The sequence below is a fragment of the Streptomyces sp. Qhu_M48 genome, from assembly GCF_051305195.1.
Taxonomy (GTDB): domain Bacteria; phylum Actinomycetota; class Actinomycetes; order Streptomycetales; family Streptomycetaceae; genus Streptomyces.
The window spans coordinates 7,877,967-7,934,180 of record NZ_CP195432.1 but is presented as its reverse complement, the minus strand read 5'-3'; the positions used below and the strand labels follow the sequence as shown (position 1 = coordinate 7,934,180).

General features: G+C 71.8%; 54 protein-coding genes and 2 tRNA genes (2 of these 56 running past the window's edge). 25 read left to right on the top strand and 31 right to left on the bottom strand.

What is annotated here, in order from left to right; genetic code table 11:
• From ACRRSS_RS35825 to ACRRSS_RS35800, 6 genes are all read left to right on the top strand, one after another.
• Positions 1–564, top strand: partial view of a protein kinase domain-containing protein gene (locus ACRRSS_RS35825; RefSeq protein WP_435975105.1) — the final stretch only. Its footprint begins 1,089 nt before the window's first position; 564 of the gene's 1,653 nt are visible here — the last part of the coding sequence; the start codon falls outside the window, past its left edge; its stop codon occupies positions 562–564.
• 272 nt (positions 565–836) lie between these two features.
• Positions 837–1,586 (top strand): hypothetical protein, encoded by a 750-nt coding sequence (locus ACRRSS_RS35820; RefSeq protein WP_435975104.1) that lies wholly within the window; start codon positions 837–839, stop codon positions 1,584–1,586.
• A gap of 95 nt (positions 1,587–1,681) precedes the next feature.
• On the top strand, positions 1,682–2,380 hold the full coding sequence (locus ACRRSS_RS35815; protein WP_435975103.1) for a PadR family transcriptional regulator: 699 nt from the start codon (positions 1,682–1,684) through the stop codon (positions 2,378–2,380).
• A gap of 101 nt (positions 2,381–2,481) precedes the next feature.
• Positions 2,482–3,216, top strand: a complete 735-nt coding sequence (locus tag ACRRSS_RS35810) for an ABC transporter ATP-binding protein (protein WP_351894877.1) — start codon at positions 2,482–2,484, stop codon at positions 3,214–3,216.
• Positions 3,213–6,077 (top strand): FtsX-like permease family protein, encoded by a 2,865-nt coding sequence (locus tag ACRRSS_RS35805; RefSeq protein WP_435975102.1) that lies wholly within the window; start codon positions 3,213–3,215, stop codon positions 6,075–6,077. The genes ACRRSS_RS35810 and ACRRSS_RS35805 overlap by 4 nt, the downstream gene beginning before the upstream one ends.
• Before the next feature lie 97 nt (positions 6,078–6,174).
• The gene (locus ACRRSS_RS35800) at positions 6,175–6,726 is read left to right on the top strand and encodes a bacterial proteasome activator family protein (RefSeq protein ID WP_435975101.1); all 552 of its coding nucleotides are present in this window, start codon (positions 6,175–6,177) and stop codon (positions 6,724–6,726) included.
• Positions 6,727–6,861: 135 nt separating this feature from the next.
• Here the strand turns inward: ACRRSS_RS35800 and ACRRSS_RS35795 are convergent, their stop codons facing one another.
• From ACRRSS_RS35795 to pdhA, 7 genes are all read right to left on the bottom strand, one after another.
• Positions 6,862–7,848: an NAD(P)H-quinone oxidoreductase gene (locus tag ACRRSS_RS35795; RefSeq protein ID WP_435975100.1), complete on the bottom strand. Its 987-nt coding sequence runs from the start codon at positions 7,846–7,848 to the stop codon at positions 6,862–6,864.
• 144 nt (positions 7,849–7,992) lie between these two features.
• Complete coding sequence (locus ACRRSS_RS35790; RefSeq protein ID WP_435975099.1) at positions 7,993–9,078, bottom strand: potassium channel family protein; 1,086 nt, start codon at positions 9,076–9,078, stop codon at positions 7,993–7,995.
• Positions 9,075–10,442, bottom strand: coding sequence for a molybdopterin molybdotransferase MoeA (locus ACRRSS_RS35785; protein ID WP_435975098.1), 1,368 nt, complete (start codon positions 10,440–10,442; stop codon positions 9,075–9,077). The genes ACRRSS_RS35790 and ACRRSS_RS35785 overlap by 4 nt, the downstream gene beginning before the upstream one ends.
• Complete coding sequence (locus ACRRSS_RS35780) at positions 10,439–11,296, bottom strand: NTP transferase domain-containing protein (RefSeq protein ID WP_435975097.1); 858 nt, start codon at positions 11,294–11,296, stop codon at positions 10,439–10,441. Before ACRRSS_RS35780 ends, ACRRSS_RS35785 begins: the two co-directional genes overlap by 4 nt.
• A gap of 319 nt (positions 11,297–11,615) precedes the next feature.
• Positions 11,616–13,046 (bottom strand): dihydrolipoamide acetyltransferase family protein, encoded by a 1,431-nt coding sequence (locus ACRRSS_RS35775; protein WP_435975096.1) that lies wholly within the window; start codon positions 13,044–13,046, stop codon positions 11,616–11,618.
• Positions 13,046–14,089, bottom strand: a complete 1,044-nt coding sequence (locus tag ACRRSS_RS35770) for an alpha-ketoacid dehydrogenase subunit beta (RefSeq protein WP_435975095.1) — start codon at positions 14,087–14,089, stop codon at positions 13,046–13,048. The genes ACRRSS_RS35775 and ACRRSS_RS35770 overlap by 1 nt, the downstream gene beginning before the upstream one ends.
• Positions 14,089–15,255: a pyruvate dehydrogenase (acetyl-transferring) E1 component subunit alpha gene (gene pdhA / locus ACRRSS_RS35765; protein WP_435975513.1), complete on the bottom strand. Its 1,167-nt coding sequence runs from the start codon at positions 15,253–15,255 to the stop codon at positions 14,089–14,091. Before pdhA ends, ACRRSS_RS35770 begins: the two co-directional genes overlap by 1 nt.
• Before the next feature lie 177 nt (positions 15,256–15,432).
• Here pdhA and ACRRSS_RS35760 point away from each other — a divergent pair, with 177 nt between their 5' ends.
• Entirely contained in the window at positions 15,433–16,023 is a 591-nt protein-coding gene (locus tag ACRRSS_RS35760; RefSeq protein ID WP_435975094.1) for an Lrp/AsnC family transcriptional regulator, read from the top strand.
• 209 nt (positions 16,024–16,232) lie between these two features.
• Here the strand turns inward: ACRRSS_RS35760 and ACRRSS_RS35755 are convergent, their stop codons facing one another.
• Positions 16,233–16,826 carry a TetR/AcrR family transcriptional regulator gene (locus tag ACRRSS_RS35755; protein WP_351894856.1) on the bottom strand — a complete coding sequence of 198 codons (594 nt, stop codon included), beginning with the start codon at positions 16,824–16,826 and terminating at the stop codon, positions 16,233–16,235.
• Positions 16,826–18,523 (bottom strand): 3-hydroxyacyl-CoA dehydrogenase, encoded by a 1,698-nt coding sequence (locus ACRRSS_RS35750; protein ID WP_435975093.1) that lies wholly within the window; start codon positions 18,521–18,523, stop codon positions 16,826–16,828. The genes ACRRSS_RS35755 and ACRRSS_RS35750 overlap by 1 nt, the downstream gene beginning before the upstream one ends.
• 125 nt (positions 18,524–18,648) lie before the next feature.
• Between ACRRSS_RS35750 and paaN the strand changes: the two genes are divergently transcribed.
• Complete coding sequence (gene paaN / locus ACRRSS_RS35745) at positions 18,649–20,346, top strand: phenylacetic acid degradation protein PaaN (protein WP_351894851.1); 1,698 nt, start codon at positions 18,649–18,651, stop codon at positions 20,344–20,346.
• A 20-nt stretch (positions 20,347–20,366) separates the two neighbouring features.
• Here paaN and ACRRSS_RS35740 read toward each other — a convergent pair whose 3' ends face one another.
• The 3 genes from ACRRSS_RS35740 to ACRRSS_RS35730 are packed head-to-tail and all read right to left on the bottom strand — an operon-like array spanning position 20,367 to position 23,199.
• A complete protein-coding gene (locus ACRRSS_RS35740; protein WP_435975092.1) occupies positions 20,367–21,089 on the bottom strand; it encodes a TrmH family RNA methyltransferase in 723 nt (240 codons plus the stop codon).
• On the bottom strand, positions 21,086–22,342 hold the full coding sequence (locus ACRRSS_RS35735; RefSeq protein WP_435975091.1) for an HTTM domain-containing protein: 1,257 nt from the start codon (positions 22,340–22,342) through the stop codon (positions 21,086–21,088). The genes ACRRSS_RS35740 and ACRRSS_RS35735 overlap by 4 nt, the downstream gene beginning before the upstream one ends.
• Positions 22,339–23,199 (bottom strand): DUF5819 family protein, encoded by an 861-nt coding sequence (locus tag ACRRSS_RS35730; protein WP_435975090.1) that lies wholly within the window; start codon positions 23,197–23,199, stop codon positions 22,339–22,341. The genes ACRRSS_RS35735 and ACRRSS_RS35730 overlap by 4 nt, the downstream gene beginning before the upstream one ends.
• A gap of 112 nt (positions 23,200–23,311) precedes the next feature.
• Here ACRRSS_RS35730 and paaA point away from each other — a divergent pair, with 112 nt between their 5' ends.
• The 6 genes from paaA to ACRRSS_RS35700 all read left to right on the top strand — a co-directional run bounded on the left by paaA (position 23,312) and on the right by ACRRSS_RS35700 (position 28,177).
• The gene (gene paaA, locus ACRRSS_RS35725) at positions 23,312–24,334 is read left to right on the top strand and encodes a 1,2-phenylacetyl-CoA epoxidase subunit PaaA (RefSeq protein WP_435975089.1); all 1,023 of its coding nucleotides are present in this window, start codon (positions 23,312–23,314) and stop codon (positions 24,332–24,334) included.
• Entirely contained in the window at positions 24,331–24,618 is a 288-nt protein-coding gene (gene paaB, locus ACRRSS_RS35720) for a 1,2-phenylacetyl-CoA epoxidase subunit PaaB (protein WP_015034815.1), read from the top strand. The genes paaA and paaB overlap by 4 nt, the downstream gene beginning before the upstream one ends.
• 50 nt (positions 24,619–24,668) lie before the next feature.
• Positions 24,669–25,373 carry a 1,2-phenylacetyl-CoA epoxidase subunit PaaC gene (gene paaC / locus ACRRSS_RS35715; protein ID WP_435975512.1) on the top strand — a complete coding sequence of 235 codons (705 nt, stop codon included), beginning with the start codon at positions 24,669–24,671 and terminating at the stop codon, positions 25,371–25,373.
• Positions 25,367–25,864 (top strand): 1,2-phenylacetyl-CoA epoxidase subunit PaaD, encoded by a 498-nt coding sequence (gene paaD, locus ACRRSS_RS35710; protein ID WP_435975088.1) that lies wholly within the window; start codon positions 25,367–25,369, stop codon positions 25,862–25,864. Before paaC ends, paaD begins: the two co-directional genes overlap by 7 nt.
• Positions 25,865–26,953: a 2Fe-2S iron-sulfur cluster-binding protein gene (locus tag ACRRSS_RS35705; RefSeq protein ID WP_435975087.1), complete on the top strand. Its 1,089-nt coding sequence runs from the start codon at positions 25,865–25,867 to the stop codon at positions 26,951–26,953.
• Positions 26,954–27,043: 90 nt separating this feature from the next.
• Positions 27,044–28,177, top strand: coding sequence for an acyl-CoA dehydrogenase family protein (locus ACRRSS_RS35700; RefSeq protein ID WP_435975511.1), 1,134 nt, complete (start codon positions 27,044–27,046; stop codon positions 28,175–28,177).
• A 10-nt stretch (positions 28,178–28,187) separates the two neighbouring features.
• On the opposite strand, the gene ACRRSS_RS35695 is transcribed toward ACRRSS_RS35700, so the two are convergent.
• From ACRRSS_RS35695 to ACRRSS_RS35680, 4 genes are all read right to left on the bottom strand, one after another.
• Positions 28,188–28,532 (bottom strand): rhodanese-like domain-containing protein, encoded by a 345-nt coding sequence (locus tag ACRRSS_RS35695; RefSeq protein WP_351894831.1) that lies wholly within the window; start codon positions 28,530–28,532, stop codon positions 28,188–28,190.
• A 54-nt stretch (positions 28,533–28,586) separates the two neighbouring features.
• On the bottom strand, positions 28,587–29,408 hold the full coding sequence (locus tag ACRRSS_RS35690; protein ID WP_435975510.1) for a hypothetical protein: 822 nt from the start codon (positions 29,406–29,408) through the stop codon (positions 28,587–28,589).
• Positions 29,409–29,509: 101 nt separating this feature from the next.
• Positions 29,510–30,976 carry a DUF2252 domain-containing protein gene (locus tag ACRRSS_RS35685; protein WP_435975086.1) on the bottom strand — a complete coding sequence of 489 codons (1,467 nt, stop codon included), beginning with the start codon at positions 30,974–30,976 and terminating at the stop codon, positions 29,510–29,512.
• Between the two features lie 165 nt (positions 30,977–31,141).
• On the bottom strand, positions 31,142–32,260 hold the full coding sequence (locus ACRRSS_RS35680) for a hypothetical protein (protein ID WP_435975085.1): 1,119 nt from the start codon (positions 32,258–32,260) through the stop codon (positions 31,142–31,144).
• A 93-nt stretch (positions 32,261–32,353) separates the two neighbouring features.
• Here ACRRSS_RS35680 and ACRRSS_RS35675 point away from each other — a divergent pair, with 93 nt between their 5' ends.
• Positions 32,354–32,833 carry a MarR family winged helix-turn-helix transcriptional regulator gene (locus ACRRSS_RS35675; protein ID WP_435975084.1) on the top strand — a complete coding sequence of 160 codons (480 nt, stop codon included), beginning with the start codon at positions 32,354–32,356 and terminating at the stop codon, positions 32,831–32,833.
• Between the two features lie 31 nt (positions 32,834–32,864).
• On the opposite strand, the gene ACRRSS_RS35670 is transcribed toward ACRRSS_RS35675, so the two are convergent.
• The 3 genes from ACRRSS_RS35670 to ACRRSS_RS35660 form a co-directional block, all read right to left on the bottom strand.
• On the bottom strand, positions 32,865–33,524 hold the full coding sequence (locus tag ACRRSS_RS35670) for a response regulator transcription factor (protein WP_351894824.1): 660 nt from the start codon (positions 33,522–33,524) through the stop codon (positions 32,865–32,867).
• A 38-nt stretch (positions 33,525–33,562) separates the two neighbouring features.
• Positions 33,563–35,341 carry a sensor histidine kinase gene (locus tag ACRRSS_RS35665; RefSeq protein ID WP_435975509.1) on the bottom strand — a complete coding sequence of 593 codons (1,779 nt, stop codon included), beginning with the start codon at positions 35,339–35,341 and terminating at the stop codon, positions 33,563–33,565.
• 259 nt (positions 35,342–35,600) lie between these two features.
• A tRNA-Leu gene (locus ACRRSS_RS35660) sits at positions 35,601–35,687 on the bottom strand.
• Positions 35,688–36,108: 421 nt separating this feature from the next.
• On the opposite strand from ACRRSS_RS35660, the gene ACRRSS_RS35655 reads away from it, so the two are divergent.
• The 6 genes from ACRRSS_RS35655 (at position 36,109) to pknB (ending at position 44,268) form a co-directional block, all read left to right on the top strand.
• Positions 36,109–36,966, top strand: coding sequence for an FhaA domain-containing protein (locus ACRRSS_RS35655; protein ID WP_435975083.1), 858 nt, complete (start codon positions 36,109–36,111; stop codon positions 36,964–36,966).
• 10 nt (positions 36,967–36,976) lie between these two features.
• Positions 36,977–37,501, top strand: a complete 525-nt coding sequence (locus ACRRSS_RS35650) for an FHA domain-containing protein FhaB/FipA (protein ID WP_435975082.1) — start codon at positions 36,977–36,979, stop codon at positions 37,499–37,501.
• A gap of 179 nt (positions 37,502–37,680) precedes the next feature.
• Positions 37,681–39,171 carry a Stp1/IreP family PP2C-type Ser/Thr phosphatase gene (locus ACRRSS_RS35645; RefSeq protein ID WP_435975081.1) on the top strand — a complete coding sequence of 497 codons (1,491 nt, stop codon included), beginning with the start codon at positions 37,681–37,683 and terminating at the stop codon, positions 39,169–39,171.
• A gap of 26 nt (positions 39,172–39,197) precedes the next feature.
• Complete coding sequence (locus ACRRSS_RS35640; protein ID WP_435975080.1) at positions 39,198–40,619, top strand: FtsW/RodA/SpoVE family cell cycle protein; 1,422 nt, start codon at positions 39,198–39,200, stop codon at positions 40,617–40,619.
• Complete coding sequence (locus ACRRSS_RS35635) at positions 40,616–42,082, top strand: peptidoglycan D,D-transpeptidase FtsI family protein (protein WP_435975079.1); 1,467 nt, start codon at positions 40,616–40,618, stop codon at positions 42,080–42,082. Before ACRRSS_RS35640 ends, ACRRSS_RS35635 begins: the two co-directional genes overlap by 4 nt.
• Positions 42,083–42,237: 155 nt before the next feature.
• Positions 42,238–44,268 carry a Stk1 family PASTA domain-containing Ser/Thr kinase gene (gene pknB, locus ACRRSS_RS35630; RefSeq protein ID WP_435975078.1) on the top strand — a complete coding sequence of 677 codons (2,031 nt, stop codon included), beginning with the start codon at positions 42,238–42,240 and terminating at the stop codon, positions 44,266–44,268.
• A 116-nt stretch (positions 44,269–44,384) separates the two neighbouring features.
• Here the strand turns inward: pknB and ACRRSS_RS35625 are convergent, their stop codons facing one another.
• From ACRRSS_RS35625 to ACRRSS_RS35600, 6 genes are all read right to left on the bottom strand, one after another.
• Complete coding sequence (locus tag ACRRSS_RS35625; RefSeq protein WP_435975077.1) at positions 44,385–45,059, bottom strand: class E sortase; 675 nt, start codon at positions 45,057–45,059, stop codon at positions 44,385–44,387.
• Positions 45,060–45,089: 30 nt separating this feature from the next.
• Complete coding sequence (locus tag ACRRSS_RS35620; protein ID WP_435975076.1) at positions 45,090–46,289, bottom strand: class E sortase; 1,200 nt, start codon at positions 46,287–46,289, stop codon at positions 45,090–45,092.
• A complete protein-coding gene (locus ACRRSS_RS35615) occupies positions 46,286–46,924 on the bottom strand; it encodes an aminodeoxychorismate/anthranilate synthase component II (protein WP_435975075.1) in 639 nt (212 codons plus the stop codon). The genes ACRRSS_RS35620 and ACRRSS_RS35615 overlap by 4 nt, the downstream gene beginning before the upstream one ends.
• Positions 46,921–47,082, bottom strand: a complete 162-nt coding sequence (locus ACRRSS_RS35610; protein ID WP_435975074.1) for a hypothetical protein — start codon at positions 47,080–47,082, stop codon at positions 46,921–46,923. Before ACRRSS_RS35610 ends, ACRRSS_RS35615 begins: the two co-directional genes overlap by 4 nt.
• Before the next feature lie 64 nt (positions 47,083–47,146).
• Positions 47,147–47,818, bottom strand: coding sequence for a class E sortase (locus tag ACRRSS_RS35605; protein WP_435975073.1), 672 nt, complete (start codon positions 47,816–47,818; stop codon positions 47,147–47,149).
• Between the two features lie 24 nt (positions 47,819–47,842).
• Positions 47,843–48,610, bottom strand: coding sequence for a DUF881 domain-containing protein (locus tag ACRRSS_RS35600; protein ID WP_435975072.1), 768 nt, complete (start codon positions 48,608–48,610; stop codon positions 47,843–47,845).
• 140 nt (positions 48,611–48,750) lie between these two features.
• Between ACRRSS_RS35600 and crgA the strand changes: the two genes are divergently transcribed.
• Complete coding sequence (gene crgA / locus ACRRSS_RS35595; RefSeq protein ID WP_435975071.1) at positions 48,751–49,005, top strand: cell division protein CrgA; 255 nt, start codon at positions 48,751–48,753, stop codon at positions 49,003–49,005.
• Positions 49,006–49,299: 294 nt separating this feature from the next.
• Here the strand turns inward: crgA and ACRRSS_RS35590 are convergent, their stop codons facing one another.
• Together ACRRSS_RS35590 and ACRRSS_RS35585 are read right to left on the bottom strand one after the other, a co-directional pair.
• Positions 49,300–50,184, bottom strand: coding sequence for a rhomboid family intramembrane serine protease (locus ACRRSS_RS35590; protein ID WP_435975070.1), 885 nt, complete (start codon positions 50,182–50,184; stop codon positions 49,300–49,302).
• A gap of 22 nt (positions 50,185–50,206) precedes the next feature.
• Positions 50,207–50,734 (bottom strand): peptidylprolyl isomerase, encoded by a 528-nt coding sequence (locus tag ACRRSS_RS35585; protein ID WP_351894792.1) that lies wholly within the window; start codon positions 50,732–50,734, stop codon positions 50,207–50,209.
• Between the two features lie 175 nt (positions 50,735–50,909).
• Here ACRRSS_RS35585 and ACRRSS_RS35580 point away from each other — a divergent pair, with 175 nt between their 5' ends.
• On the top strand, positions 50,910–51,620 hold the full coding sequence (locus ACRRSS_RS35580) for a DUF5324 family protein (RefSeq protein WP_435975069.1): 711 nt from the start codon (positions 50,910–50,912) through the stop codon (positions 51,618–51,620).
• Positions 51,621–52,025: 405 nt separating this feature from the next.
• Here the strand turns inward: ACRRSS_RS35580 and ACRRSS_RS35575 are convergent, their stop codons facing one another.
• The 3 genes from ACRRSS_RS35575 to ACRRSS_RS35565 form a co-directional block, all read right to left on the bottom strand.
• The gene (locus ACRRSS_RS35575) at positions 52,026–52,412 is read right to left on the bottom strand and encodes a DUF6344 domain-containing protein (protein ID WP_435975068.1); all 387 of its coding nucleotides are present in this window, start codon (positions 52,410–52,412) and stop codon (positions 52,026–52,028) included.
• A gap of 152 nt (positions 52,413–52,564) precedes the next feature.
• Complete coding sequence (locus ACRRSS_RS35570) at positions 52,565–53,203, bottom strand: TetR family transcriptional regulator (RefSeq protein WP_435975067.1); 639 nt, start codon at positions 53,201–53,203, stop codon at positions 52,565–52,567.
• Between the two features lie 559 nt (positions 53,204–53,762).
• Positions 53,763–53,835, bottom strand: a tRNA-Ala gene (locus tag ACRRSS_RS35565).
• 129 nt (positions 53,836–53,964) lie between these two features.
• Here ACRRSS_RS35565 and ACRRSS_RS35560 point away from each other — a divergent pair.
• Both ACRRSS_RS35560 and ACRRSS_RS35555 read left to right on the top strand, forming a co-directional pair.
• Positions 53,965–54,513, top strand: a complete 549-nt coding sequence (locus ACRRSS_RS35560) for a helix-turn-helix domain-containing protein (protein ID WP_435975066.1) — start codon at positions 53,965–53,967, stop codon at positions 54,511–54,513.
• Positions 54,514–54,574: 61 nt separating this feature from the next.
• Positions 54,575–55,987, top strand: a complete 1,413-nt coding sequence (locus tag ACRRSS_RS35555) for a protein kinase domain-containing protein (RefSeq protein WP_435975065.1) — start codon at positions 54,575–54,577, stop codon at positions 55,985–55,987.
• 147 nt (positions 55,988–56,134) lie between these two features.
• On the opposite strand, the gene ACRRSS_RS35550 is transcribed toward ACRRSS_RS35555, so the two are convergent.
• On the bottom strand, positions 56,135–56,214 hold the 3' end of the coding sequence (locus ACRRSS_RS35550) for a hypothetical protein (RefSeq protein ID WP_435975064.1). The gene runs 1,357 nt beyond the window's last position; 80 of the gene's 1,437 nt are visible here — the last part of the coding sequence; the start codon falls outside the window, past its right edge — the gene reads right to left on this strand; its stop codon occupies positions 56,135–56,137.

Genomic DNA, 56,214 nt, shown 5'->3' with positions numbered 1-56,214 from the left:
ACGCCCGCGCCGATGGCGTACCAGCACCCGACCCCCGCTCCGGTGTCGTACCAGGCGCAGACCCCCGCGCCGTACGCCCAGACGCACGCGCCCGCTCCGGCGGGCGGCGGTTCGCGGCGGAACACTCCGATGATCGCGGGCGCCGTCGTCGCCGCGCTGCTCGCGATCGGCGGCCTGGTCCTGGTGCTCAACCGCGAGGACGACCCGGGTACCGAGGCGAACGGCACCGGCGGCACGGACACGCAGCAGAGCCAGACGGCGGCGCCCGGCCACAGGGGTCCCGACCTGACCAAGACCATCGACCCGAAGAAGTGCAGCGAGCCTAAGGAGTCGAGCGACGACCCCGAGAAGTTCGAGGTACCCAACTTCACGTACAAGAACATCCAGTCGGTGAAGGCGTGCGTGCAGGCCGCCGGCTGGAAGATCAAGACCCAGACCCCGGTCGACGAGGCAACGTACGGCGAGGGCACAGTGCTGGAGCAGTACCCGCCGGCCGGTGAGGACATCACCGACAAGGACGCCGACTTCACCCTCAAGATCTCGACGGGCAACCCGCCGCAGTAGGGACGAGCGCCCCGGCGCGGTGGAGAGGGGCGGGCCGGCGCAGTCGGTACGGGCAACCCGCCGCATTAGGTACGGGGCTGGGCCGGCGCGCACTGGGGACGGGGCGGGCCGACGCACGGGCACGGACGCTCGCTGACGCCTCCTTACACCTCGATACGCCCGGCGCCACACCCTTGTACGCCTGGTGCCACCGTCCCAGATGCCGGAATTGTCCTGCCATGTGACGCTGAGTTCACCATCTCGGCGGCTCGGTACGGGAGGGGGGTCACCCGGTGACTCCAGCATTCCGCAGGGCACGGGCGCGGGCTCTCGGCCCCGCGCTCACCTGCGTGTTCGCCTGCGCGTGTGCCCTGTACGCCACACCCCTCGCGAACGGGGCCGAGGCACCCGGGACGGCGACGGTCGGCAGCACGGCGGCGACGCCCACGCCCGTCGGCACCCGTCCGACGGCGACGGTGACGGCGACCCCCATCTCGGCCCCACCCACCGCATCGGCCACTCCGGCCACCTCCCCCTCCGTGCCCGCCACGACCGTCACACCGCCGCGCGCCTCTTCCTCCTCCGCCACACCCGCGCCCCCGGCTCCCGCGCCCACCGGCACCGGGGCGGCGCCCTCCCCCACCGCCTCGCGTGCCGAGCCCACCGACGCGCCCACCCCCGACGGCTCCGCCTCCCTCGCGGGACGGCCGGCCGGTGAGGGACGGCCCCGGCCCGGACGCACCGAGCCGCCGACCGCCTCGGCGAGCGCCACGGAGCCGTCTCCCGACGCCTCTCGTACCGAAACTGCAACAGAGCCGGACTCCCCCGAGGAGGTCGAGGAGGAGCCCGAGGCGGTACCCGAGGAGGAGGCCGCCCTGCCGGAGGTGGCGCCCGCCAGCCGGCCGGCCGCCGCGCCGCGCAGGGCGACGGAAGCCGTGCCCGCCCTCGTCGACCAGCGGATTCCGGTGCTCACCCTGGGGGTGGGGCTGGCCCTGATGGGGCTCGGCATCGGATTTCTGGGACTCCGGATGCGGCGTCGCTGAGCCTTCCGGAACGCCCGGGTCCCCCTTGAGACGGACCTGCCGCTTCCCCCTCAGGACGGTTGTCCGCCAGGGCATACCCGGTATACATACTGAGTATGTCGATCCGTCACGGGCTTCTCGCCCTCCTCGAACGCGGCCCTCGGTACGGCTCTCAGCTCCGTACGGAGTTCGAGTCCCGCACCGGTTCCACCTGGCCGCTCAACGTCGGCCAGGTCTACACGACCCTGAGCCGTCTCGAGCGGGACGGCATGGTCGCGCAGGACGGCGAGGACACGGCGGGACACGCGCTCTACGCGATCACCGACAGTGGCCGCGCCGAGCTCAGGACCTGGTTCGAGAAGCCGGTGGACCGCACCAGCCCCGCCCGTGACGAGCTCGCCATCAAGCTCGCCATGGCCGTGGGCGCCACCGGCGTCGACATCCGCAACGTCATCCAGTCCCAGCGTCGGCACACCGTGAAGGCGATGCAGGACTACACCCGCCTCAAGGCCCAGGCGCTCGCAGCCGTCGAGAACGGCGGGGCCCGGGAACGGGACGACGTGGCCTGGCTGCTCGTCCTGGAGCAGCTGATCTTCCAGACCGAGGCCGAGGCACGCTGGCTCGACCACTGCGAGGCCCGGCTGATCCGCCTCTCCACGACGGCCACCCACACCGGCGCCGCCGCCGACGCGGGGACCACGTCGGGCCCTTCGGCCCCGCCGGCCGCGACGTCGGCCCGCACCGAACCGGCACCTCGAACCGAACCGGCCCCGTCGGCGGCCGAGGCCGCCCCACCCGTGGCCGGAGCGCGCTGACCCGCACGGTCGCGCCCCACCCGTACCGCTGACGCACCACCTTTCCACCGCTCGCTCGCGTACCCGGCCGTCCGCCGCGTACGTCCAAGGGGGGACCCCTCATGTCCGCACAGCAGCCCGTGCTGCAACTCCAGAACCTGACCCGCGTCCACGGCGCGGGCGCCACCGAGGTGCATGCCCTGCGCGGCATCGACCTCGCCGTGTACCCCGGTGAACTCGTCGCCGTCATGGGCCCGTCCGGCTCCGGCAAGTCGACGCTCCTCACCATCGCGGGCGGCCTCGACACCCCCACCTCGGGCCACGTGATCGTCGAGGACACCGACATCACCACCGCGAGCGTCAAGGAGCTCGCGGCCCTGCGCCGCCGCAGCATCGGCTACGTCTTCCAGGACTACAACCTCATCCCGGCCCTCACCGCCGCCGAGAACGTGGCCCTGCCCCGCGAGCTGGACGGGACCTCCGCCCGCAAGGCGCGCGTCGAGGCTCTCAAGGCCCTGGAGGAGATGGGACTCGGCCACCTCGCCGACCGTTTCCCCGACGAGATGTCCGGCGGACAGCAGCAGCGCGTGGCCATCGCCCGCGCCCTCGTCGGCGACCGCCGGCTGGTCCTCGCCGACGAGCCGACCGGTGCCCTCGACTCCGAGACCGGTGAGTCCGTGCTAGCCCTGCTCCGCACCCGCTGCGACGCCGGTGCCGCCGGTGTCCTCGTCACCCACGAGCCGCGGTTCGCAGCCTGGGCCGACCGGGTCGTCTTCCTGCGGGACGGCGCCATCGTCGACCAGACCGTGCGCAGCGAGGCCGATTCCCTGCTGTCGGGCCAGGTGGCGGAGGCGTGAAGACCTGGTTCCACTCCTGGCGGGCCGCGATCCGCATCGCCCGCCGCGATGCCTGGCGTTCCAAGGGCCGCAGCGCCCTCGTCCTGGCCATGATCGCCCTGCCGATCATGGGCGTCAGCGCCTTCGACCTGACCTTCCGCAGCTCCGAGCTGTCCCCCGCCGAGCGGGCGGACCGCACGATCGGAGCGGCCGACGCCCGGTTCCAGGACCCCGGTTACGGCGGGGTGCCGATCTTCCAGGACCCGCAGGGCGAGATGAACACGCCGGCCAAGGACTACGGGGACTCGCCCTGGCCGAGCGGCTCCACCGATGTCACCAAGGTCTTCCCCGCGGGTTCCACCGTCCTCACGGACAGCACCGGTACCGCCAAGCTGACGACGGCTCACGGTCTGCTCTCGACCGAGGTCCGTGAGCTCAAGGCGGCCGATCCGGTCTCGCGCGGCATCATGACGCTCCTGGAGGGGCGTTTCCCGGAGAAGAACGACGAGGTCGTGGCGACCTCGCACTTCCTGGAGACCAGTGGTCTGAAGGTCGGCTCCACCCTTTCCGCCCGCAACTTCGAACGTCCGTACCGGATCGTCGGCTCCTACGAGATTCCCGACGCGCTCAAGGCCGACCAGGTCAACGCGCTGCCCGGAGCCTTCCTCGCGCCGTACGCGAAGGCCGTCGAGAAGGCCGGTCTGCAGGAGCCCGGCATCTCCACCACGTACCTGGTGCGCAAGCCCGGTGGTTTCACGTGGAACATGGTCCAGGAGATCAACACCAAGGGTGTGGTCGTCACTTCGCGTGCCGTCCTCCTCGACCCGCCGGCCAAGTCGGAGGTCCCGCTCTACCAGAAGGACGGCTGGGGCGACTACACGTCCAGCCCGGCGGCCGACGCCGCCGCACTCGCCGCCGTCGGCACGGTCGTCGGCCTGGCGATGCTGGAGATCTGCCTGCTCGCCGGACCCGCCTTCGCGGTCGGCGCCCGTCGCTCGCGGCGCCAGCTCGGTCTCGTCGGCGCCAACGGCGGTGCCCGCAGCCACATCCGCGCCATCGTGCTGAGCGGTGGTCTGGTCATCGGTGTCGCCGCCGCCGTCATCGGAACGGTCCTCGCCCTGGTCCTCACCCTGGCTCTCCAGCCGGTCCTGGAGGACGTCATGGGGCAGCGGTTCGGCGCCTTCGACATCCGGCCGCTGGAGATCCTCGGCATCGCGCTGCTCGCCGTGGTGACCGGCCTGCTCGCCGCGATCGTCCCGGCCATCACCGCCTCGCGGCAGACCGTCCTCGCCTCGCTGACCGGTCGGCGGGGAATCCGCCGCAGCAGCCGGGTCCTGCCTCTCGTCGGCCTCGCGGCCGTCCTGATCGGCGGCGCCATCGCGCTCTTCGGCTCCATGGTCAGCGAGCAGTTCGTCATCGTCGCGGGCGGCTCCGCCATCGCCGAGCTGGGCGTCGTCGCCATGACGCCGGCCCTCGTGGGCCTGTTCGGGCGGAGCGGTCGCTGGCTGCCGCTGTCGCCGCGACTCGCGCTGCGCGACGCCGTGCGCAACCGGGGCCGTACGGCCCCCGCCGTCGCCGCCGTCCTCGCCGCCGTCGCGGGAACGGTCGCCGTCTCCACGTACATGGCCAGCAGTGAGGCCCAGTACAGGGCCGAGTACCAGGCGCAGCTGCCGTACGGGGCGGTCTCCGCCTTCGTCATGGAGGAGGGCGGCCGGGACGTCCCCGCGGTCCGCGAGGCGATCCAGCGCTTCCTCCCGGTCGACGTCCGCGCCGATGTCGAGCGCGTCACGGTCGGCAAGCCCGGCTGCGAGCCGTGGTCCACCGTGCCCGGATGCGGCCGCTACGAGGTCGTCATCCCCCCGGCGCACGAGTGCCCCCTCCACGCGTCCGTGCCCGGCGGCGGTGACCCCTCCGAGCGGTTCACCCCCGAGCAGCGGCGGAAGATGCTCGCCGACGACTGGCGCTGCGAGCAGTCGTCGAACCCCGGCGGGCTCTACGTCGACGGCGGTCTGCTGGTCGGCGACGCCAAGCTCCTCACGGTCCTCGGCATCGAGGACGCGGGAGCGGTGAAGGCCCTGGCCGAGGGGAAGATCGTCAGCTTCAGCCGCGCCCAGATCGACAAGAACGGCACCATCGGGATCCGCCAGATCACCGACACGGTCGCCGCCGACAAGGCCATGGAGGAAGGCCGCCCGGCACCCGGCAAGGTCAGCTCCGTGCCCGCCTACCGCGTGCCCGGCAGCCCGGAGACCTACGGCGTCCAGGCCCTGATGACCCCGGCCACCGCCAAGGCCGCCGGCCTCATCACCACACCGTTCGGCGCGTACGCGAGCACCGACCGGCTGCCGGACAGCGAGGCGCGCCAGAGGCTCGACGGTGAGCTCGTCAAGCTCGGCAGCAGCGTCGAACTCCACGTGGAGGAAGGTTTCGTCAACGACAACAGCATCATCCTGCTGTCGCTCGCCGTCTTCGCGGGTCTGGTCACCATCGGCGCGGCCGGTATCGCCACGGGCCTCGCCCAGGCCGACGCCGAGGCCGACCTGAAGACGCTCGCCGCCGTGGGCGCTCCGCCCCGGGTCCGCCGTACGCTCAGCGGCTTCCAGTGCGGAGTCGTCGCCGCGATGGGTGTGATCCTCGGCTCGGGCGCGGGTCTGCTGCCCGCGATGGGCCTGCGGCTCACCGAGGAGCGCCAGCTGATCCGCTACCACGAGGAGTCCGTCGCCCAGGGCTGGGCCACCGTGTCGGATGCGCCGCACCTGCCGATCGTCGTGCCGTGGGAGACGCTGGCGGGCCTGCTCGTCGCCGTACCGCTGGGTGCCGCGCTGCTCGCCGCCCTGGTGACCCGCTCGCGCGGTGCGCTGTCCCGGCGCGCGGCGACCTGACGCTCTTCGTTGCCTTCCTGTGCCCCTGTACGAGGGTGGATCACCCTCGTACAGGGGCACACCCCGTGGTGACGCATGTGTGCGAGAGAATGACGGCATGGAGATGCCGAGGAATGACAGGTCGCAGGAGAGCCCCCAGGTCCTCATCGTGGGACAGGACGGGATGGCGCTCGGCGGCACTCAGGGCGACGACGAACCCCGCGAGGTCCCGGTGACGGAAATGGTCGAGCAGCCTGCCAAGGTCATGCGGATCGGCAGCATGATCAAACAGCTCCTGGAGGAAGTGCGCGCGGCACCTCTCGACGAGGCGAGCCGCGTCAGGTTGAAGGACATCCACGCCAGTTCCGTGAAGGAGCTGGAGGACGGGCTCGCGCCCGAGCTGGTGGAGGAACTGGAGCGTCTCTCCCTGCCGTTCACGGACGAGGCGATCCCCTCCGAGGCGGAGCTGCGCATCGCGCAGGCCCAGCTGGTGGGCTGGCTGGAGGGCCTCTTCCACGGCATCCAGACGGCGCTCTTCGCCCAGCAGATGGCGGCCCGCGCACAGCTGGAGCAGATGCGCAGCAGGGCGCTGCCCCCGGGTGCGTCCCACGACGATGACGACGACGACCGCGGCCACGGCCACGCGATCCGCTCGGGGCCCTACCTGTAGGACGGCCGCGCGGAACACCGCGAACAAGGACGGAGGGGCCCGGCACGATGTGTGCCAGGCCCCTCCGTGCTGTGCGGGGTGGGTGAGGGCCCGACGAGGGCCCACCGGGTGTGGCTGGGCGGTCCGGTGGCTCTGTCAGTCCTGGGGCGCCAGCAGCAGGACCTTGCCGACGTGGGTGCCGGACTCCAGCGCCCGGTGGCCCTCGGCGGCGTCCGGCAGCGGCAGCGTGCGGTCGACGACCGGCCGGACCGTGCCCGCGCCGATCAGCGGCCAGACGTGCTCCCGGACGGCGGCGACGATGGCCGCCTTCTCCTGCTCCGGGCGGGACCGCAGCGTGGTCGCCATGACGGCCGCTCGCTTCGCGAGGAGCGCCCCGAGGTTCAGTTCGCCCTTCACCCCGCCCTGGAGGCCGATGACGACGAGCCGGCCGTTCACGGCCAGCGCCTTCACGTTCCGCTCCAGGTACTTGGCGCCGACGATGTCCAGGATGACGTCCGCACCCGCTCCGTCCGTCGCCTTGCGCAGTTCCTCGACGAAGTCCTGCTCGCGGTAGTCGATGAGGATGTCGGCGCCGAGTTCGGCACAGCGCGCCAGCTTCTCGGGGCCCCCGGCGGTGACCGCGACCCGGGCCCCGACCGCCTTCGCCAGCTGGATCGCCATCGTGCCGATCCCGCTCGCGCCCCCGTGCACGAGCAGCGTCTCGCCCGGCCTCAGGTGCGCGATCATGAAGATGTTGGACCAGACGGTGCAGGCGACCTCGGGAAGCGCGGCGGCCGTGGCCAGGTCGACGCCCTCCGGTACGGGGAGGAGCTGACCGGCCGGGACCACGACCTTCTCCGCGTAGCCGCCGCCCGCGAGCAGCGCGCACACCTCGTCGCCGACGGACCAGCCGGACACCCCCGGGCCGAGCGCGGCGATCCGGCCCGAACACTCCAGTCCGGGGTACGGAGAGCTGCCCGGCGGCGGGTCGTAGAAGCCCTGGCGCTGGAGCAGATCGGCGCGGTTGACGGCGCTCGCCGCCACCTCGACGAGGGCCTCGCCCTCGCCGGGTACGGGATCGGGCACCTCGGCCCAGACGAGCGCCTCGGGGCCACCGGGTTCCGGAATCGTGATCGCATACATGGCGGCGAGGCTACTCCCGGCGACCGCCCGGAACCCGGCAGCCGCCCGGGGCCGGTGCTCGGCGACCGTCCGGGACCCGGGGCTCCGGGCTCAGTCCTCCGGGGCCGCGCTCCGGGCCCGCGCTCCGGGCCCAGCCTTCCGGGCTCAGTCCTGCGGCGGCGTGCGGAGCGGGGTGACCGGGGCGGCGCGCACGATGGTGATCACCCGGTCGGTGGGCTGGAGCGGGCTGGCGGCGGGGTCGTCGTACCCGAGCAGGCGATGGCCCCGGAGCACGCTCACGACGAGGTCCCCCGTCTCCCGCACGCTCTTCCCGGCCTCGCTCTTGGTGACCGGGCGCTCCACGAGGTCGAGGCCGGAGCCCTGCTGGATCAGGTCCTCCATGACGGTGCCGGCGCTGGGGCTCAGCACGGAGAGGCCGAGCAGACGCCCGGCGGCGCTGGCGCTGGTGATGACCGCGTCGGCGCCGGACTGGCGGAGCAGCGGCGCGTTCTCCTCCTCGCGGACCGCGGCGACGATCTTGGCGCCCCGGTTGAGCTGGCGGGCGGTCAGCGTGACCAGGACGGCCGTGTCGTCGCGCTGGGTCGCGATGACGATCTGCCGGGCCCGCTGCACCTCGGCGCGGAGCAGCACGTCACTGCGGGTGGCGTCGCCGATGACGCCGACGAACCCGTCCGCGTTCGCCGTCTCGATCACCTTGGTGGAGGGGTCGACGATGACGATCTGTTCCTTGCTCAGCCCGGTCGCGCAGAGGGTCTGGATCGCGGACCGGCCCTTCGTCCCGAAGCCGACGATGACGGTGTGGTCGCGCAAGGTGGACCTCCAGCGGTTCAGCCGGAACTCTTCGCGGGTCCGCTCGGTGAGGACCTCGAGAGTGGTGCCGACCAGGATGATCAGGAACAGCACGCGCAGGGGCGTGACCAGCAGGATGTTGGCGAGCCGGGCCGAGTCGCTGTACGGGACGATGTCGCCGTAGCCGGTGGTGGAGAGCGTCACGGTCGCGTAGTAGGCGCAGTCGAGGAAGTCGAGCGTCCCGTTGGCGTTGTCGTGGTACCCGGCGCGGTCGATGTAGACGATGAGGATCGTCACGAGGAGGACGCCGAGCGCCATGAGGAGTCGCTTGCCGACCTGGCGCAGCGGCCGCTCGACCTCACGGCGGGGCAGTGCGACCCGGGGACCGGAGAGTTTCTCGTCCGCGTGGCGGGCCATCACGTCACGACTGGGAAGTTTCACGTGAAACACGCTCCTTGGGCCGGTGCGGCCCCCTCTGCCGTCGACCAGGGAAGGTCGAGGACATCCAGGTCTTGGCCGGGGCTCGCGCCGCCGGGCGGGACGACGGCCAGGCCGTCCGCGGCGGCGATGCCACGGAGCATGGCCGGTCCGGTGAAACGCAGGGGTACGGCCAGGTCGCCCCGGCGGACGACCGGGACGAGTCGCGTGTCGTACGGGTGCCCGTGCACCTCGTCCCGGACGGGTACGCGGAGCGGGGCGGGGGTACCGGCTGCCGAGACCGCCGCGAGCAGGGGCTCGACCAGCGTGAGCAGGCCCGAGACGGCCGCGAGCGGGTTGCCCGGGAGTCCCACGAGGTGGCGGGCGTGGCCCGGGCGGGTGGGCTCGGCGCCGAGCCGGGCGAGCAGCATCGGGTGGCCGGGCCGGACCTTCACCCCGTCGACGAGGAGGGTGGCGCCCGCCTTGTCGAGGACCCCGTGGAGGTGGTCCACGGGCCCGGCGGCGGTTCCGCCGGTCGTGACGACGAGGTCGGCGGTGGAGCCGGTGACGGCCGCGTACAGCTCCTCGGCGTCGTCACCGATCCGGCGGGTGGCGAGGACTTCAGCGCCGAGCGCCGTCAGCCAGGGGCCCAGCATGGGGCCGAGGGCGTCACGGATGAGCCCGTCGTGGGGGAGGCCCGCCGTCAGCAGTTCGTCGCCGAGGATCAGGATCTCCACCCGGGGCCGGGGCGGTACGGGGAGCTCGTCGTAGCCCGCGGCCGCGGCGAGGCCGAGGACGGCGGGGCTCACGACGGTGCCCGCGGGCAGCAGCTCGTCACCGGTCCGGCACTCCTGCCCCCGGGGGCGGATGTCCTGCCCCGGCACCACGTCCCGCAGGGCGTACAGCTGGGTGCCCCCGGCGACCGGGGGCTCCGTCCCGGCGGGCTCCGCGCGGAAGGGCTCGGTGCGGGCGTGCTCGGTGCGGGCGTGCTCGGTGCGGACCACGGCGGTCGTCCCGGACGGGACGCGGGCGCCGGTGGCGATCCGTACGGCCTCACCGGCGACCGGGACGGCCGCGGCCGTGTGCCCGGCGAGGACGGCGCCGTCCTCGCGTACGGTCCAGGGGCCGGGCCCCACGACCGCCCAGCCGTCCATGGCGGAGGTGTCGAAGGGCGGCAGATCGGTGAGGGCCAGGAGCGGTTCGGCCAGGACCTGGCCGAGGGCCCTCCCGAGCGGGACGCCGAGCGGCGCGCGGCCGGCCCGCGCGGAGTCCCCGGCGCGAGCCGCGACGGCCCGCGCCTCGGGCCAGGCGGTGGCCCGGTGCGGCGGTTCGGCGCGCGCGTCGGTGGCGGTTCCCCGGGGCACCGGGGCGGGCTCCTTCAGACTCATCCGGCCTCGTCCTGCTCGGCGGCCCAGCGCTGCGCCAGCGCGGCGGCCTTGCGGGCGGCCTCGGCGACCGCCTCCGGTCCACCGCCCCCGGCACTCGCGCTCGCCGCCGCGTATCCGACCAGGAACGTGGTCAGGGGCGCGGCAGGCCGAGCCACTCCATGGGCGGCGTCACGGGCCAGATCCAGCAGTACGCCGGTGTCGACGTCCAGCTCGATGCCCAGTTCGTCCTTGACTGCGGTGATCCATTCGTCCAGCACGGTCCCATGCTCCCTGATGCGGGCCCGGGCCGTGGCGATGTCCTCCCAGGTGTCGCAGTCGAAGGAGGCGAGGGGCCCCGCGGCGACCCGGGTGAGACGCAGGGCACCGGTGAGCACGCGCAGCGGGCCACCGGCGAGGGTGCCGCGTTCCTCGGCGATCAGCTCCAGCTCCCGCCGGAGCGGGGCACCGCGGTACGCGGCGACGAGCGGCTGGTCCCGCCCGTCAGCGTCGATGAGGAGGGCGGCCTCGGCCGCGGGGTCCTCGGCGAGCGCGCCGAGCAGCCTGCGCACGGTGTCCTCGTCCAGGAAGGGCAGGTCGGCGGAGAGGACGAGCAGGACGTCGGCCCCGGTCTCGCGAACGCCCGCGCCGAGGGCGGCCAGGGGGCCTCCGCCGGGTGGGTCCTCCCTGGTCCAGCGGACGGGGCGGCTGGTCGGGCGGGGATCGCCGACGACCACGGTCCGGTCCGCGCCGCGGCAGGCCGAGAGGACGCGGTCGAGGAGCGGCCGGCCTCCGACCCGTACACCGGGCTTGTCGGCACCGCCTAGGCGCTCGGCGGCTCCTCCGGCGAGTACGACGGCGTCGTGTGCGGTGGTCACACCAGCAGTATGGGCCGCCGTCCTCCACCGCTGTCGGGCGCGTCTCCCTTGGTGAGACGGCGAGGACGGGCCGAGCGGACCTCAAGGCAACCGGAGGATGAGCCTCCCGCACCCCGAGAACAGGCCCACCGTGCCCCCGGCCACAGGCCCACCGTGCCCCGGCCACAGGCCACTCCACGACCCGAGGCCGGTGGCCGGCGCTTGGCGCCCCGAGCGGCCGTCGGCACTAACCCCACCGGTGCACATGCCCCGACCGGTTCACATGCGCCGACCGGCGGTTCGCACGGCCCGAGGGGCGGGTCCGTGCGAACCGGGGTGGTCAGAGCGTGCGGAGCAGGACCGCGGGCTGCTCGACGCAGTCCGCCACGTACCGCAGGAAGCCGCCCGCCGTGCCGCCGTCGCAGACGCGGTGGTCGAAGGTGAACGAGAGCTGCACCACCTGACGGACGGCCAGTTCACCCTGGTGCACCCAGGGCTTGGGGATGATCCGGCCGACTCCGAGCATGGCAGCCTCGGGGTGGTTGATGATCGGCGTGGAGCCGTCGACCCCGAACACCCCGTAGTTGTTCAGGGTGAACGTGCCACCCGTCAGGTCGGCAGGGGTGAGCGCGGACTCCCGGGCCGCCTCCGTCAGCCGGGCGAACTCGGCCGTCAGCGACTCGGCCGTCCGGGTCCCCGCGTCCTTGACGACGGGAACGACCAGGCCGCGCGGGGTCTGGGCCGCGAAGCCGAGGTGCACGGAGGGCAGCCGGACGATCTCCCGGGCGGCGGTGTCCACCGTGGAGTTGAGCTCGGGGAACCGGGCCAGGGCGTGGACACAGATCCGGGCGAGGAGCGCGAGCAGCGAGATCTTCGGCCCGCCCGCCGCGTTCATCGCCGTCCGTGCGGCCATCAGCTCGGTCGCGTCGGCGTCGACCCAGCAGGTCGCGTCGGGGATCTCGGTACGGCTGCGCGACAGCTTGTCCGCCACGGCGCCACGGACCCCGCGCAGCGGAACCCGCTCACCCGAGGAGGCGGCGACCGCCGGAGCGGGCGCGGAGGCGGCCGGAGCCACGGCGCGTGCGGGCGCCTGCGCGGCGACCGGCCGCTCCAGGACCGCGAGGGCCAGTTCCACATCGGCCCGCAGGATCAGCCCCTCGGGCCCCGATCCGCGTACCTCCCGCAGGTCGAGCCCCCGGTCCCTGGCCAGCTTCCGCACGAGCGGTGAGATGACCGGTACCGGACCGTCGTGCCCACCACCGGCCACGACGGACGGAGCGGGAACCGCCGCCGGAGCAGGAGCCGGAGCGGCGACGGGCGCGGCGACGGGCGGCGCGGACGTCCGCGCCGTGGCCGGGCTCTCGTGCCGGACCCGGCGGCGGCGGGCGACGGGCCCCGCCGTGCCGTACCCGACGAGCACGTTGCCCGAGTACTCCGACGACACCGCCGCGTCCGCCGAACCGGCGGACGGGGCCGGGGCGGTGGTCTGCGCCGCGGTCGGAGCCGAAGCCCCTTCCGTCCCCGTACCGCCCACCGCGACCGTCAGGAGCGGCGCGCCGACGGGCAGTTCGGTGCCCTCCTCGCCGTACCGCGCGGTGACGACACCGCCGTACGGGCAGGGCACCTCGACCATCGCCTTGGCCGTCTCGACCTCGACGACAGGCTGGTCGACGGCGACGACGTCACCGACGCTGACCAGCCAGCGGACGATCTCCGCCTCGGTGAGTCCCTCACCGAGGTCGGGCAGCTTGAACTCCAGCACCTGGGCCATCAGCTCCCCGCCTCCCACTGCAGCCGCGCCACCGCGTCCAGGACCCGGTCCACGCCCGGCAGATGGTGCCGCTCCAGCATCGGCGGCGGGTACGGGATGTCGAAGCCCGTGACCCGCAGCACCGGAGCCTCCAGGTGGTGGAAGCAGCGCTCGGTGACGCGCGCGGCGATCTCGGCGCCGGGTCCGCCGAAGCCGGTCGACTCGTGGACCACGACCGCGCGGCCGGTGCGCCGCACCGAGGCGCAGACGGTCTCGTCGTCGAACGGCACGAGCGAGCGCAGGTCGACGACCTCCAGGTCCCAGCCCTCCGCCTGCGCGGCCTCCGCCGCCTCCAGACAGACCGGCACCGAGGGACCGTAGGTGATCAGGGTGGCCCCGGTGCCGGGCCGCCGGACGACGGCCTTGCCGATCGGCTCCACGGGCGCGGGCGCCTCGGGAGACCAGTCGGACTTGGACCAGTAGAGCCGCTTGGGCTCCAGGAAGACCACCGGGTCGTCGGAGGCGATGGCCGCGCGCAGCAGCCCGTAGGCGTCCTCGACGGTGGCCGGGGTGACCACCTGGAGCCCGGGGGTGGCCGTGTAGTAGGCCTCGGAGGAGTCGCTGTGGTGCTCGACGCCGCCGATCCCGCCGCCGTACGGCACACGGATGACGATCGGCATCGGCATGGCGCCGCGGGTCCGGTTCCGCATCTTCGCCACGTGCGAGAGCAGCTGCTCGAACGCCGGGTAGGCGAACGCGTCGAACTGCATCTCGACGACCGGCCGCAGCCCGTACATGGCCATGCCGACGGCCGCGCCGAGGATGCCGGCCTCGGCCAGCGGGGTGTCCGTGACGCGGTCCTCGCCGAACTCCTTGACGAGCCCGTCGGTGACCCGGAAGACCCCGCCGAGCGCGCCGACGTCCTCGCCCATCACATGGACGGTCGGGTCCTCGGCCATCGCGTCGCGCATGGCGCGCTGGAGCGCCTGCGCCATCGTGGCGGGCTTGGCCTTCCCGCCGGCCCGTGCGCTCCCGGCCGTCGGCCCGGTCGTCGCGGTCGTCATCACGCCTCACCCTCGCCCTCGGCCTCGAGCTCGGCGCGCAGCTGCGCCGCCTGCTCGCGCAGCTGTGTGGTCTGCTCCGCGTACACGTGGGCGAAGAGCTCCATCGGGTCGAGCACCGGGTCGGCGTTCATCCGTTCGCGCAGGTCCGCGGCCATCGTCTCGGCGGCCTCCGTCGCGGCGCGCCTGCCGTCCTCGTCGAGCAGGCCGCGTGCCGTCAGCTCCCGTTCGAGGATGAGGATCGGGTCGTGCGCCCGCCAGGTCTCGACCTCGCCGGCCGCGCGGTAGCGGGTGGCGTCGTCCGCGTTGGTGTGGGCGTCGATGCGGTAGGTGACGGCCTCGACGAGGGTGGGGCCGCCGCCGCGCCGGGCGCGGGCCACGGCCTCGGTCAGCACCTGGTGGACGGCGACCGCGTCGTTGCCGTCGACGAGCCGGCCGGGCATCCCGTATCCGACGGCCTTGTGGGCGAGGGAGGGGGCGGCGGTCTGCTTGGCGAGCGGTACGGAGATCGCGAAGCCGTTGTTCTGCACGAGGAAGACCACCGGGGCCTGCCAGACGGCCGCGAAGTTCAGCGCCTCGTGGAAGTCGCCCTCGCTGGTGCCGCCGTCGCCGACCATGGCGAGGGCGACCACGTCGTCACCCTTGAGCCGGGCGGCGTGGGCGAGGCCCACGGCGTGCGGGAGCTGGGTGGCCAGGGGGGTGCATAGCGGCGCGACGCGGTGCTCGTGCGGGTCGTACCCGGTGTGCCAGTCGCCGCGCAGCAGGGTCAGGGCCTGGACGGGGTCGAGGCCCCGGGCGACGGCCGCCAGGGTGTCGCGGTACGAGGGGAAGAGCCAGTCGCGCTCCTCCAGGGCCAGCGCGGCGGCGATCTCGCACGCCTCCTGGCCGGTGGAGGACGGGTACACCGCGAGCCTGCCCTGCTTGGTCAGGGCGGTGGCCTGCGTGTTGTACCGGCGGCCGCGGACCAGCTCCGCGTGGAGCCGGAGCAGCAGGGCGGGATCGGCGTCGGCCACGGCGTCCGTGCCGAGCACGCGGAGCGGCTCGGTGTCGGGCAGCAGCGGGGTGGGGTCGGTCCGCGGCTGCCACGTCGGCGGCGGGGTGGGCCGGTGGGCGGAAGCGGCACCGGGCGGCTCTTGGACTGTCGAACTGCGCTGTTGCAACGAGTCCACCTCCTCGTGGGAGCGGGCATAAGACCCGAAGGCGGGTGGCGCGAGTGTGGCGCGCCTCACCTACCGATTGTTCGGTCGTGGAGTCATTTTGGCTACAGGCACCTCCAGCCTGTGGACAAACGGTTCTCCACAGCCTGGGATGTGTGCAGGTCGTCCACCGGAGAGAGGCGGGGGGACATGGCGGATGAACAAATGGCCGTCGACCGGAACGGGGTTCCGGGCGACGACACGGGCGGCGCCCACGGCGGGACCGGCGGCGAGGTGCCCGAGGAGGCGCTGAGCGCACCGATCGGCACGCCGACGGGCGCGCTGCCGGCACGCCCGCTGGACGCGATCGACCGCGACATCCTGCGGTTGCTGCAAACGGACGGTCGCGCCTCGGTACGTTCCGTGGCCGAACGGGTGCACGTCTCGCGGGCCAACGCCTACGCGCGCATCAACCGGCTCATCGACGACGGGGTGATCCGCGGCTTCAGCGCCCGGGTCAACCACGAGCGGGCGGGGCACGGCGCCTCCGCGTACATCACGCTCAAGATCGTCCAGAACTCCTGGCGCACGGTCCGCGAGCAGCTCAGGGCGCTTCCGGGCGCCACGCACATCGCGCTGGTCAGCGGGGATTTCGATGTCCTGCTGCTGGTGCACACGCCGGACAACAGGACGCTGCGCGAGCTGGTGCTCACCCGGCTCCAGTCGATCCCGGAGGTGCTTTCCACGCGCACGCTGCTGGTCTTCGAGGAGACGGACCTCAACACGGACCCACGCGGCTGACCGGGCCGGGGCCGGCGCGCGGACAGGACCGGCGTGGCTTGGACCGGCGCGGTTTGGACCGGCGGGCGCCCGGCACGGACCGGCCAGGCGCGTGGGCCCGGACCGGTCGGCCCGTCACCAGGTCCCAGCGTGTCCCGCGATGGTCCGCGTGTCCCGGCGACGCGCGGCCCCGCCCCGGCGGATGGGCCGGGAAGGGCCGCAGCGGGCTCTCAGCGGGCCGTCCGCAGCCCGTCGAAGGCCAGGTGGGCGACGGTCTGGGCGAGCTGCTCACGCTCCGCCGTCGCGTCGGGGTGCGGCCGGTACCACTCCACCAGCGAGTTGATCATGCCGAAGAGGAGCCGGGTCGCGAGCCGGATGTCCACGTCGGCCCGCAGGTCGCCCTCCTCGGCGGCGGCCTTGAGCAGCTCGGCCACCCGGTGGTCGAACTCCCGCCGCCGCTCCATGGCCCACCGCTCGGTGGACGTGTTGCCCCGGACCCGGAGGAGCAGCGTCACGTACGGCAGCTCCGCGATCAGCACCTCGACGGTGCGCCGCGTGACGTACTCGACCCGCTCGACGGCCCGGCCGCGTACGGCCCCCGGTTCGTCGAGGATCGCGAAGAGCCCGTCGAGGGCCCGGCTGACCGCCCGCCGGAGCAGCTCCTCCTTGCCGGACACGTGGTGGTAGATCGACGACTTGGAGATCCCGGCCGCCTTGGACAGGTGCTCCATGGAGGTGCCGTCGTAGCCACGCTCGTTGAAGACCCGCACGGCGACCGAGAGCAGCGTCTCGGGGGTGTACGTGTCGCGCTTCACGGTGGTCATCACGCGTCCTCCGCGTACTCGGCGTAGCCCCGGCGCACGAGGGCGACGCTCGGCGCGTACCGCCCGGTCGCGTACCGCTCGTGCAGTTCGCCGAGCAGTGCGGACGTACGCCGGAACCCCACCTTCGCGGCCCACTCCAGCGGGCCCGCCGGATAGTTGACCCCGAGCCGCATCGCCGTGTCCACGTCCTCGGCGGTGGCGACCCCCCGGTCGACCGCGTCGGCCGCGAGGTCGGCCAGCATGGCGACCGTCCGGGCGACGATCATGCCGGGGACGTCGCCGATGACGGAGACCTGCTTGCCGAGGGCCTGGAAGAGACCCACGGCCTCGGCGAGGACCTCGGGCGCGGCCCCCTCCCGGGTGGAGAGCACGATCCGGCTCGCGCGCGCGTAGTCAAGCGCGAGGTCGAAGTAGACGATCTCCTCCTTGTGGTACTCGAAGGAGGTCTGCCCGTCCGCCAGGTTGAGTTCGGCGCCTCCGGGCAGCTTGATGAACCCGCCGTCGCCCTTCTTGCGCCGGACCGTGATCCCGGCCTCCTCGAAGAGCGCCACGAGGGGCTCCGCCGGCCCGAGGTCGCCCCGTACGACGATCCGCTCGGGCGCCTTCGCGGGCGGCGCCGTGTGCGGTGCGGGCCGCTCGGCCCCCTCCGCGTACGAGAACCAGCCCTGGCCCGTCTTGCGGCCGAGCCGCCCCGACTCCACGAGCCGCCGCTGTGCGAGCGAGGGGGTGAACTTGGGGTCCTGGTGGAAGGAGTCCCAGACGGAGCGGGTGACGGCCTCGTTCACGTCCTGGCCGATGAGGTCGGTCAGCTCGAACGGGCCCATGCGGAAGCCGCCGCACTCGCGCAGGGCGGCGTCGATGGTGGCCGGGTCGGCCGCGCCCTCCTCGTACACCCGCAGCGCCTCCGCGTAGAAGGGGCGGGCGACCCGGTTCACGATGAAGCCGGGGGTGTCGGCGCAGCGCACCGGCGTCTTGCCCCAGCCCTTCACCGTCTCGTACGCGCGCGTGGCGACGTCCGGCTCGGTGGCGAAGCCGCTGACGACCTCGACGAGCGGGAGCAGCGGCGCCGGGTTGAAGAAGTGCAGTCCGACGAACCGGCCGGGCAGCCGGAGGCCTCCCGCGATGGCGGTGACGGAGAGGGAGGAGGTGTTGGTGGCGAGAACGGCCTCGTCGCCGACGACCTTCTCCAGGTCGGCGAAGAGCCGCTGCTTGACGGGCAGCAGCTCGACGATCGCCTCGACGACGAGCGCCGCGTCCGCGAGTTCGTCGAGCTCCCGGGCCGCGTGCAGCCGTCCGACGGCCGCCTCGCGCGCGGTGGCGTCCAGGCGGCCCTTCTCGACGAGCCGGTCGAGGCGGGCGGTGAGCGCGGCCACGGCCTCCTCGGCCCGGCCGGGGGCGCTGTCGTAGAGGCGGACGGGGTGACCGGCGACCAGGGCGACCTGGGCGATCCCCTGGCCCATGGTGCCCGTGCCGACGACGGCGACGGTCCGGTCCCGCCCGACGGCTCCCCGGAACTCCTCGGCTCCGGCCGCCGCGGTGTTCCCGGTCTCGGCGACGGCCCCGATCGCCGAGGCCTTCCCCGGCTCCCCGATGCCCTCGGTCCTCCCCGGCTTCCCGGTCTTCCCGGTCTTCCCGGCGGCGGCAGGCTCACTGGCGGTCACGTCGTCGCTCCCCCTGACGGTCACGTTGGCGCTCATAGGAGTGATCCTCCCCGATGGGTTTTCCACAGGATCGACGGACCCCCCTTGTCCCGACCGATCGTTCGGTTACTCTAACTCCGTACGCGTCTCCCTGCCCAGCTCGACGAGGAGTTGGTCCATCGATGGCCACCGCCCAGCTGACCACCGACCGTCTGGCCGAGAAGCACCGGTCCACACTCGACCAGGCGCTCGCCACCATCCGGACCCGTGCCTACTGGTCGCCGTACCCCGAGCACCCGAAGGCGTACGGAGCGGACGGCTCGCTCGACGCGGCGGCCGGCCTCGCCGCCCACCAGGCCCTGCTGAACACCCGGTTCGAGCTCGACCAGCCCGGCACGGACGGTTGGACCGGAGCCGAGACCTCGCCGTACGGCCCGTCGCTCGGCATCGAGTACCCGCACGCCGACATCGACGTCCTGCTCCCCGCGATGCGCGCGGGCACGGGCGCGTGGCGCGACGCCGGGGCCGAGACCCGCGCCCTGGTCTGCCTGGAGATCCTCGCCCGGATCTCCGCCCGCACCCACGAGTTCGCCCACGCCGTCATGCACACCAGCGGACAGGCGTTCATGATGGCGTTCCAGGCCGGCGGCCCGCACGCCCAGGACCGCGGTCTCGAAGCCGTGGCGTACGCGTACGCGGAGCAGACCCGTACCCCCGCCGGACGCGCCGAGTGGTCCAAGCCCCAGGGCAAGCGCGACCCGCTGGAGCTGAGCAAGGAGTTCACCCCGGTCGGCCGCGGCGTCGCCCTGGTCATCGGCTGCAACACCTTCCCCACGTGGAACGGCTACCCGGGCCTGTTCGCCTCCCTCGCCACCGGCAACCCGGTCCTGGTCAAGCCGCACCCGCGCGCGGTGCTCCCGCTCGCGCTCACCGTCCGCGTCGCCCGTGAGGTGCTCGCCGAGGCCGGCTTCGACCCGAACCTGGTCGCGCTCGCCGTCGAGCGGCCGGGCGAGGGCATCGCCAAGACCCTGGCCGTGCGCCCCGAGATCCGCATCATCGACTACACCGGCTCCACCGCCTTCGGCGACTGGCTGGAGACCAACGCGCGTCAGGCGCAGGTCTACACCGAGAAGGCCGGGGTCAACACGGTCGTGGTCGACTCCACCGACGACTACAAGGGGATGCTCGCCAACCTGGCCTTCTCGCTGTCCCTGTACAGCGGCCAGATGTGCACCACCCCGCAGAACCTGCTGATCCCCCGCGACGGCATCACCACCGACCAGGGCCCCCGGTCCTACGACGAGGTGGTCGCCGACCTCGCGGCCGCGGTCGGCGGTCTGCTGGGCGACGACGCCCGGGCGAACGGTCTGCTGGGCGCCCTGGTCAACCCGGACGTGAAGGCGCGCCTGGAGGCCGCCGCGGGCCTCGGCGAGGTGGCGCTCGCCTCCCGTGAGGTGGTGAACCCGGAGTACCCGGACGCCGTGGTCCGTACCCCGGTCATCGTGAAGCTGGACGGCTCCAAGCCCGACGCGGACGCCGCCTACTTCTCGGAGTGCTTCGGCCCGGTCTCCTTCGCCGTCTCGGTGGACTCCACCGAGGACGCCCTGGAGCTGCTGCGCCGCACGGTCCGGGAGAAGGGCGCGATGACGGTCGGGGCCTACACGACCTCGGCGGAGACCGAGCGCGCGGTCGAGGAGGTCTGCCTGGAGGAGTCGGCCCAGCTCTCGCTGAATCTCACGGGCGGGGTGTACGTGAACCAGACCGCCGCGTTCTCCGACTTCCACGGCTCCGGCGGCAACCCGGCGGCGAACGCGGCCCTGTGCGACGGGGCCTTCGTCTCCAACCGGTTCCGGGTGGTGGAGGTCCGCCGCCAGGCCTGATCCACGCGCGCGTGGGGGCCCTACGGGGCCTCCACGCCCCCTCGCGGGCTCTCGATCTCCGCGTACCGCTGCACCCACGCGTGCATGGCGATGGCGGCGGCCGCCCCCGCGTTGATCGACCGGGTCGAGCCGAACTGGGCGATGGAGCAGACCATCTCCACGTGGGCGCGGGCCTCCTCGGTGAGTCCCGGCCCCTCCTGCCCGAAGAGCAGCACACAGCGGCGGGGCAGCACGGTCCGCTCCAGCGGCACGGCGCCCGGCAGGTTGTCGATACCGATGACGGGGATGCCCTCGGCCGCCGCCCACGAGGTCAGCGACTCGGTGTCCGGGTGGTGCCGGACGTGCTGGTAGCGGTCGGTGACCATGGCGCCGCGCCGGTTCCAGCGCCGGCGGCCCACGATGTGGACCTCCTTGGCCAGGAAGGCGTTGGCGGTCCGCACCACCGAGCCGATGTTGAAGTCGTGGCCCCAGTTCTCCACGGCCACGTGGAAGTCGTGGCGCCGGGTGTCCAGGTCGGCGACGACCGCTTCCCGCGTCCAGTACCGGTAGCGGTCCACGACGTTGCGCCGGTCGCCGTCGGCGAGCAGCGCGGGGTCGTACCGCTCGCCCTCGGGCCACGGCTCCGGGTGCGGACCGACGCCGATCTCGGGGCCGAAGCCCTCGTCGTACTGGGTCGGCTCGGCGTCCTCGGCCGCGGCCCGGGCTGCCGCCCCGGCTCCGGGCTTCTCTTCGGTGGTGCTCACCCGACGAGGGTACGGGGGCCGTGCTCCTCGCCCGTACGGCGCTGCTCGGGCAGCTTCTCGACGGGCGTCCGCCGCAGCAGCCGGTCCCGGCCGCGCACCACCCACGCGCCGAGCGCCACGAGGAAGGGCGTGGGCAGGAACACGGCGTCGGCGGAGATCATCGCGAGCGAGAAGACCGGCAGGCCGAGCAGCACGGCGATGCCGGCGTGCTCCAGCATCATCACGACGAGCAGGACGTTCTTGACCTTGCGGTGGAAGAGCGTGAAGGGGAAGGCGACCTGCACGATCACCGTGCCGTAGGTCAGCAGCAGCACCATCACACCGCTGGCCCCGAGCAGCTCGGACAGGGCCGGCCAGGGTGTGAAGTAGTCCAGGTTGAGCGGGTAGAACAGCGCGGTGCCGTCCTGCCAGCGCGAGCCCTGGATCTTGTACCAGCCGGCCGTGGCGTAGATCAGGCAGACCTCCGCCATGATCACGACGAGGGCGGCGTTGTGCGCGAGATGGGCGAGGGCGTCGAGCAGGGTGCGCGGTTCCTCGGAGGCGTACCGGCAGACCACCCACCACAGGCCGTTCCCCAGCCACAGGACCCACAGCAGCACCGGAAGCCACCACTCGCCGGTGACCTCGCTGAACCAGGTCGTGGCGAGGAGGAAGCCGCCGAGGACGGTCCACAGGAGCGGGCCGACGCGATCGTCGCGCCGCGGCTCCCCGGCCCGGGCGGCGCGGGCCTCGCGGGCCGCCCGGCGGGCGTCGAGGGACCAGACCTGGGCGCAGCGGGTCAGGACGAGGTAGATCGCGGCGAGGTGGAGGACGTTGTCGCCACCGTCGCCCACGAAGACGGAGCGGTTCTGCAGCGAGAGCACCCCGACCATGAAGACCACCGACACGGCCCGGGTGCGCCACCCCACCAGGAGCAGTGCGGCGGAGAGCACCGCGAGCCCGTAGACGAGCTCGAACCAGAGCCGGCCGTCCGACCACATGAGCACGGTGAAGGCCCGGTTGTCGGCGATCAGCCGCTGGGCCATCTCCCAGGACCAGGGGCCGTCGGGGCCGTACAGCTCGTGCCGGTGCGGCAACTCGCGCAGCAGGAAGACCAGCCAGGTCAGCGAGAAGCCGATCCGCACGATCGCGGTCTGGTACGGCCCGAGGGAGCGGCCCGTGACGGTCTGGAGCGCGCGGGCGAGCCGACGTTCGAAGGGCTCACGGGCGGGCGCGCGCGTGGGGGAGCCGGGGGTGGGGGTGGGAGTGCTCATCGGCCCGCCTCCGTGCGGCTGCGGTCGGCTCCGGCGGGCCGGTCGGCGTCGGTGACCCGCCACCACGGGAGGTCGCGGTAGGAGGGGGCGGTGTCGCTCTTCTCGGTGGACCACCGGGGAGGGGGCACGGGCCGGGTGACGGTGCGGAGCTGGACGCGCCGCACGTCACCGGTGAGGGCCTGTCCGTCGGGGCCCCGGAGGACGGGGAGGGCGTCGAGGCGGAGCATCGCGATCCGGCGCATGTACTCCTCCGAGAGGCGGCCGCGCATCCCGTTGGGGGTGTGGTCGTCGGAGTGCGAGTTCAGGTAGAAGTCGATGGCCCGGCGGAGCTCGTTCTGCTGGGCGTGGCTGGGCATCGGGTTGTGGCGGATCGCCTCGATGTCCTGGGCCGTGAGGTTGATCCAGCCGGTGGTGCGGCGGGCGCCGTCGTCGGCGGTGACCTCGGCGCGGACCTCGACGGCGGTGTTCTGCTGGAGCGGGTTGGGCGCGAAGAGCTTCCAGTTCTGTTCGAACTCGGGGTAGATCCAGTCGTCGACGGCCTGGCCGTGCCGCTTGGTCACGGTGTTGGACGGCGCCACGTGCAGGAACACCATCGCGAGGTGGACACAGGTGAAGACCGTGGCGACGGCGAGCGCCACGGCGAGGACGACCTGGTAGGGAAGCGACAGGGCCATGATCCCGGTGGCCGCCCGCCCGTCCGCGGGCGAGGCCTCCGGAGCGGCGGTCCGGGAGTCCGTCGGGGGGTCCGTCACGGGCTCCGTCGAGGGGTCCGTCGAGGGCTCCGTCGGGGGGTCCGCCCGGGCTTCCGAACGGTCGTCGTTCACCTCAGCCGCGTCCTTTTCGACGTACGCGTCCATCCCGCCCCGATCCCGATCGGCCCACCTCGGTTATCCACAGGGTTGACACCATACGGGCCGCCGACTCACCATTGAAGTCATTCAACCGAACGATCGGTCGGTAGGGGGTCCGATGACCGCAGTGACGGCAGGGACGACAGAGACCACGGGCGTGCCCGGCGTGTCGGACACGGCCGTGGCGGCGGAGCAGGCCGCCTACGAGGCCGTGTTCGACGCCGCCGTGTCCGCCGACGAGCGGATCGAGCCGCGCGACTGGATGCCCGAGGCCTACCGTGCCTCGCTCGTCCGGCAGATCGCGCAGCACGCCCACTCCGAGATCATCGGCATGCAGCCGGAGGCGAACTGGATCACCCGCGCGCCCTCGCTGCGGCGCAAGGCGATCCTGATGGCCAAGGTGCAGGACGAGGCCGGCCACGGCCTGTACCTGTACAGCGCGGCGGAGACCCTCGGCACCAGCCGCGACGAGCTGCTCGACAAGCTCCACTCGGGCCGCCAGAAGTACTCCTCGATCTTCAACTACCCCACGCTGACCTGGGCCGACGTCGGCGCCATCGGCTGGCTGGTGGACGGGGCCGCGATCACCAACCAGGTCCCGCTCTGCCGCTGCTCCTACGGGCCGTACGCCCGGGCGATGGTCCGGGTCTGCAAGGAGGAGTCCTTCCACCAGCGCCAGGGGTACGAGGCGCTGCTCGCCCTGTCGAACGGCACAGAGGCCCAGCACGCCATGGCGCAGGACGCGGTGGACCGCTGGTGGTGGCCCTCGCTGATGATGTTCGGCCCGCCGGACGACGAGTCGACCCACACCGCCCAGGCGATGGCCTGGAAGATCAAGCGCCACACCAACGACGAGCTGCGGCAGCGCTTCGTCGACATCGCCGTGCCGCAGGCCGAGGCGCTCGGACTCACCCTCCCCGACCCCGACCTCCGGTGGAACGAGGAGCGCGGGCACTACGACTTCGGCGCGATCGACTGGGCCGAGTTCTGGGACGTCCTCAAGGGGAACGGCCCCTGCAACGACCAGCGGCTGAGCAGGCGGCGCCAGGCCCACGAGGACGGCGCTTGGGTCAGGGAAGCGGCGGCGGCCCACGCGGAGAAGCACAAGAGCACCGGCAGGCACGGGGAGGCACAGGCATGACGAGCGACGGTTGGCCCCTGTGGGAGGTGTTCGTGCGCTCCCGCCGCGGGCTGTCCCACACCCACGCGGGCAGTCTCCACGCGCCCGACGCGGAGATGGCCCTGCGCAACGCCCGTGACCTCTACACCCGCAGGAGCGAGGGCGTGTCGATCTGGGTCGTCCCCTCCACGGAGATCACCGCCTCCTCGCCCGACGAGAAGGACCCCTTCTTCGAGCCGGCCGCGGACAAGCCCTACCGCCACCCGACGTTCTACGAGATCCCGGAGGGGGTGAAGCACCTGTGAGCACCCCCGACACGAGTACGAGCACCCCCCGCACGAGCGAGGTCTCCACGATCGCCGGAGCCGCGCTCGCCCTCGGCGACGACGCCCTCGTCCTCTCCCACCGACTGGGGGAGTGGGCGGGCTCCGCCCCCGTCCTGGAGGAGGAGGTGGCCCTGGCCAACATCGCGCTCGACCTCCTCGGCCAAGCCCGCGTCCTGCTCTCCCTCGTCGGCGACGAGGACGAACTGGCGTACCTCCGCGAGGAGCGCTCCTTCCGGAACACGCAACTGGTCGAGCAGCCGAACGGCGACTTCGCCCACACCATCGCCCGGCAGCTCTACTTCTCCACCTACCAGCGCCTCCTGTACGGGCAGCTGGCCTCCGGCGGCGGCCCCTTCGCCGGTCTCGCGGCGAAGGCCGTGAAGGAGGTGGCCTACCACCAGGACCACGCCGAGCAGTGGACCCTGCGCCTCGGCGACGGCACCGACGAGAGCCACGAGCGGATGCGGCGCGCCTGCGACGCCCTGTGGCGGTACACGGGCGAGCTGTTCCAGCCCGTCGAGGGGCTCGACGTGGACCACGCGGCCATGGAGAGCGCCTGGCTGGCCTCGGTGACCGATGTCCTCGACCGGGCCACGCTCACCGTGCCCGAGGGGCCGCGCACCGGCGCCTGGGCCGCCGGGGCCGGCCGGCAGGGGCTGCACACCGAGTCCTTCGGACGGATGCTCGCCGAGATGCAGCACCTGCACCGCAGCCACCCGGGCGCGTCATGGTGATCATGACGGCGCTCGAAGAGGAACTGAGCCGGATCGCCGGCGCCGTCCTAGACCCCGAGCTGCCCGTCCTCACCCTGGCGGAACTCGGCGTCCTGCGCGGCGTCCACGTGACCGGCCCCGGTCGGGTCGAGGTCTCGCTCACCCCGACGTACACGGGCTGCCCCGCGGTCGAGGCCATGTCCTCGGACATCGAGCGCGCGCTCCACGACCACGGGGTGCCGGAGGTCTCCGTCGTCACGGTCCTCGCCCCCGCGTGGTCCACCGACGACATCAGCGAGGAAGGGCGGCGCAAGCTCGCCGAGTTCGGCGTCGCCCCGCCACGCCCCCAGGGCCCGGCCGGCGGCCCGGTGGCGCTGACCCTGGCGATCCGCTGCCCCCACTGCGGCTCCACCGACACCGAGCTCCTGAGCCGTTTCTCCTCGACCGCGTGCAAGGCGCTGCGCCGCTGCACCGCCTGTCTCGAACCGTTCGACCACTTCAAGGAGTTGTAGATGGCGTCCTCAGGTTCCGGACGGGCCGGGTTCCATCCGCTCCGGGTGGGCGAGGTCGAGCGGCTCACGGACGACTCCGTGGCCGTCACCTTCGAGGTCCCGCCCGAGCTCCACGAGACCTACCGGCACCTGCCCGGGCAGCACCTCGCGCTGCGTCGCACGGGTGGGCAGGGGGAGGAGATCCGGCGTACGTACTCGATCTGCGCCCCCGCGTCCCCGGCCGGCGAGCCCCCCGTGCTGCGCGTCGGCATCCGGCTCGTGGACGGCGGCTCGTTCTCGACGTACGCGCTCAAAGAGCTGGCCGTCGGTGACCTCGTCGAGGTCATGGAACCCATGGGCCGCTTCTCGCTCGCCCCGCGCCCCGGTCACTTCGCGGCCGTCGTCGGCGGCAGCGGCATCACCCCGGTCCTGTCGATCGCGGCCACCCTGCTGGCCCGGGAGCCCGAGGCGCGGTTCTGCCTGATCCGGAGCGATCGGACCGCCTCGTCCACGATGTTCCTCGACGAGGTCGCCGACCTGAAGGACCGCTACCCGGACCGCTTCCAGCTGGTCACCGTGCTCTCCCGGGAGGAGCAGCAGGCGGGGCTGCCGTCCGGCCGTCTCGACCGCGAGCGGCTCGCCGAGCTGCTGCCCTCGCTGCTGCCGGTCGGCGCGATCGACGGCTGGTTCCTCTGCGGCCCGTTCGGACTGGTGCAGGGCGCCGAGCGGGCGCTGCGCGGTCTCGGGGTCGACCGGGGCCGGATCCACCAGGAGATCTTCCATGTCGACGACGGTTCGGCGCCCGCGCCCGCCCCGGCGGCCGACGCCCCGGCCCAGGCCACGCTGACCGCGACCCTGCACGGCCGCTCCGGCACCTGGCCGGTGGACCGCGGCGAGACGCTCCTCGACACGGTGCTCCGCTCCCGAGCGGACGCCCCGTACGCCTGCAAGGGCGGGGTGTGCGGCACCTGCCGTGCCTTCCTCGTCGGCGGAGAGGTGCGGATGGACCGGAACTTCGCGCTGGAACCGGAGGAGACCGAAGCCGGATACGTCCTGGCCTGTCAGTCCCATCCGGTCACTCCGGACGTGGAGCTGGACTTCGACCGCTGACGGAGTCCGGCGCCGCCATTCCCTTCCACTAGAACCTGTTCTATCTTGACGAACCGTCAGGACGAGCGGGCACAACGGGAGGGCAGGGCAGTGGACTTCACCTTCACCGAAGAGCAGCAGGCGGCCGTCGAGGCGGCCACAGCGGTCTTCTCGGGCGTCGCGCCCGACGCGGTACCGAGCCCCGCCCTCACACCGGGCGCCGTCTCCGAGGACCTCGACCGACCGCTCTGGTCCCGTCTCGCCGCCGCCGACCTGCTGAGCCTCGTCATCTCCCCCGAGCACGGCGGCGGTGGACTCGACCCCGTCGCCCTCTGCCTCGTCCTGCGCGAGTCGGCCCGCGTCCTCGCCCGCGTCCCCCTCCTGGAGACCGGCGCCGTCGCGATGACCGTCGAGCGGTACGCGCCCCGGGAGAAGGCCGCCGACCTGCTCCCCCGGGTGGCCCGCGGCGAACTCGTCCTCACCGCCGCCTCCCAGGGGCGCACCGGCCACGACCCCGCGGAGCGCGCCGTCACCGCGCGTCGCGACGGCACCGACTGGATCCTCGACGGCCTGCAGACCGCCGTCCCCTGGGCCCACGGCGCCGACCTCGTCGCCGTACCGGCGCACACCCCCGAGGGGAACACTGTCCTCGCGCTGCTGCCCCGCACGCACGAGGGCCTCGCCCTCACCGCGCAGTACTCCACCAGCGGCGAACTCCTCGCCGAGCTGACGCTCGACTCCGTGCGCCTCGACGACGCCGACGTCATCGACGCCGAGGGCGCCTGGGAGTGGCTGCGCCAACTCCTCACCACCGGAACCTGCGCACTCGCCCTCGGCCTCGGCGAGGCCGTCCTCACCATGACGAGCCAGTACACCGGGAAGCGCGAACAGTTCGGCCACCCCGTGGCCACCTTCCAGGCCGTCGCAGTCCAGACCGCCGACCGCTACATCGACCTGCGCGCCATGGAGGCCACCCTCTGGCAGGCCGCCTGGCGTCTGGCGAGCGGAGCCGAAGGGGCGCTCCCCGCCGCGGGGGACATCGCCGTCGCGAAGATCTGGGCCTCCGAAGGGGTACGGCGCGTGGTGCAGACCGCTCAGCACCTGCACGGAGGCTTCGGCGCCGACACCGACTACCCCCTGCACCGGTACCACGCCTGGGCCAAGCACCTGGAGCTGTCCCTCGGCCCCGCGGCGGCCCACGAGGAGGCCCTGGGCGACCTGTTGGCCGCCCACCCCCTCGGCTAGCCGCTACGCGTCAGAGGACGAAGGCCGGGCTGTCGTTCCCCGTGACCATCGGGCGCCCGGCGCCGTCCCAGGCGAGCATCCCGCCCTCGATGTTCACCGCGTCGAAGCCCTGCTGCACCAGGTACTGCGTGACCTGCGCCGACCGGCCGCCGACGCGGCACATCACATACGCGCGCCCGTGCTCGGCCACGGCCTCCGTCACCTCACCGAAGCGGGCCACGAAGTCGCTCATCGGCACGTGCACCGCGCCCTCGACGTGACCGGCCGCCCACTCGTCGTCCTCCCTGACGTCCAGCACCAGGGCATCGGCCGGCACGGCGGCCGCGTCCACCGAGGGCAGCGGGGAGAAATTCATGGGACCGGCCTTCTCTCGTCAGTTCCGCCCGAGGTCTCGGACGCACGGAAAAACCTACTGCACCAGCTCGGCCAGCTCGTTCTCCCGCTCGGAGACCTGCGCGAGCAGCTGCTCGGCGATCTCCTCCAGGAGCCGGTCCGGGTCGTCGGGCGCCATCCGCAGCATCGCGCCGATCGCGCTCTCCTCCAGCTCGCGCGCCAGCGCCGACAGCATGTCCTTACGCTCGGCCAGCCACTCCAGGCGCGCGTACAGCTCCTCGCTCTCGCTGAGCCGCTCCTCGGCCGGCGCGGGGCCGGCCTCCCACTCCGCGGAGAGCTCACGGAGCAGCGCCTCGTCACCTCGGGCGTAGGCGGCGTTCACCCGCGTGATGAACTCCTCGCGCCGCTTCCGCTCGTCCTCCTCGCGGGCCAGGTCGGGGTGGGCCTTACGGGCCAGCTCCCGGTAGAGCCTGCGGGCCTCCTCGCCGGGGCGGACCCGCTTCGGCGGCTGCACCGGCCGGCCGGTCAGCATGGCCTCGGCCTCGGAGGAGAGGCCGTCGGAGTCGATCCAGTCGTGGAACAGCTCGTCCACCCCGGGCATCGGCATGACCGCCGCACGCGCCTCCTGCGCCCGCCGCAGATCCTCCGGGTCCCCGGTGCGCGCCGCCCTCGCCTCGGCGATCCGGGCGTCGAGCTCGTCGAGCCGCGCGTACATCGGGCCGAGCTTCTGGTGGTGCAGCCGCGAGAAGTTGTCCACCTCGACGCGGAAGGTCTCGACGGCGATCTCGAACTCGATGAGGGCCTGCTCCGCCACCCGCACGGCCCGCTCCAGCCGTGCCTCGGGGCGCTCGTCACCCTGCGGCTCCGGCGTCCCGTCGGGCGCACCGGTCGTGGCCACGTCCTCGACGCCGTCCTGGCCCTGGTCCACGTCGCTGTCCTCGCTCCGGCTCGTCACCCTCCAAGCGTACGGGGCCGGTGCACCGGCCCCGCCGCAGGAGGTCAGACGCCCAGCTCGGCCGCGATCCGGCCGGAGCGGACGGCGGCGAGCAGATCGGCGTGGTCGGCGGTGGTGCGGTCCGCGTACGAGACGGCGAAGGCGGCGACGGCCTCGTCGAACTCCTCGTTCTTGCCGCAGTACCCGGCTATCAGTCGCGGATCGGCGCTGTGGGCGTGGGCGCGCGCGAGCAGGGCCCCGGTCATCCGGCCGTAGTCGTCGACCTGGGCCACCGTGAGCGCGGCGGGATCGACGCTGCCCTTGCGGTTGCGGAACTGGCGCACCTGGAAGGGGCGCCCCTCCACCGTGGTCCAGCCGAGCAGGATGTCGCTGACGACCTGCATCCGCTTCTGCCCGAGCACCACCCGTCGCCCCTCGTGGCCGGGATCCGACACGGTGAAGCCGGCGGCCGGCAGGTGGGGCAGCAGCGCGGACGGCCGGGCCTCCTTCACCTGGAGGACCAGCGGCTCGCCCCGGTGGTCGTGGAGCAACACGACATAGGAACGGGTGCCGACGCTGCCGGTGCCGACCACCCGGAAGGCCACGTCGTGGACGGCGTACCGCGCGAGGAGCGGGAGCCGGTCCTCGGACACGGTCTCCAGGTAGGGGCCGAGGGAGCCGGCGACGGCGGCCGCCTCGGCGTCGGGGACCCTGCGCAGCACCGGGGGAGCGTCCACGAACCTGCGGCCGCCGCCCTCGGCCTCGGGGACGGCCTCGGTCGACCGGGCCGCGAACCGGGCGCTGGTGTTGTTGCGGGCCTTTGCGGAGACCCGCTCCAGGGTGCCGAGGAGGTCACGGGCGTCGGTGTGCGAGACGAGTTCCTCGTCCGCGATGGCGTTCCAGGCGTCGAGGGCGGGGAGCCGGGCGAGCAGCCGCATGGTGCGCCGGTAGGCGCCGACGGTGTCGAAGGCGGCGGCCCGGCACATCTCCTCGCTCGCGCCCACCTCCCGGCCGGCGAGGACCAGGGAGGTGGCGAGCCGCTTGAGGTCCCACTCCCAGGGGCCGACGACGGTCTCGTCGAAGTCGTTGAGGTCCATGACGAGCCGGCCGCGGGCGTCCCCGTAGAGCCCGAAGTTGGCGGCGTGCGCGTCGCCGCACAGCTGGGCCGCGATCCCGGTGACGGGGGTTTCGGCGAGGTCCTGGGCCATCAGCCCGGCCGATCCGCGCAGGAAGGCGAAGGGGCTCGCCGCCATCCTGCCGACCCGCATCGGCGCGAGCTCGGGGACGCGGTCGCGGTTCGACTCCTCCACGGCCCGCACGGCGTCGGGCCGGTCGGCGGCGAGAGCCGACCGCCGGTGCTCGGAGCGCGGGACCCGCTCGCGCAGTTCCTTGCCCCGCTCCTTGGGGGAGCTGTCGGAGTTCTCCCCTATGGCGGCGCGGCGCGCGAACCCCGGCACGTGCGGCACGCGCACGGTGTCCGGCTCTCCGTCCGTCCCACGTTGTCCCGACACCTCGGCCCGGATCTCGTCCATGGCACGCCCTCCCCCGATGCGAACATCCAACATCATCCGGCCTGACCGTACCGCCGCGGCCGAACAGCCGTCTCCCCCTGTGGACAGGCACCTGTGGACAGACACCTGTGGACAACCGGCGACCCCTCGGCCGCCCGGGCGCGAGAGCCCCAGACCACGGGAGCCTCAGACCGCGACCGCCTCCTCGATCTCCTCCTCCATCTCCTCCTCGGCGCGCGTCTCGGCGCGCGCCTCGGCACCGGCCCCCGGCCCGGCCGCCCCGGGCGCCGTCCCGGCCACTCCGGACCCCGGCCCGGCCACCCGTGCCCGCCTGGCCTCGGTGATCCCGGCGGCGACGACGAGGGCGGCTCCCGCGAGCAACCAGAGAGCGAGGACGAGGACGTGCCCGCCGAGCGCGTGGCCGCCGAAGTACACATGGCCGCGCACTCCCTCGACGAAGCCCGCGCCGTTCCAGAAGGCGTGCAGCGAGCCGAAGAAGCCGGGCTGGAGCTCGGGCCGGTAGATGCCGCCGGAGCTGGTGAAGTTGAGCATCACGAAGAGCACCATCACGCCGAGCGTGGTCCAGCGGCGCAGGAAGGTGTGGAGGCCGACGCCGACGAGCAGGATGCCCGCCGCGTACAGCCAGGACATCGCCCACACACCGCCGAGCCCCTGGTCGACCAGATGGAAGACGGGCCCGGCGAAGAGCGTGCCGATCAGGCTCACGACGAGCGACATCCCGGCGGCGAGCAGGACCCTGATCCGCAGGGGCAGGACGGCTCCGGCGCCGCCGATCACGGCGACCGAGGCGTACGCGCCGATGCTGAGGGCGACGAGCAGGAAGAAGACGCCCTGCCCGGTGGGGTCGCCGGAGGCGGTGGGGGCGATGTCGGTGACCACGAGCGGCGCGTCCTGCGCGGCGGCGACCTTGGTGAACACCTTCTCGACGGCCATGGCGCTCGTGTCGGAGGAAGCGGAGGCCACGATCAGTTCGGGCTTCTCGCCGGGGACGTAGGCGCCGAAGCTGCCCTGCTCGCGCAGCGCGGTCATCGCCGAGTCCCGGTCGGCGACGGTACGGACGTCCAGCGCGCCGGCGCCCTTGTCGTGGAGCGTCTGCGCGAGGACCTGGGCGGAGGGTCCCGAGCCGACGACGTCGACGCGCAGATCGTGGGGTGCGGGGGCGTGGAAGGCGCCGAGGTAGGCGAGTCCCATGCCGACGCACATCAGCAGCGGGGTGAGCAGATGTCCGAGGACATGCCGCAACGCACCGCCGGTGTTCGGTCCTGCGGACACCGAGACCTCCATGGTTGGCTTTTACAACTAAAGAACCGTTGTACTATACAACTGGAAGCGCGTGACGGGCCAACCGCGCTCGCACGACGACAAGGGAGCCCCACCATGACCGGCGAGACGACCGGCGACACACAGCCACCGCGTGAGGCGTCGGTGGACGTCATCCAGCGGGAACTGACGGCCTTCGCCCGCCGGGCCCGCGCCGCGGCGGCCCGGGTCCACCCCGAGCTCCCGCTCGTCTCGTACACGCTCCTCGCCCACATCGAGGAGCGGCGCGGCTGCCGCGCGACCGATCTCGCGGCCCACTACCTGCTGGACAAGTCGACGGTCAGCCGCCAGATCGCGGGCCTGGAGAAGCTCGGTTTCGTCGAGCGCCGCCCCGCACCCGACGACCACCGCGTGCACGTCCTGCATCCCACCGAGGAGGGCACCCGGGTCCTCGTCGCCGCCCAGACGAGCCGTCACGCGGCCTACCAGGAGCGCCTCAAGGACTGGCCGGCCGAGGACCTCGCCCGCTTCGCCGCCTATCTCCTCCGCTACAACACGGCGGGCCCGAACGGCCTCCCGGACAGCCCCCCGCGCTGACCGGGCCAGACCGCCGCACGGACGAAGCTCCCTACAGCCCCGCGTCCCGAGCCAGCAGCGCCGCCTGCACCCGGTTCTCGCAGTCCAGCTTCGCGAGGATCCGGCTCACGTACGTCTTCACCGTGGCCTCGCTCATGTGCAGCCTCTTCCCCGCGTCGGCGTTGGAGAGCCCCTCCCCGAGCAGCGCCAGCACGTCGCGCTCCTTCTCGCTCAGGCCCGCCACCCGCCCCCGCGCCTCCTCGGCGCGAGCCGCCTCCCGCCCCGTGGCGAGCCGCTCCACCACGTGCCGGGTCGCCGCCGGCGACAGATACGCGTCCCCCGCCGCGGCCGCCCGCACCGCCCGGATCAGCTCCGCGGGAGCCGTGTCCTTGAGCAGGAACCCGGCACCCCCGTGCTCCAGGGTCCGCAGCACGTTCTCCCGCTCCCCGAAGGTCGTCAGGACTATCACCCGGGCCGCCGGCGCCGCCCGCCGCAACTCCGGGAGCGCCGAGAGCCCGTCGAGCACCGGCATCTGGATGTCGAGCAGCACCACGTCGGCGGCGTGCGCCCGCGCGGCCTCGACCGCCTCCCGCCCGTTGGCGGCCTCGGCGACGACCTCGATCTCCGGGTCCGAGATGAGGATCATCCGGATCCCGGCCCTGATCAGAGGCTCGTCGTCGGCGACCACGACCCTGATGGGCTGCCCTGCCACAGCTACTCCCCCACGGCTTCGGTACGGGCGGGCCGGTACTACCGCGCCTCGACCTCGTACGACTTCTTCTCGATCAGCTTGCCGTCCTGGAAGCAGAACCGGAAAACGGGCTCCTTGTCGAAGCTCTCGCTTATCTCCGAGGACATCAGCACCAGACAGTCGGCGCCCTCCGGCCGTGCGGGTCCCTTGCCACTCAGCCCCGCGGTGGCGATCGTGTCGCCCGAAGGAAGCCGGTCGCGGACGTCCTTCTCCGCCATCCCGACCTTCACCGCGTCGTACTCGGCGGGATCGATCATCCCCTCCTTCAACGACCCCATCAGGAAGTAGACGCCGAAGCCCCCCGCCACCACCAGCAGCACGAGCGCCGCGAACGCGATCCCGCAGCCCAGCGCGATCGAACCACCCGTGCTTCTGCTCCTGCCCCCACGCATCGCCATGGCAAGCTCCCGCTCCGTCAACGTCCAGTCGGCCGGTCCGACCGAGACGGGACGACCATCGCCCACCAGCGGCTTCGTGGTCTGCTGCCGGAAGTCGTCGGCCTCGTCGACCAAAGGCGCCGCCTCCGCGACGGGCGCCGCCCCGTACGGCAGCATCCCGGCCACCCGGAAACCGCCGCCGTCGGCCGGACCCGCGTGACACATGCCGCCGACCAGCCGGGCCCGCTCGGCCAGCCCCGTCAGCCCCTGCCCGCCGCTCACCACGTCCTTCGACGGCTCGTCCGTGGGCCGCTCGTTGAGGACCTCCACCACGAAGGTGTCCGGCTCGTACCGCAGCTCGACACCGATCGACGCCCCCGGCGCGTGCTTGTAGGCGTTGGTCAGGGCCTCCTGGACGATCCGGTACGCGGCGTGGTCGGCCGCCGGCGCCAGAGGCCGCTCCTCCCCCGACCGTCTCAGCCCGACCGAGGTGCCGGCCGCCCGCGCCGCCTCCACCAGCCCCTCGATGCCCGCGATACCCCGCGCGGCCCGCCCCGTCTCGTCCCCGGCCCGACCGGGCGCCGCAGCCGTCCCGTCGACGGCCTCGATCCCGTCGCGGAGGATGCCGACGACTTCCCGCAGCTCGTGCATCGCGGTCACCGAGGCGTTCCGCAGGACGCCGACCACCTCGCGCTGCCGTTCGCTGAGCCCCCGGTCCACCTCCAGGGCGCCCGTGTGCACGGCGATCAGGGCCAGTTGGTGGCCGAGGCTGTCGTGCATGTCCTGGGCGATCCGCTGCCGCTCCCGCAGCCGCGCGTGCCAGGCCACCATGGTCCGCTCCCGCAGCAGCTGGGCGTTGCGCTCCTGGAGCGCGTGCAGCAGGCTCCGCCGCTGGGTCCAGTAGCGGTGGGCGAGCCCGGGGGCGAGGGTGGTGCCCAGGTAGTAGAGGGTCGCGGTGAAGGCGATGGTGAGCAGCCGGTCCCGGTCCCAGGGCCCCAGGACGCTCCCGCCGACGTTCAGGACGAAGGCGGCGATGTACGCGGCGAGCGCGCGCCCCGCACCCGCGATGTACCGCCCGGACGACCAGCCGACCACGAGCAGGAGAGGCCCGAAGCCGGGCACGAAGGGCGTGAGCCCCGCGGTCAGGACCAGGACGCTCGCGGGAAGTGCGCGCCGCACCAGAGACAGCGCGGCGGAGCCGACGGCGACCGCGACCAGCCGCCAGCCCTCGCTGCCCAGGAGATCCTCGGTCCCGGCGCCGAGCAGCGCGAGGACCGCGGCGAGTGCCACCTCTCCGGTGATCCTGCGCCCCGACCAATGTCCCGGCACCGCGAACCGGGCCCACCCCGCGGCGAGCAGGTCCCCGATCCGGTACGAAATCCCGGCCCCCGACTTCGACATAGCGTCCACGCTCGAACCGTAGGCCGTGCCCCGACGCCCTGGCGTCTCTCTTTCGTCTCGCCCCCGAACGACAAAAGTCGCGCCCCCGGGCGGCCGTCCCACCCCCGGCGATGGCGGAGTTCCAAGCCGTCAGCCGAAGCACCACGACGCCCACCACCCACCGCCCACAAGCCACAAGCCGTGGGCTACCTCACACCCGGCCAAGCAGCAAGGGAAACGCGAAGCGGTCGGCATCGTTAGACGATGCCGACCGCTTCTCTGGTGCGCGAGGGGGGAGTTGAACCCCCACGCCCTTTCGGGCACTGGAACCTGAATCCAGCGCGTCTGCCTATTCCGCCACCCGCGCATTGGGTGTGCTCCGGGCTCTCTCACTTTTCGGTGCGATCGCCTGGCGACATCAGAAGATTAGCACGTCGCAGACCGTGGATTCACATCCGTTGTTTGGGCTCCGCTCACGGAGACCAAGGTGAGGGAGGGACCGGAGGACAGTCGGGTGCGGACGGGATCCAGGAGACGTGGGAAGTAGAGGGAGAGGGAAGGGGAAGGCGAGGGAGGAAGGGGACGGACCGCCCCCCGACCCCGACCGAGCCTCCGCTCCCACAGCCGGGTGCGGGACACTGTCCACAGCCCACCTCTACGATCCATGGGGAGAGCCTGTGAGAGGTGACACTCGTCCACAGGGCAGAGAAGGGGAACCAGCCGATTTCCCGACGCGTGGATACGATCAGTAAGCAGTACCAGGACGACAACGACCGAGGAGGTGCCCCATGGGAGTCATGAAGCGTTTCGAGCAGCGTCTCGAAGGTCTGGTCAACGGCACCTTCGCCAAGGTCTTCAAGTCCGAGGTCCAGCCCGTCGAGATCGCCGGCGCACTCCAGCGCGAGTGCGACAACAACGCGCAGATCTGGAACCGCGAGCGGACCGTCGTCCCCAACGACTTCATCGTGGAACTGAGCACGCCCGACTACGAGCGCCTCAGCCCCTACTCGGGCCAGCTCGGCGACGAGCTCGCCGGCCTGGTCAGGGACTACGCGAAGCAGCAGCGGTACACCTTCATGGGACCGATCAAGGTCCACCTGGAGAAGGCCGAGGATCTCGACACCGGCCTGTACCGCGTCCGCAGCCGCACCCTGGCGTCGAGTACGTCTCAGCAGCAGCCACCTGCGGGCGGACAGCAGCAGCCTCACCAGCAGCAGGGCCCGGGGCAGGGTCGCGGCGGCTACGGGTACCCCCCGGCCGGCGCCCCGCCCATGCCCGCGGCCCCGCCGCCCGGCGCCCCCGGCCACCGTCCGGCAGCCGCCGCGAGCGGTGCCGGCGCCGGCACGCACGGCGGCTCGGGCACCCGGACGCGCCACTGGATCGAGATCAACGGCACCCGCCATCAGATCTCCCGCCCGACCCTGGTCCTCGGCCGCAGCACCGACGCGGACGTGAGGATCGACGATCCCGGCGTCTCCCGCCGGCACTGCGAGATCCGGACCGGAACGCCCTCGACGATCCAGGATCTGGGATCCACCAACGGCATCGTGGTGGACGGGCAGCACACCACCCGCGCTACGCTCCGCGACGGCTCGCGGATCGTCGTGGGCAGCACCACCATCGTTTACCGGCAAGCCGAAGGGTGAAGCGGGGGCAATGTCAGAGCTGACCCTGACGGTCATGCGGTTGGGTTTCCTGGCCGTTCTGTGGCTGTTCGTCATCGTGGCCGTACAGGTCATCCGCAGCGACCTATTCGGTACGCGGGTCACCCAGCGCGGTTCACGGCGCCAAGAGGCGCGCCCGCAACAGCAGCAGGCGCGGCAGACCGCCGCGCCTCCGCAACAGCGTGGCCAGCAGAACACGGGCGGCGGGCGCCAGCGCCGCGGCGCCCCGACCAAGCTGGTCGTCTCCGAGGGCACCCTCACCGGCACGACCGTCGCCCTCCAGGGCCAGACGATCACGCTGGGCCGGGCGCACGATTCGACGATCGTGCTGGACGACGACTACGCGTCCAGCAGGCACGCCCGGATCTACCCGGACCGGGACGGCCAGTGGATCGTCGAGGATCTCGGGTCCACGAACGGTACGTACCTGGACCGGAACCGCCTCACCACCGCCACACCGATTCCGCTGGGCGCGCCGATCCGCATCGGCAAGACCGTCATCGAGCTGCGGAAGTAGTGCTACATCATGAATAGGCGCGAGCGGAGCGAGCGAGTCGGGACGGTCCCCGCCACAGGCCGTGCCGCGCTCCCGACCGGAGCGACTGAAACGACCGGCGTGACCGGAGCGACCGGAGGGTGGGCAGTGTGGGTCGAGACCGGCTGTACCCCGATGCAGCGGCGACAGGGCAGGTGCGCATGACTCTGTCCCTGCGATTCGCCGCGGGCTCGCACAAGGGCATGATCCGCGAGGGCAACGAGGACTCCGGCTACGCCGGTCCCCGGCTGCTCGCCATCGCCGACGGCATGGGCGGCCAGGCCGCCGGTGAGGTCGCCTCCTCCGAGGTGATCTCCACCCTCGTCACGCTCGACGACGACGTCCCGGGCTCCGACATCCTCACCTCGCTCGGTACGGCGGTGCAGCGCGCCAACGACCAGCTCCGGATGATGGTCGAGGAGGACCCGCAGCTGGAGGGCATGGGCACCACGCTCACCGCCCTGCTGTGGACCGGTCAGCGGCTCGGTCTGGTGCACGTCGGCGACTCGCGCGCCTATCTGCTGCGCGACGGCGTGCTGACCCAGATCACCCAGGACCACACCTGGGTGCAGCGGCTCGTCGACGAGGGCCGCATCACCGAGGAAGAGGCCACCACCCACCCGCAGCGCTCGCTCCTCATGCGCGCGCTCGGCAGCGGTGACCACGTCGAACCCGACCTCTCCATCCGTGAGGTCCGCGCCGGCGACCGCTATCTGATCTGCTCCGACGGCCTGTCCGGCGTGGTCTCGCACCAGACGCTCGAAGACACCCTCGCGAGCTACCAGGGTCCGCAGGAGACGGTGCAGGAGCTGATCCAGCTCGCGCTCCGCGGCGGCGGCCCGGACAACATCACGGTGATCGTCGCCGACGTCCTCGACGTCGACGGCGGGGACACCCTCGCCGGTCACCTCAACGACACCCCGGTCATCGTGGGCGCGGTCGCCGAGAACCAGGCCGCCCAGCTGAACGACGGCGGGGCGATGCAGACCCCCGCCGGCCGCGCCTCCGGCCTGGGGCGCCCGACGCCGCACCAGCAGCCCCCCGGCGGTTTCGGCCCGCCCGGCAGCGGTGACGGTCACGGTTACGGCGGCATGCCCCCGCAGGGCTCCTTCGAGTCGTACACGGACGACGACTTCGTGAAGCCGCGCACCGGCCGCAAGTGGCTCAAGCGCTCCTTCATCCTGGTCCTCGCCCTGGCGGTCGTCGGCGGCGGCGCCTACGGCGGCTGGCGCTGGACGCAGACGCAGTACTTCGTCGGTTCCAAGGACCAGCACGTGGCGCTCTACCAGGGCATCAGCCAGGACCTGGCGTGGGTCTCGCTGTCGAAGGTCGAGAAGGACCACCCCGAGATCGAACTCAAGTACCTCCCCGCCTACCAGCGGAAGCAGGTCGAGGAAACGATCACGGGCGGCAGCCTCGGCAAGGCCGAGACGAAGATCGCCGAGCTGGCGGCCCAGGCCTCGGCCTGCAAGAAGACCGAACAGCGCCGCGCCGCGGCCGAGAAGGCCGCCGACCAGGCGAGCAAGCCGCCGGCCGAGAAGCCCGACGGCACCGCCACTCCTGACCCCAAGCCCACCACAGCCGCTCCGTCCCCGGGTCCCACCCTCACCGCGGAGGAGCAGAAGCTGGCCTCGAACTGCGGCAAGCAGTAAGCACCCGTAGGGGGCCTTTCACCACCATGAGCGTTGTCACCAACACGACCACCATCGGCGCGATCGAGGCGCCGAGCCGCCGCAACACCGAGCTGGCGCTGCTCGCTTTCGCCGTCGCCATCCCGGTGTTCGCGTACCTCAACGTGGGCCTGGCCATCGACGGCAAGGTCCCGGCGGGCATGCTCGGGTACGGCCTCGGCCTCGCCCTGCTCGCGGGCGTCGCGCACGTCGTGGTGCGGAAGTGGGCCCCGTACTCGGACCCCCTGCTGCTGCCCCTCGCGACCCTGCTCAACGGCATGGGCCTGGTGCTGATCTGGCGGCTGGACCAGTCGCCTCGGCTGATCGCCAAGTCCATCAACGACTTCGGCAGCTTCAGCCCCGACGCCCCGAAGCAGATGATGTACTCGGCGATCGGCATCGCCATGTTCGTCGGCGTGCTGCTGCTGCTCAAGGACCACCGGGTCCTTCAGCGCTACACGTACATCTCGATGGTGGCCGCCCTCGTCCTCCTGCTGCTGCCGCTCGTTCCGGGCCTCGGCACGCCGGTCTTCGGCGCCAAGATCTGGATCAACATCGCCGGCTTCTCCATCCAGCCCGGCGAGTTCGCCAAGATCGTGCTGGCGGTCTTCTTCTCCGGCTACCTCATGGTGAAGCGAGACGCGCTGGCCCTGGCCAGCCGCCGCTTCATGGGGCTCTACCTGCCGCGCGGCCGTGACCTGGGCCCGATCCTGACGATCTGGGCGGTCAGTCTCCTCATCCTGGTCTTCGAGAACGACCTCGGTACCTCGCTGCTGTTCTTCGGCATGTTCGTGATCATGCTGTACGTGGCGACGGAGCGGACCAGCTGGATCGTCATGGGTCTGGGAATGTCCGTCGCGGGCGCGGTCGGCGTGGCTTCCTTCGCGGGCCACGTCCAGGCCCGTGTCGACGCCTGGGCCGACCCCTTCGCGTGCGCCAAGACGGTCAACGCCTGTGACCAGATGACCCAGGTGCTGATGTCGTTCGGCTCCGGCGGCATCCTGGGCACCGGCCTCGGTCAGGGCAACTCCGACCTCATCGGCTTCGCCGCCAACTCCGACTTCATCTTCGCCACCGTCGGCGAGGAGCTCGGACTCACCGGTGTGATGGTCTTCCTGCTCTTTTACGGACTGATCGTCGAGCGCGGCATCCGCACGGCTCTCGCCGCCCGTGACCCCTTCGGCAAGCTCCTCGCGATGGGCCTCTCCGGCGCCTTCGCACTCCAGATCTTCGTCGTCGCCGGCGGCGTGATGGGACTCATCCCGCTCACCGGTATGACGATGCCGTTCCTCGCGTACGGCGGGTCCTCGGTAATCGCCAACTGGGCCCTGATCGGCATCCTGATCCGGATCAGCGACACCGCCAGGCGCCCGGCGCCCGCGCCCGCCCCGTCCCCCGACGCCGAGATGACCCAGGTGGTCCGTCCGTGAACAAGCCCCTGCGGCGGGTCGCCATCTTCTGCGGCCTGCTCGTCCTCGCCCTGCTCCTGCGGGACAACTGGATCCAGTTCGTCCGCGCCGACGAGCTGAACACCCACTCGTCGAACAAGCGCGTCCAGATCGAGCGCTACGCGAACGAGCGCGGCAACATCATCGTCGACGGCAAGCCGATCACCGGCTCCGTGGACTCCAAGGACCCGTACTACAAGTTCAAGCGCACCTACACCGACGGCCCCATGTGGGCCCCGGTCACCGGGTACGCCTCGCAGGCCTACGACGCCAACCAGATCGAGAAGATCGAGGACGGCATCCTCACCGGCAACGACGACCGGCTCTTCTTCGACCGCACCCTCGCCATGTTCACCGGCGACAAGAAGAAGGGTGGCGACGTCGTCACCACCCTCAACGGCGCCGCGCAGAAGGCCGCCTTCGAGGGCCTCGGGAAGAACACCGGCGCCGTCGTAGCGATCGAGCCGAGCACCGGCAAGATCCTGGCGATGGCGTCCACCCCCTCGTACGACCCCTCCTCCTTCGCCGGCTACTCCGGCAAGGACGAGAAGGCCTGGGTCGCGCTCGAGAAGGACAAGAACAAGCCGAAGCAGAACCGCGCGATCCGCGAGATCTACCCGCCCGGCTCCGTCTTCAAGGTCGTCACCGCCGCCGCGGCTCTGGAGAACGGCAAGGTCAACGACATCAACGCGGCGACCGACACCCCGGACGGCTGGAAGATCCCCCTCTCCAACAGGGAGATGGTCAACCACGCCAAGGGCTGCGCCAACGCCAGCCTCACCCGGGCCCTGGAGATCTCCTGCAACTCGGTCTTCGCCAAGCTCGGTGACGACGTCGGCGTCGACAAGATGAACGAGATGGCCGAGAAGTTCGGTTTCAACGCCGAGCAGTTCACCCCGGTCCGCTCCTCCGCCTCCGTCTACGACAAGAAGGCCGACCGCGGCGGAAACGCGCTCTCCTCCATCGGCCAGTTCAACACCGCGACCACCCCGCTCCAGATGGCGATGGTCACGGCGGCGATCGCCAACGACGGCAAGCTGATGAAGCCGTACATGATCGACGAGCTGCGCGCGCCCAACGTCGACCTGCTCAAGAAGAACGAGCCGGAGGAGATGAGCCGCCCGGTCTCCCAGGAGAACGCCCAGCTCCTCCAGCAGATGATGGAGAACGTCGTCACCAAGGGCACCGGTGGCAAGGCCGACCTGAAGATGGACGGCGTCAAGGTCGGCGGCAAGACGGGTACGGCCCAGCACGGCGACAAGAACGCGAAGCGTCCTTACGCCTGGTTCATCTCGTACGCGAAGACCGCCGAGGGATCCCCGGTCGCGGTCGCCGTGATCGTGGAGGACTCCCAGGGCACCGACCGCGAGGACATCAGCGGTGGCGGCCTGGCCGCCCCGATCGCCAAGGCCGTCATGAAGGCGGTTCTGAAGTCCCGGGGCTGATGCCTCGGCCCCGTACGAGCCAGGTACCGGTCAGGTATCGGCTACCGGCCCCGGGCGGAACGTCTTCCCGGGGCCGGTAGCGTATGCGCGAACAGCACACACCGCCGGACCACCCATGGGTGCGGTCGGGACAGACGGAGAGGGCTGGATTAGCTATGGAAGAGCCGCGTCGCCTCGGCGGCCGGTACGAGCTGGGCCCGGTGCTCGGCCGTGGTGGCATGGCCGAGGTGTACCTCGCCCAGGACTCCCGGCTCGGCCGCACCGTCGCCGTGAAGACGCTGCGGGCCGACCTGGCCCGCGACCCGTCCTTCCAGGCCCGGTTCCGCCGTGAGGCACAGTCCGCCGCCTCGCTGAACCATCCGGCGATCGTCGCGGTGTACGACACCGGCGAGGACTACGTCGACGGGGTCTCCATCCCGTACATCGTGATGGAGTACGTCGACGGTTCGACCCTGCGTGAGCTGCTGCACTCCGGGCGCAAGCTGCTGCCCGAGCGCACCCTCGAGATGACGGTCGGCATCCTCCAGGCGCTGGAGTACTCGCACCGCGCCGGCATCGTGCACCGAGACATCAAGCCGGCGAACGTCATGCTGACGCGCACCGGCCAGGTCAAGGTCATGGACTTCGGCATCGCGCGCGCCATGGGCGACTCGGGCATGACCATGACGCAGACCTCCGCGGTGATCGGCACGGCGCAGTACCTCTCCCCGGAGCAGGCGAAGGGCGAGCAGGTCGACGCCCGATCCGACCTGTACTCCACGGGCTGCCTGCTGTACGAGCTCCTCACCGTCCGTCCCCCGTTCATCGGTGACTCGCCGGTCGCGGTCGCGTACCAGCACGTCCGCGAGGAGCCGCAGCCGCCGAGCAACTTCGACGGCGAGATCACGCCCGAGATGGACGCCATCGTCCTCAAGGCGCTGGTCAAGGACCCCGACTACCGCTACCAGTCCGCCGACGAGATGCGCGCGGACATCGAGGCGTGCCTCGACGGCCAGCCGGTCGCGGCCGCCGCCGCGATGGGCATGGGAATGGGCATGGCGGGCGCGCCCGCGTACGGCGGGGGCTACGGCTACCCGCCCCAGGACCAGCCGACCACGGCGCTGCGCCAGGCCGACCCCGCCGGTCAGACCTCGATGCTGCCCCCGATCAACCCGGACGACGGCGGATACGGCTACGACGACCGTCCGGACCGCCGACGCGGCGGCCAGAAGAAGTCGAACACATCGACGATCCTGCTGGTCCTCGCGGGCATCCTGGTGCTCGTCGGCGCGATCTTCATCGGTGTCTCGCTGTTCGACAAGAAGGACGGCACCCGGCAGGTCAGCGTCCCGCAGCTGGTCGGCCTGACGGTCGAGGCGGCGAACGGGCACGCGACCAACTCCGAGGTGAAGGTGCAGCAGGCCGGCACCGAGCGCTGTGAGCAGCCCAAGGGCTCCGTCTGCCGCCAGATCCCGGTCGCGGACGGTTCCGCGAAGATGGACACCGGCGGCACCATCCAGGTGTACGTCTCCGAGGGCTCCCCGCTCACGGAGGTCCCGGACGTCATCGAGCAGTCCCAGGAGCGGGCCGAGGAGTCCCTGAAGGCCAAGGGCTTCAAGGTCAAGGTCGAGCAGGAGGAGTCCGGCGAGGACCCCGGCACGGTTCTTCGCCAGGACCCGGACGGCGGCACCAAGGCGGAGAAGAACTCCGAGGTGACGATCACCGTCGCGAAGCAGAAGCTGTCGACGGTTCCCCAGGTCGTCGGCAACCCGCTCTCCCAGGCCGAGCAGCAGCTGAAGACGCTGGGCTTCGTCGTGGTCACGGAGTACGTGGACTCCGAGCAGCCCAAGGACCAGGTCGTGAAGCAGACGCCGGACGGCAACAGCTCGGCGGCGGCGAACTCCGAGGTGAAGCTGCAGGTCTCCAAGGGCCCGCAGCAGACGCAGGTCCCGATCCCCGGCGACCTGACGAACCGGCCGTTCAAGGACGTCAAGGCGCAGCTCGAAGGCATGGGCCTGACGGTGGTCCAGAAGGGCTCCGACAAGGAGGACGCCCTGGTGGTCGGCACGAACCCGCCCGCGAACACTCCGGTCAACACCAGCTCCACGGTCGAGGTCTTCACCATCGGTGGCGGCGGGAACGGCAACGGAGACAACGGGAACAACGGGAACAACGGGGACACCAACGACGGTGGCTGGTTCGGCTAGCCCTTCGCACCATCGGCTGACACCCCCATGACAGCGGGAGAGCCCCGGCATCCGTCCTGGATGCCGGGGCTCTCCCGTTGTGCCCGGTCGGATACGCCCGGCGCCGCTCGGCCCGCTCAGCTCAGCTCGGCCGGAGGCGTCCGGTCGCGGTCGACCTTCTCCGTGCGCTCCAGCTCGCCCCAGACGATGTACCGGTAGTCGGAGGTGTACATCGGGGTGCAGGTGGTCAGCGTGATGAACCGGCCCGGCTTGGTCTTCCCCGATTCCTTCGGGACGGGCTGGAGGACGTCCACGTTGTACTTCGTGGTCTCCGGCAGGGTCTTGTAGACCTTGTAGACGTACCAGGTGTCCTTCGACTCGAAGACGATCGAGTCCCCGGTCTTCAACTTGTGGATGTTGTGGAATTTGGCCCCGTGGCCGTCCCGGTGCGCGGCGAGGGTGAAGTTGCCCTGCTTGTCCTGCGGGAGCGCGGACTTGATCGGGTCGGTGTAGTAGCCGGCGACGCCGTTGTTGAGGACGCCGCTGCCCGTGCCCTGCTTGACCAGGACCTCGCCGTTGTTCATCGCCGGCACGTGCAGGAAGCCGATGCCGTCCTTCGTGTCGAGCGCGCCGGGGCCGTCGGCCCAGCGGTCGCGGACCTGCGCGCCGTCCTGGTCGGCGGCGCGGTCGGCGAGGACGTTCGTCCACCACAGCGAGTAGACGACGAAGAGGCCGAGCACCAGGCCCGCCGTGATGAGGAGTTCGCCGAAGAGGCTGATGATCCCGGCGATCCGATTACGCACGCGTGCCACTAGGTCGTCCCGTCCGGAGGTTGTGGGGTCTCAGCCTACGAGCGCCTGAGGCTTTCCCTTGCTGCGCGGGCGCTCCTCGACCAGCCTGCCCCACACGATCATGCGGTACGTGCTGGTGAACTCGGGCGTGCAGGTGGTCAGGGTGATGTACCGTCCGGGCTCGGTGAACCCCGAGCCCTTGGGCACCGGATCGATCACGGAGACGTTCGAGGGCGCGGTCTGCGGCAGGATGCTCGCCATCTCGTACGTGTAGTACGTGCTCCGCGTCTCGACGACGATCGGGTCGCCGGGCTTCAACTGGTTGATGTACCGGAACGGCTCGCCGTGCGTGTTCCGGTGGCCCGCGACCGCGAAGTTGCCCTGTTTGTCGGACGGCATGGCCGTCTTCAGCCTGCCCTCGGCGTAGTGGCCGGCCATGCCCTTGTCGAGGACCTTGGCCTTGCTGATGCCCTCGGCGACGGGGACGACGACGTCCAGCTTGGGGATGTACATGATGGCGAAGCCCTCGCCGGGCTCGAAGGCCTCCGGCTTGGCGTCGTCGCCCTTGGCCCAGGTGTCCTCGATCTGCTCCTTGGCCCGGTCGGTCTCCTGACCGGCGAGGACGTTCGTCCACCAGAGCTGGTAGGTGACGAAGAGCAGCATGACGACGCCGAAGGTGATGAAGAGTTCCCCGACGGCCCGGCTCGCGACGACACCGACGCTGTCCTTCGCGGCACGGGCCGCGCGCCGGGCCTCGACGCGGGAGAGGGGCCGCCCCTCGGGTGCGGAGGGCCCGGAGTTCGCGGGGGCGCCGCTCCGGCTCCTGCCCCGGCCACCCTTGGCGGCCCGGCGGCGCTCGGCGCGACCGGGCCCGGGGAGGGTCTCCACGGCCCGTAGGGGCATCGTCTCGCCCGGGGAGGTCCGCGGGGGTTCCTTCACCTCGTCCGGCTCGTACGGGGCGACGTAGGGGCTCTCCTGGACATGCTCGTAGGAGGAGGGTTCCTCATACGAGTACGGCTCGGGGGCCGTGTACGACTCGTCCGGTACGTAGGCCTCGGCGGGCGCGTAAGGCTGCGCGGGGGCGTACGGCTGCGCTGGGGCGTACGGGCCGGCTTCGGGCGCGTACGGGTCCGCGGGGGGCGCGTACGGGGCGGTGTCCGCGTGCGGATCGGCGGGGGCGTACGGCGCCGCGGGTATCGGCTCCGGTCCCGGTTCGTTCGTCGCCCGGAACCACGGAGAGCCCGTCGTCACGCGACGGCCTTGCCCACCACCGGCGCGAGCCCCGCCGACCGTGCGACCGCCTCCTTGTCGCCGCACTGCTCCAGCCAGTTGGCGAGCATCAGGTGCCCGTGCTCGGTGAGGACCGACTCGGGGTGGAACTGGACTCCCTCGACGGGCAGTTCGCGGTGGCGAAGGCCCATGATGATGCCGTCCGCGGTCCGCGCGGTGACCTCGAGCTCGGCCGGGAGCGCGGCGGGCTCGGCGGCCAGCGAGTGGTAACGGGTCGCGGTGAACGGCGAGGGCAGGCCCGCGAAGACGCCCTGGCCCTCGTGCGTGACGAGGGAGGTCTTGCCGTGCAGCAGCTCGGGCGCGCGGTCGACGACCCCGCCGTACGCCACGGCCATGGACTGCATGCCGAGGCAGACCCCGAAGACGGGCACGCCGGTGGACGCGCAGTGCCGGACCATGTCGACGCAGACTCCGGCCTGTTCGGGCGCGCCGGGTCCGGGCGAGAGCAGCACGCCGTCGAAGCCGTCCTGGGCGTGGCTCAGCTCGACCTCGTCGTTGCGGAGGACTTCGCACTCGGCGCCGAGCTGGTAGAGGTACTGAACGAGGTTGAAGACGAAGCTGTCGTAGTTGTCGACGACGAGAATGCGCGCGTTCACTGGCCGTCCACCGTCACATCGTTGAACGGAAGCAGAGGCTCCGCCCAGGGGAACACGTACTGGAAGAGGACGTAGACGACCGCGAGGACCAGCACGGTCGAGAGCAGCGCCCGCACCCACGCGTTGCCCGGCAGATGCCGCCAGATCCAGCCGTACATGACGTCGACCGCCCCTTCTGTTCGTTACGGGGTCCAGAGTACGGGGCGAGGGGGGCGTGAGGGGTCAGCTGTCCAAAGCCTGTGGACGACCGTCGGCGACCGGCCGGGTGGCGTCGAGGTGGGCCCAGACCACCAGTCGGTGGCTGCTGCCCCACTCGGGCTCGCAGGTGGTGAGAGTGAGGTAGCGGCCGGGCCCGTCGAAGCCCGACTTACCGGGGACGGGGTCGATGACGCCGATGTCGCTGGGGACGGTCCGGTACGGCGCGCGGCCGATCCGGTACGTGAACCAGGTCGTCCCGTCGGTGAGGACGACGGCGTCGCCCTCGCGGAGCCGGGGGAAGTCCTTGAAGGGGTCTCCGTGCGTGCGGCGGTGTCCGGCGACGGCGAAGTTGCCGGTCTCGCCGAGCCGGGCGGTGCCGGCGTAGTGGCCGAGCCCCTTCTTCAGGGTGCCGGCCCCGGTGCCCTGGAGGACGGGCCACTCCCAGTCCTTGCCGAGGCGGGGGACGTACATGACGGCGATCCCCCTGCCGGGGGCGTACGGCGGCCGCACGCGCGCGGGGCCGGGCGCGGCCGCGACGGGCGTGCTCGCCCACTCGCGCTGGAGGGTGTCGATCTGGGCGGCGCCGGCGATGTCGGCCTGGACTCCGGTCCAGTACAGGACGTACACGACGAAGAGGACGATCAGGGTGCCGACGGTCAGACACAGCTCGCTGAAGGTCCTCACGACGAGACGCAAGCGGCCCTCCCGCTCTTCCCGCTGTCAGCTCACCGGCTTCGCGTAGTGGAGGTCCACTGTGCCCGAGTACCCGGGAAGAGTCACCGCCCTGTGCTCGTCGACTTTCCAGCCCAGCCCGTACGCCTTCACGTACAGCTGGTAGTTCTGGATCGCCGGGGAGCCCGAGAGCGCCTTGCTCAGCTTCCCCCGGTCGCCGACCGCCGTGATCTTGTACGGGGGCGAGTAGACGCGGCCCTGGAGGATCAGGGTGTTGCCGACACAGCGCACGGCGCTGGTCGAGATGAGCCTCTGGTCCATGACCCGGATGCCCTCGGCGCCGCCCTGCCACAGGGCGTTCACGACGGCCTGGAGATCCTGCTGGTGGATGACGAGGTCGTTGGCCTGCGGCTCGGGGTAGCCGGGGGCCGCCTGGGCGTTCGGCGGGGCATCATTGAGAGTGACGGTCAGACCGGAGCCGGAGACCTCGGTGGTGCCCGCCGCGGCCTCCAGCGCGTCGAGTCGCTCGTCCTCCGCGCGCGTGGACCCGTCGTCGCGGGCGGCGAGGGTGTCGACCTGGGAACGGAGGGCGGAGGTCGAGTCGTCGAGGCCCGCGTTCTTGTGGCTGCGCTGCTCGATGAGGTCGGAGAGCCGCAGGAGAGAGGCGTCGGTGCGGATGTTGGTGCCCTTGGCGGTGTTGAAGCTGGTGACGAAAATCAGTCCGGCCAGGGCGAAAACGGCAAGCGTGAGCACCCGGACGGGGCGCCACCTCGCGGTGCGGCCCGGCCCTTCGGGAGTGCCGACGGAATTGCTCAACGTACCCTGATCCCCTTCGGTGCCGCGGAACCACTACGCTAACGGACGCCTGGGGGACGCAGTCGTCCTCCTTCGTCACATCCCGGCGCCAGCCACAGTTCCCTGCGCGGTCACGCAGCGCATCGACAGGAGAGTCCCTCGTGCCGAAGTCACGGATCCGCAAGAAGGCCGACTTCACGCCCCCGCCCGCGAAGCAGGCCACCACGATCAAGCTGACCAATCACAGCTGGGTGGCGCCTGTGATGCTGGCGTTGTTCGCCATCGGTCTGGTGTGGATCGTGGTCTTCTACGTCACCGATGGATCGATGCCGATCGAGTCGATCCGGAACTGGAACATCGTGGTGGGCTTCGGCTTCATCGCGGCCGGATTCGGTGTCTCCACACAGTGGAAGTAGCGGCGATCTAGCGTCCGCACCGGCCGCTCGTCAAGCTCTCCCCTGAACTTATCCACAGCGTTGTGCACAGCACTGGATAACTTACGAAGATCTGTGGATAACTCGCACGAGGTTGACGCCGGTATGACCGGAATCACCCTCGCCGGAGACCAGAACGCCCCTCACCTCCCTGGAGAAACACCAGGTCAGAGGTGGGGGGCGCGGCCTTTCCCCATAGAGTGGCCCTACTTCGCCACACACTGTGGATAACTCTGGGGAAAGCTCACCAGGAAGCTCTTCCACAGCCCTGTGCGCTCAGGTGAGCGCTGCCGAGCGGGCCAGTACGACCCCCAGATCGATCAGGAGCACCAGTCCACAGGCCCCGTACTGCACGAGGTCCCGGCGGGCCCGGGGCGCGTGCACCAGGGCGTACGTCACCAGGGCGCCCGCGACCAGTCCACCGACGTGGGCCTCCCAGGAGATCCCCGGACGGGTGAACGTCAGAAGCAGCGACAGGGCGACGAAGAGGACCACCGGCCGCATGTCGTGCCGGCGCCTGCGGGCCAGCACCACCCACGCGCCGATGAGCCCGTAGACGACGCCCGAGGCGCCGAGGGAGGGCTGGTTGGGCTCGGCGACGGCGTAGGCGAGAGCGGAGCCGGAGAGACCGGAGAGAAGGCAGAGGAGCGCGAACCGGATCCTGCCCAGCTCGGGTTCGACGATCCCGCCGATCACCCACAGGCCGAGCACGTTGAAGAGGATGTGCCAGACCTCCTGGTGGAGCACGGTGGAGGTCAGGAGCCGGTACCACTCGCCGTCCGCGACGCCCACGATCTCGCCGAGCGCCGGGCTGAAGGCGTAGCCGATGAGCACGAGCTCGTCGACGAGCCGGTCGCCGAACACCAGGACGGCCAGGTAGACCGCGAGGTTGATCCCGATCAGGATCTTGGTGACGAAACGGTCGTCCGCCGCCACCCGGCCGCCCGCGAGCGTCCTCGGCTGGTTGGCGTCGGCGGCGTGTCCGGTCCCCGAGCCGTTCCGTACACAGTCGGGGCACTGGAAGCCCACCGACGCGGAGACCATGCACTGCGGGCAGATCGGCTTCTCGCAGCGGGTACAGCGGATGCCGGTCTCGACCTCGGGATGGCGGTAACAGCGCGGCACGCCGGAGTGCGGTTCCCCGGAAGGTCGCGGGTCCATGAGAGGTACCGTTCCTTCCGCCTCAGCGCTTCTCGATCACCACGGACTCGACGACCACGTCCTGGAGCGGACGCTCGGTGTGCGGGTCGGTCGCGGTGGCCGCGATCGCGTCCACGACCTTCCGGCTCTCCTTGTCCACGACCTCGCCGAAGATCGTGTGCTTGCGGTTCAGCCAGGTGGCGGGGGCGACCGTGACGAAGAACTGCGAACCGTTGGTGCCCGGTCCCGCGTTGGCCATCGCCAGCAGGTACGGACGGTCGAAGAAGAGCTCCGGGTGGAACTCGTCGGCGAACTCGTAGCCGGGGCCGCCCGTGCCGTTCCCCAGCGGGTCGCCACCCTGGATCATGAATCCCTTGATGACCCGGTGGAGGACCGTGCCGTCGTAGAGCGGGTCCGTCGAGACCGTCCCGGTCGCGGGGTGCGTCCACTCGCGCTCACCACCGGCGAGCTCGACGAAGTTCCGGACCGTCTTCGGGGCGTGGAACGGCATCAGCCGCACCTCGATGTCGCCCAGGCTCGTCTTGAGGATCGCGTACAACTGCTCGGCCACGGTCGCCTTCCGTCCACGTCATGTCGCGTCATGTCACGTCTGTCTCTGGCGTGTCCGATCCTCGCATGCCCCGGATGCCCGCCCCACATGCCGGACTTCGATCCGGCGGGCATGATTTCGAAAAGGATGGAAAGGCGAAATCCCAACATCGTCGCCACCGAGGAGGAGGAATCCCGTGACCCGCATGGACAGCGTGCGCGCCGCCACAGGTTCGGCGAAGGAGAGCGTCCTGCACGCCGCGGAAGTGGTGGCGCCGTACGCCGGCACGGCCAAGGACCAGGCGTCGCACTACGCGCTCGAGGCGCGTGACCTGCTCGCTCCGAAGGTTTCCAAGGCCGCTCAGCAAGCACGGGCGCAGGCTCGTGTGCAGTACGACTCGTACGTCGCACCGCACGTACCGCCGCGGGTCGACGCGGCCGCACACCGTGCGGCGGTCAAGACCCGCCGGGCCGCCCGTCAGGCGGCCGAGTACACCGTTCCGCGCGTCGAGCAGGCGGTCGCCGCGACCGGTCCCGTCATCGACGAGGCGGGGGCGCGTTCCACCGCCGCCTGGGCCGCGCTGCGCGGTCAGGTGACGCCGAAGGACATTCGGAAGATCGTGAAGAAGCATGAGCGCCGGGCCAGGGCCGGACGCCTCGCCAAGGGCCTGTTGGTCCTGGGCGTTCTCGCCGGCGGCGCGTACGCCGCCTGGAAGTGGTGGGACAAGCAGGCCAATCCCGACTGGCTGGTCGAGCCGCCCGCTCCCACCGAGGTGGACGAGGGCGCCGTACTGACGTCTGTCGACGACAGGGAGGCTCCGCTCGACCCGGAGGTGGAGGCCAAGGAGACCGAGGCCGAAGCCGCGGCCGCAGCCGCAGAGGCCGCCGAACGCGACAAGCGCCGCTGATTGACCGGGGTACCGCTGGGTCCTGCCGGGTCCTGCTGAGCTCTCCACGGGGTTCCGCGGGGTAGCTGGGGTTCTGCCGAGCCCTACAGGGTTCCTGCTGGGTCCTGATGAGCTCTGTTCGGCCTTGCTGAGATCTGCTGGGTCTAGCCGGGGTCCTACGTGGTCCTGCCGGGGTCCTGCTGAGTCCCGCGGGTTCTGTCGAGCCCTGCTGAACCCTGCGGATTCCCGCCGGGGTCGTGCCGGTCGTGCTGGTCTTACGAGTCGTGCCGGCCCTGCTGATCTTGCTGGTCCTACGGGAGTTCTCCGGGTCCTGCGCAGTCCCGCTGGGGTCCTGCCGGTCCTCCGGCTCTTCTGGGCAAGCGTCCTGCGAAGGTGCGGGGAGTGCGCGTCGGCGTCTCCCCGCACCTACGCGGCCGAGGTGAGCGCCAGCTCCGTCAGCGCGGTCGGCTCGTCGCTCTCGGCCACGGCGGTGGCGCCGGTCGTGGAACGGTTCCGGGAGGCGGGGGAGGAACCGTGCGCCTCGGCGGCGATGCGCTGCTTGATGGTGGGCGGCAGGGAGCGGTCCCCGGCGAGCGGCCACCGATGGGCCCGCTGGGCCGGTACGGAGGCGAGTGCGGTGCGATCCGCGGCGGCGCGGACGGTGGCGGCGGCGGGGCCGACCGGCTCCTCGGGCTGCTGTACGGCCGGCGGCTGGGCCGCGGCGGCGGTGCCCGCCAGGCCGACGGAGGCGAGCAGGGCGAAGAGGACGGAGATGAAGGCGGTCCAGAACTGCTTGACCTTGGCGGTGGCCATGGCCCCTCGCTTTCGTGACGTTCTCGGATGGTTCATTTCGGTTTGCGCGCTTTACGTACTTTCCTCATGATGTGGATGCGCGCCCGATTTCCACGGACCGCCGCTGTCGCCGCGCAGTTCTTCCGATGAACACCACCCGTCCGGACCAGTGGTCACTCCGGAGCGGAGAGTTCCAGGCCTGCGGGAACGGCCTTGAAGGCCCGTTCGACGCCCTGGAGCAGGGTGCGGAGCCCGCCACGGCCGCCGGAGTCGATCCAGGCGCGAGCGGCGATGTTCCAGCCGGTGCCGGTGAGTTCCGCGAGGACCTGGGGCCTGAGGTCGCCCGCGGGCAGCCCGAGCCCGGTGGCCAGCAGGTCACCGATCCGCCGCTCGGCCTCGGCACGGTGGTGCGCCACGTGCGCGAGCAATGCCGGCTCCTTGAGCACCAGCCGCCGGGTGGCGGCATAGCGATCCGCCCAGTCCGCCCCGAGACCGGAGAGGACGCCGCACAGGATGTCCTGGAGCTCCACGAGGACGGGTCCGGACATCGCGCGCCCCTCCAGCGCCGCGACGAAGGACGACCACAGCTCGACCTCGGCCTCGATGGCCGCCGCCTCCTTGGCCGGGAAGGTGCGGAAGAAGGTGCTCTTCGACACCTCCACCTCGTCGACCAGGTCCTCCACCGTGGTCGCGTCGAGGCCCCGCTCGGCGAACATGCGCAGCGCGGTGGCGGCCAGCGCCCGCCGGGTGCGCAGCTTCTTCCGCTCCCGGAGCGGCAGCGAACGGTCATCGGGCGGGGTGGGGGAGACCATGACCGTCACCCTAGCCAGGCGGACTCCGAGTCCCCCTGGTCGACGAGGTCGGGTGTCCATGCCGACCGATCGCGTTCAAGAGGACTGCATGTGAAGGCGGTTGTACGGGGACCGCTGTAGCGGCGACGTTGATGCCGGCGCTGACGGGCTGTGACGACGGAGCCGGCCCGGCGGGAAGCGGGAAGGCGACCGCTTCCGGCCCTGAGGAGAAGCCGCAGGAGCCGACGAAGGCCGTCGAGGTCTGGGTGGACGCGACGGGGTTGTACGACGCGCTCCCGACCGAGGCGAGCGTGGGCGAGATACCCGTCGGCGCCTGTCGTGGCCCAGGAGCGCCCAGGAGGATCAGGCGCTCGGAGCCTGCTCCGAGGAGACCGGGTCGCCGTGTACCGGCGTCCAGGCCGTCGGCCACCAGGAGCGCGTCACGAAGGTCCAGATCGCCCGGATGAGGGCCGTCGCGGCGGGCAGGAGCCCGGACCTCTGATCCCGGCCCCGCCCTCCCCGTACACGCAGAACACCCCCTTTGAACTGCGTTTCCGCAGTTCAAAGGGGGTGCTTGACGTGGAGCCTAGGGGAGTCGAACCCCTGACATCTGCCATGCAAAGACAGCGCTCTACCAACTGAGCTAAGGCCCCGGAACGAGGACAGCGTACCGGGTCACCCCCCATGTCCGGCAAAAGGATTGGGACTCCCGGTCGGCGACCACTCTCCGTAAGATGCTGATCGAGGTTCGCAGTGGCGAACCGCAGGGATGGGGAGAAGTAATGGACGCAGCGCAGCAGGAAGCCACGGCCAGAGCCAGAGAGCTTCAGCGCAGTTGGTACGGAGAGCCGCTGGGGGCGCTCTTCCGTCGGCTGATCGACGATCTCGGACTCAATCAGGCTCGGCTCGCGGCCGTGCTGGGACTGTCCGCGCCCATGCTGTCCCAGCTGATGAGCGGCCAGCGCGCCAAGATCGGGAACCCGGCCGTCGTCCAGCGTGTCCAGGCACTTCAGGAGCTCGCCGTGCAGGTCGCCGACGGCAGCGTCAGCGCCGCCGAGGCCACCGACCGGATGGACGAGGTCAAGAAGTCGCAGGGCGGCTCCGTCCTCACCAGCACCGGTCAGGCCAGCGCCGGCTCCGGCGCTCCGACCGTCCGCCGGGTGGTCCGCGAGATCCAGTCGCTGCTGCGCTCCGTAGCCGCGGCGGGCGACATCATCGACGCCGCCGACTCTCTCGCCCCGGCCCACCCGGAACTGGCAGAGTTCCTCCGGGTGTACGGCGCCGGGCGCACCGCGGAGGCGGTCGCCCACTACGAGTCGCACCAGAACTGAATCGGTCGGCAGCCGGCCGGCATCGCTGGAAGACGAAGCAACGGGGAGCGGACACAGCACGATGGGTGAGGTCTTCGCTGGTCGGTACGAGCTGGTCGACCCGATCGGACGGGGCGGGGCGGGCGCCGTGTGGCGCGCCTGGGACCACCGTCGCCGCCGCTATGTGGCGGCCAAGGTGCTCCTGCAGAGCGACGCGCACACGCTGCTCCGCTTCGTCCGCGAGCAGGCGTTGCGGATCGACCATCCGCACGTCCTCGCCCCGGCCAGCTGGGCGGCCGACGACGACAAGGTCCTGTTCACCATGGACCTGGTCGCCGGCGGCTCCCTGGCCCATGTCATCGGCGACTACGGCCCGCTGCCGCCCCGTTTCGTCTGCGTCCTGCTCGACCAGCTGCTCTCGGGCCTGGCCACCGTGCACGCCGAGGGGGTCGTGCACCGGGACATCAAGCCCGCCAACATCCTCCTGGACGTCACCGGCACCGGGCGGCCTCACCTGCGGCTCTCCGACTTCGGCATCTCCATGCGCAAGGGCGAGCCGCGCCTCACCGAGACCAACTACGTCGTGGGGACGCCCGGGTATTTCGCACCCGAGCAGCTCCTCGGCGCCGAGCCGGACTTCACCGCGGACCTCTTCGCCGTCGGTCTGGTCGCCCTCTATCTGCTCCAGGGCCGCAAGCCGGACTCGCAGGCCCTGGTCGGGCACTTCCTCGCGCACGGCACTCCCGGCGCCCCCGAGGGCATTCCGGAGCCTCTGTGGCAGGTGCTCGCCGGGCTACTCCAGCCCGATCCGCAGGCCCGCTTCCGGACGGCCACCGGAGCCCGCAAGGCGCTGAGCGCCGCCGTCGAGATGCTTCCCGAACCGCGTCCCGACGAGGAGCCTGTCGAGATCTTCGACCAACTGGGCCCTCTGCCGTCCGGATTCGGCCCCCAGGGCCCGACCGGCCTCGCCGACACCGCTGCCCCCACCAGCCCTGCCGGCCCCACCGGTCACACGGACCCAGCCGCAACCGCAGCAGCCGCCCAGGGCGCCTCCACGAGCCCCTCCCGGGCCGCCGGCCCCGGCTCCGTACCCACGTCCTCCCCCACGCCCGTACCACCACAGCAGCAGCCCCCACAGCCGCAGCACCAGCCCCAGCACCCGGCCGCCCCCCACGTCGCCCCCGTCCCGGCGCCCGCACCACTGCCCGGGCCCTCCGAGACGGGCAGCTTCCACCTGCCCCCGCCGGTCGCGCACCCGACCCCCTCCTTCGGACAGGCACCCACCGCCGCGGCGCCGTACGAACAACCCCCTACTCATCCATACACCGCTCGACCCGTTCAGGTTCCCGCACAGCACGCACCGCCCCTGCCCGCTCCCGCGACGCCGTCCGCCCCCGTACGCCGACCGGGACCGCCCCCGAAGGTGGCGATCCCGGTCGTCCTGCTCGCGCTGCTCTGCTTCGCGGTCGGTTTCTGGGCCCTCGCCCAGACCTGAGCCCAAACCTGAGCCCAGACCCAGTCCCAGACCTGGTCCCAGACCCAGACCCAGACCCAGTCCCAGACCTGAGCCCCGCACCAGGGACGGCGATCCCGCACCGGGGACCTCAGCCCGCACCGACCGCCCCGCACCCCCAGCGGCTGCCTACCCGGCCCTTCGGCGCGCCACCAGCGTCCACGCGCCGAGTCCCAGCAGCAGCACCGTGCCGCTGCCGATGCCCGCCG

Coding starts and splice junctions, on each gene's coding strand:
- ACRRSS_RS35815 (WP_435975103.1), top strand. CDS start 1,682: ATGTCGATCCGTCACGGGCTTCTCGCCCTCCTCGAACGCGGCCCTCGG.
- ACRRSS_RS35810 (WP_351894877.1), top strand. CDS start 2,482: ATGTCCGCACAGCAGCCCGTGCTGCAACTCCAGAACCTGACCCGCGTC.
- ACRRSS_RS35800 (WP_435975101.1), top strand. CDS start 6,175: ATGGAGATGCCGAGGAATGACAGGTCGCAGGAGAGCCCCCAGGTCCTC.
- ACRRSS_RS35795 (WP_435975100.1), bottom strand. CDS start 7,848: ATGTATGCGATCACGATTCCGGAACCCGGTGGCCCCGAGGCGCTCGTC.
- ACRRSS_RS35785 (WP_435975098.1), bottom strand. CDS start 10,442: ATGAGTCTGAAGGAGCCCGCCCCGGTGCCCCGGGGAACCGCCACCGAC.
- ACRRSS_RS35775 (WP_435975096.1), bottom strand. CDS start 13,046: ATGGCCCAGGTGCTGGAGTTCAAGCTGCCCGACCTCGGTGAGGGACTC.
- ACRRSS_RS35770 (WP_435975095.1), bottom strand. CDS start 14,089: ATGACGACCGCGACGACCGGGCCGACGGCCGGGAGCGCACGGGCCGGC.
- ACRRSS_RS35760 (WP_435975094.1), top strand. CDS start 15,433: ATGGCGGATGAACAAATGGCCGTCGACCGGAACGGGGTTCCGGGCGAC.
- ACRRSS_RS35755 (WP_351894856.1), bottom strand. CDS start 16,826: ATGACCACCGTGAAGCGCGACACGTACACCCCCGAGACGCTGCTCTCG.
- ACRRSS_RS35750 (WP_435975093.1), bottom strand. CDS start 18,523: ATGAGCGCCAACGTGACCGTCAGGGGGAGCGACGACGTGACCGCCAGT.
- paaN (WP_351894851.1), top strand. CDS start 18,649: ATGGCCACCGCCCAGCTGACCACCGACCGTCTGGCCGAGAAGCACCGG.
- ACRRSS_RS35735 (WP_435975091.1), bottom strand. CDS start 22,342: ATGAGCACTCCCACCCCCACCCCCGGCTCCCCCACGCGCGCGCCCGCC.
- ACRRSS_RS35730 (WP_435975090.1), bottom strand. CDS start 23,199: ATGGACGCGTACGTCGAAAAGGACGCGGCTGAGGTGAACGACGACCGT.
- paaA (WP_435975089.1), top strand. CDS start 23,312: ATGACCGCAGTGACGGCAGGGACGACAGAGACCACGGGCGTGCCCGGC.
- paaB (WP_015034815.1), top strand. CDS start 24,331: ATGACGAGCGACGGTTGGCCCCTGTGGGAGGTGTTCGTGCGCTCCCGC.
- paaD (WP_435975088.1), top strand. CDS start 25,367: ATGGTGATCATGACGGCGCTCGAAGAGGAACTGAGCCGGATCGCCGGC.
- ACRRSS_RS35705 (WP_435975087.1), top strand. CDS start 25,865: ATGGCGTCCTCAGGTTCCGGACGGGCCGGGTTCCATCCGCTCCGGGTG.
- ACRRSS_RS35695 (WP_351894831.1), bottom strand. CDS start 28,532: ATGAATTTCTCCCCGCTGCCCTCGGTGGACGCGGCCGCCGTGCCGGCC.
- ACRRSS_RS35685 (WP_435975086.1), bottom strand. CDS start 30,976: ATGGACGAGATCCGGGCCGAGGTGTCGGGACAACGTGGGACGGACGGA.
- ACRRSS_RS35680 (WP_435975085.1), bottom strand. CDS start 32,260: ATGGAGGTCTCGGTGTCCGCAGGACCGAACACCGGCGGTGCGTTGCGG.
- ACRRSS_RS35675 (WP_435975084.1), top strand. CDS start 32,354: ATGACCGGCGAGACGACCGGCGACACACAGCCACCGCGTGAGGCGTCG.
- ACRRSS_RS35665 (WP_435975509.1), bottom strand. CDS start 35,341: ATGTCGAAGTCGGGGGCCGGGATTTCGTACCGGATCGGGGACCTGCTC.
- ACRRSS_RS35655 (WP_435975083.1), top strand. CDS start 36,109: ATGGGAGTCATGAAGCGTTTCGAGCAGCGTCTCGAAGGTCTGGTCAAC.
- ACRRSS_RS35650 (WP_435975082.1), top strand. CDS start 36,977: ATGTCAGAGCTGACCCTGACGGTCATGCGGTTGGGTTTCCTGGCCGTT.
- ACRRSS_RS35645 (WP_435975081.1), top strand. CDS start 37,681: ATGACTCTGTCCCTGCGATTCGCCGCGGGCTCGCACAAGGGCATGATC.
- ACRRSS_RS35640 (WP_435975080.1), top strand. CDS start 39,198: ATGAGCGTTGTCACCAACACGACCACCATCGGCGCGATCGAGGCGCCG.
- pknB (WP_435975078.1), top strand. CDS start 42,238: ATGGAAGAGCCGCGTCGCCTCGGCGGCCGGTACGAGCTGGGCCCGGTG.
- ACRRSS_RS35610 (WP_435975074.1), bottom strand. CDS start 47,082: ATGTACGGCTGGATCTGGCGGCATCTGCCGGGCAACGCGTGGGTGCGG.
- ACRRSS_RS35590 (WP_435975070.1), bottom strand. CDS start 50,184: ATGGACCCGCGACCTTCCGGGGAACCGCACTCCGGCGTGCCGCGCTGT.
- ACRRSS_RS35575 (WP_435975068.1), bottom strand. CDS start 52,412: ATGGCCACCGCCAAGGTCAAGCAGTTCTGGACCGCCTTCATCTCCGTC.
- ACRRSS_RS35570 (WP_435975067.1), bottom strand. CDS start 53,203: ATGGTCTCCCCCACCCCGCCCGATGACCGTTCGCTGCCGCTCCGGGAG.
- ACRRSS_RS35560 (WP_435975066.1), top strand. CDS start 53,965: ATGGACGCAGCGCAGCAGGAAGCCACGGCCAGAGCCAGAGAGCTTCAG.
- ACRRSS_RS35555 (WP_435975065.1), top strand. CDS start 54,575: ATGGGTGAGGTCTTCGCTGGTCGGTACGAGCTGGTCGACCCGATCGGA.